The 55,977-nt window shown below is 64.1% G+C and carries 57 protein-coding genes and 1 tRNA gene (2 of these 58 running past the window's edge); 32 read left to right on the forward strand and 26 right to left on the reverse strand.

Translation table 11 applies throughout. From position 1 onward, the window contains the following. The 6 genes from IVB46_RS43170 to IVB46_RS43195 form a co-directional block, all read left to right on the forward strand. On the forward strand, positions 1-576 hold the 3' portion of the coding sequence (locus tag IVB46_RS43170; RefSeq protein WP_247316185.1) for an NADH:flavin oxidoreductase. 447 nt of this gene lie to the left of the window's left edge; only the last 576 of its 1,023 coding nucleotides appear in the window; its start codon lies beyond the left edge, outside the window; the stop codon is at positions 574-576. 69 nt (positions 577-645) lie between these two features. Then, positions 646-828, forward strand: coding sequence for a hypothetical protein (locus IVB46_RS43175; RefSeq protein WP_208068717.1), 183 nt, complete (start codon positions 646-648; stop codon positions 826-828). A 330-nt stretch (positions 829-1,158) separates the two neighbouring features. Further along, positions 1,159-1,455, forward strand: a complete 297-nt coding sequence (locus tag IVB46_RS43180; RefSeq protein ID WP_247316187.1) for an antibiotic biosynthesis monooxygenase — start codon at positions 1,159-1,161, stop codon at positions 1,453-1,455. A 113-nt stretch (positions 1,456-1,568) separates the two neighbouring features. Continuing rightward, a complete protein-coding gene (locus tag IVB46_RS43185; RefSeq protein ID WP_247316189.1) occupies positions 1,569-2,294 on the forward strand; it encodes an alpha/beta hydrolase in 726 nt (241 codons plus the stop codon). A 55-nt stretch (positions 2,295-2,349) separates the two neighbouring features. After that, positions 2,350-3,276 carry an MBL fold metallo-hydrolase gene (locus tag IVB46_RS43190; protein ID WP_247316191.1) on the forward strand — a complete coding sequence of 309 codons (927 nt, stop codon included), beginning with the start codon at positions 2,350-2,352 and terminating at the stop codon, positions 3,274-3,276. 319 nt (positions 3,277-3,595) lie between these two features. Further along, on the forward strand, positions 3,596-3,964 hold the full coding sequence (locus IVB46_RS43195) for a hypothetical protein (protein ID WP_155795487.1): 369 nt from the start codon (positions 3,596-3,598) through the stop codon (positions 3,962-3,964). 207 nt (positions 3,965-4,171) lie between these two features. Here IVB46_RS43195 and IVB46_RS43200 read toward each other — a convergent pair whose 3' ends face one another. Further along, on the reverse strand, positions 4,172-4,924 hold the full coding sequence (locus IVB46_RS43200) for a glucose 1-dehydrogenase (protein ID WP_247346024.1): 753 nt from the start codon (positions 4,922-4,924) through the stop codon (positions 4,172-4,174). Positions 4,925-5,019: 95 nt separating this feature from the next. On the opposite strand from IVB46_RS43200, the gene IVB46_RS43205 reads away from it, so the two are divergent. Next, positions 5,020-5,331, forward strand: coding sequence for a helix-turn-helix domain-containing protein (locus IVB46_RS43205; RefSeq protein WP_247316493.1), 312 nt, complete (start codon positions 5,020-5,022; stop codon positions 5,329-5,331). A 192-nt stretch (positions 5,332-5,523) separates the two neighbouring features. Here IVB46_RS43205 and IVB46_RS43210 read toward each other — a convergent pair whose 3' ends face one another. Further along, positions 5,524-6,405, reverse strand: coding sequence for a PhzF family phenazine biosynthesis isomerase (locus IVB46_RS43210; protein ID WP_135216236.1), 882 nt, complete (start codon positions 6,403-6,405; stop codon positions 5,524-5,526). A 263-nt stretch (positions 6,406-6,668) separates the two neighbouring features. On the opposite strand from IVB46_RS43210, the gene IVB46_RS43215 reads away from it, so the two are divergent. Genes IVB46_RS43215 through IVB46_RS43225 form a run of 3 tightly spaced genes read left to right on the forward strand, consistent with a single transcriptional unit; the run spans position 6,669 to position 9,788 of the window. Next, complete coding sequence (locus tag IVB46_RS43215; RefSeq protein WP_247316195.1) at positions 6,669-7,718, forward strand: type III polyketide synthase; 1,050 nt, start codon at positions 6,669-6,671, stop codon at positions 7,716-7,718. Continuing rightward, the gene (locus tag IVB46_RS43220; protein WP_247316197.1) at positions 7,715-8,233 is read left to right on the forward strand and encodes an isoprenylcysteine carboxylmethyltransferase family protein; all 519 of its coding nucleotides are present in this window, start codon (positions 7,715-7,717) and stop codon (positions 8,231-8,233) included. The genes IVB46_RS43215 and IVB46_RS43220 overlap by 4 nt, the downstream gene beginning before the upstream one ends. Continuing rightward, a complete protein-coding gene (locus tag IVB46_RS43225) occupies positions 8,226-9,788 on the forward strand; it encodes a DHA2 family efflux MFS transporter permease subunit (RefSeq protein WP_247316199.1) in 1,563 nt (520 codons plus the stop codon). The genes IVB46_RS43220 and IVB46_RS43225 overlap by 8 nt, the downstream gene beginning before the upstream one ends. 198 nt (positions 9,789-9,986) lie before the next feature. Here IVB46_RS43225 and IVB46_RS43230 read toward each other — a convergent pair. Continuing rightward, a tRNA-Met gene (locus IVB46_RS43230) sits at positions 9,987-10,063 on the reverse strand. 316 nt (positions 10,064-10,379) lie between these two features. Here IVB46_RS43230 and IVB46_RS43235 point away from each other — a divergent pair. From IVB46_RS43235 to IVB46_RS43250, 4 genes are all read left to right on the forward strand, one after another. Continuing rightward, positions 10,380-11,825: a coniferyl aldehyde dehydrogenase gene (locus IVB46_RS43235; RefSeq protein WP_247316211.1), complete on the forward strand. Its 1,446-nt coding sequence runs from the start codon at positions 10,380-10,382 to the stop codon at positions 11,823-11,825. Positions 11,826-11,937: 112 nt separating this feature from the next. Beyond that, positions 11,938-13,536 (forward strand): choline dehydrogenase, encoded by a 1,599-nt coding sequence (locus IVB46_RS43240; RefSeq protein WP_247316213.1) that lies wholly within the window; start codon positions 11,938-11,940, stop codon positions 13,534-13,536. 105 nt (positions 13,537-13,641) lie between these two features. Further along, complete coding sequence (locus IVB46_RS43245) at positions 13,642-14,613, forward strand: HlyD family secretion protein (protein ID WP_247346029.1); 972 nt, start codon at positions 13,642-13,644, stop codon at positions 14,611-14,613. Beyond that, positions 14,610-15,698 carry an FUSC family protein gene (locus IVB46_RS43250; RefSeq protein ID WP_247346032.1) on the forward strand — a complete coding sequence of 363 codons (1,089 nt, stop codon included), beginning with the start codon at positions 14,610-14,612 and terminating at the stop codon, positions 15,696-15,698. Before IVB46_RS43245 ends, IVB46_RS43250 begins: the two co-directional genes overlap by 4 nt. A gap of 167 nt (positions 15,699-15,865) precedes the next feature. On the opposite strand, the gene IVB46_RS43255 is transcribed toward IVB46_RS43250, so the two are convergent. Continuing rightward, positions 15,866-16,627, reverse strand: a complete 762-nt coding sequence (locus tag IVB46_RS43255) for an SDR family oxidoreductase (RefSeq protein ID WP_247316219.1) — start codon at positions 16,625-16,627, stop codon at positions 15,866-15,868. Between the two features lie 138 nt (positions 16,628-16,765). Here IVB46_RS43255 and IVB46_RS43260 point away from each other — a divergent pair, with 138 nt between their 5' ends. The 3 genes from IVB46_RS43260 (at position 16,766) to IVB46_RS43270 (ending at position 19,231) form a co-directional block, all read left to right on the forward strand. Further along, on the forward strand, positions 16,766-17,278 hold the full coding sequence (locus tag IVB46_RS43260) for a CvpA family protein (protein WP_247316222.1): 513 nt from the start codon (positions 16,766-16,768) through the stop codon (positions 17,276-17,278). A gap of 184 nt (positions 17,279-17,462) precedes the next feature. Beyond that, complete coding sequence (locus tag IVB46_RS43265) at positions 17,463-18,245, forward strand: SDR family oxidoreductase (RefSeq protein WP_014498394.1); 783 nt, start codon at positions 17,463-17,465, stop codon at positions 18,243-18,245. Continuing rightward, positions 18,242-19,231: an NADPH:quinone reductase gene (locus IVB46_RS43270; RefSeq protein ID WP_247346035.1), complete on the forward strand. Its 990-nt coding sequence runs from the start codon at positions 18,242-18,244 to the stop codon at positions 19,229-19,231. Before IVB46_RS43265 ends, IVB46_RS43270 begins: the two co-directional genes overlap by 4 nt. A 4-nt stretch (positions 19,232-19,235) precedes the next feature. Here IVB46_RS43270 and IVB46_RS43275 read toward each other — a convergent pair whose 3' ends face one another. Beyond that, entirely contained in the window at positions 19,236-19,667 is a 432-nt protein-coding gene (locus IVB46_RS43275; RefSeq protein WP_038933620.1) for a DUF3775 domain-containing protein, read from the reverse strand. A gap of 121 nt (positions 19,668-19,788) precedes the next feature. On the opposite strand from IVB46_RS43275, the gene IVB46_RS43280 reads away from it, so the two are divergent. From IVB46_RS43280 to IVB46_RS43320, 9 genes are all read left to right on the forward strand, one after another. Beyond that, positions 19,789-20,640 (forward strand): MBL fold metallo-hydrolase, encoded by an 852-nt coding sequence (locus IVB46_RS43280; protein ID WP_247316224.1) that lies wholly within the window; start codon positions 19,789-19,791, stop codon positions 20,638-20,640. A gap of 224 nt (positions 20,641-20,864) precedes the next feature. After that, positions 20,865-21,707 carry a fumarylacetoacetate hydrolase family protein gene (locus tag IVB46_RS43285; protein ID WP_071916817.1) on the forward strand — a complete coding sequence of 281 codons (843 nt, stop codon included), beginning with the start codon at positions 20,865-20,867 and terminating at the stop codon, positions 21,705-21,707. A 140-nt stretch (positions 21,708-21,847) separates the two neighbouring features. Then, complete coding sequence (locus IVB46_RS43290) at positions 21,848-22,459, forward strand: glutathione S-transferase family protein (protein WP_028157261.1); 612 nt, start codon at positions 21,848-21,850, stop codon at positions 22,457-22,459. 23 nt (positions 22,460-22,482) lie between these two features. Next, a complete protein-coding gene (locus IVB46_RS43295) occupies positions 22,483-23,673 on the forward strand; it encodes a serine hydrolase (protein WP_247346039.1) in 1,191 nt (396 codons plus the stop codon). A 17-nt stretch (positions 23,674-23,690) separates the two neighbouring features. Further along, positions 23,691-24,560 (forward strand): MBL fold metallo-hydrolase, encoded by an 870-nt coding sequence (locus IVB46_RS43300; RefSeq protein WP_247316226.1) that lies wholly within the window; start codon positions 23,691-23,693, stop codon positions 24,558-24,560. A gap of 123 nt (positions 24,561-24,683) precedes the next feature. Then, the gene (locus IVB46_RS43305; protein ID WP_276010594.1) at positions 24,684-25,826 is read left to right on the forward strand and encodes an alpha/beta hydrolase; all 1,143 of its coding nucleotides are present in this window, start codon (positions 24,684-24,686) and stop codon (positions 25,824-25,826) included. A gap of 66 nt (positions 25,827-25,892) precedes the next feature. Then, complete coding sequence (gene mbfA / locus IVB46_RS43310) at positions 25,893-26,864, forward strand: iron exporter MbfA (protein ID WP_085403465.1); 972 nt, start codon at positions 25,893-25,895, stop codon at positions 26,862-26,864. A gap of 235 nt (positions 26,865-27,099) precedes the next feature. Beyond that, complete coding sequence (locus tag IVB46_RS43315; RefSeq protein ID WP_247316227.1) at positions 27,100-28,572, forward strand: amidase; 1,473 nt, start codon at positions 27,100-27,102, stop codon at positions 28,570-28,572. 126 nt (positions 28,573-28,698) lie between these two features. Next, positions 28,699-29,052 (forward strand): nuclear transport factor 2 family protein, encoded by a 354-nt coding sequence (locus IVB46_RS43320; RefSeq protein ID WP_247316228.1) that lies wholly within the window; start codon positions 28,699-28,701, stop codon positions 29,050-29,052. A gap of 146 nt (positions 29,053-29,198) precedes the next feature. On the opposite strand, the gene IVB46_RS43325 is transcribed toward IVB46_RS43320, so the two are convergent. Further along, on the reverse strand, positions 29,199-30,287 hold the full coding sequence (locus IVB46_RS43325; protein WP_247346041.1) for a Zn-dependent alcohol dehydrogenase: 1,089 nt from the start codon (positions 30,285-30,287) through the stop codon (positions 29,199-29,201). Positions 30,288-30,332: 45 nt separating this feature from the next. Further along, the gene (locus IVB46_RS43330) at positions 30,333-32,117 is read right to left on the reverse strand and encodes an acyl-CoA dehydrogenase family protein (protein ID WP_247316231.1); all 1,785 of its coding nucleotides are present in this window, start codon (positions 32,115-32,117) and stop codon (positions 30,333-30,335) included. Positions 32,118-32,339: 222 nt separating this feature from the next. Between IVB46_RS43330 and IVB46_RS43335 the strand changes: the two genes are divergently transcribed. Together IVB46_RS43335 and IVB46_RS43340 are read left to right on the forward strand one after the other, a co-directional pair. Further along, entirely contained in the window at positions 32,340-33,041 is a 702-nt protein-coding gene (locus IVB46_RS43335; protein WP_247316233.1) for an SDR family NAD(P)-dependent oxidoreductase, read from the forward strand. Between the two features lie 111 nt (positions 33,042-33,152). Next, positions 33,153-33,983, forward strand: a complete 831-nt coding sequence (locus tag IVB46_RS43340) for an enoyl-CoA hydratase (protein ID WP_247316234.1) — start codon at positions 33,153-33,155, stop codon at positions 33,981-33,983. Between the two features lie 105 nt (positions 33,984-34,088). On the opposite strand, the gene IVB46_RS43345 is transcribed toward IVB46_RS43340, so the two are convergent. Continuing rightward, positions 34,089-34,712 carry a GNAT family N-acetyltransferase gene (locus tag IVB46_RS43345; RefSeq protein WP_247316235.1) on the reverse strand — a complete coding sequence of 208 codons (624 nt, stop codon included), beginning with the start codon at positions 34,710-34,712 and terminating at the stop codon, positions 34,089-34,091. A gap of 69 nt (positions 34,713-34,781) precedes the next feature. Then, positions 34,782-34,985, reverse strand: a complete 204-nt coding sequence (locus IVB46_RS43350) for a DUF1127 domain-containing protein (protein ID WP_063980835.1) — start codon at positions 34,983-34,985, stop codon at positions 34,782-34,784. Positions 34,986-35,095: 110 nt separating this feature from the next. Here IVB46_RS43350 and IVB46_RS43355 point away from each other — a divergent pair, with 110 nt between their 5' ends. Both IVB46_RS43355 and IVB46_RS43360 read left to right on the forward strand, forming a co-directional pair. Beyond that, a complete protein-coding gene (locus IVB46_RS43355; RefSeq protein ID WP_063980834.1) occupies positions 35,096-35,995 on the forward strand; it encodes a transcriptional regulator GcvA in 900 nt (299 codons plus the stop codon). Positions 35,996-36,136: 141 nt separating this feature from the next. Further along, complete coding sequence (locus tag IVB46_RS43360) at positions 36,137-37,468, forward strand: MFS transporter (protein ID WP_063980833.1); 1,332 nt, start codon at positions 36,137-36,139, stop codon at positions 37,466-37,468. Between the two features lie 114 nt (positions 37,469-37,582). Here the strand turns inward: IVB46_RS43360 and IVB46_RS43365 are convergent, their stop codons facing one another. The 3 genes from IVB46_RS43365 to IVB46_RS43375 are packed head-to-tail and all read right to left on the reverse strand — an operon-like array spanning position 37,583 to position 40,244. Next, a complete protein-coding gene (locus IVB46_RS43365; protein WP_028149261.1) occupies positions 37,583-37,996 on the reverse strand; it encodes a Rieske (2Fe-2S) protein in 414 nt (137 codons plus the stop codon). A gap of 52 nt (positions 37,997-38,048) precedes the next feature. Beyond that, positions 38,049-39,161, reverse strand: coding sequence for an amidohydrolase family protein (locus IVB46_RS43370; protein WP_247346044.1), 1,113 nt, complete (start codon positions 39,159-39,161; stop codon positions 38,049-38,051). A 24-nt stretch (positions 39,162-39,185) separates the two neighbouring features. Beyond that, positions 39,186-40,244 (reverse strand): amidohydrolase family protein, encoded by a 1,059-nt coding sequence (locus tag IVB46_RS43375; protein ID WP_247316240.1) that lies wholly within the window; start codon positions 40,242-40,244, stop codon positions 39,186-39,188. 141 nt (positions 40,245-40,385) lie between these two features. Between IVB46_RS43375 and IVB46_RS43380 the strand changes: the two genes are divergently transcribed. Both IVB46_RS43380 and IVB46_RS43385 read left to right on the forward strand, forming a co-directional pair. Further along, positions 40,386-40,868, forward strand: coding sequence for a CinA family protein (locus IVB46_RS43380; RefSeq protein WP_063980829.1), 483 nt, complete (start codon positions 40,386-40,388; stop codon positions 40,866-40,868). A 105-nt stretch (positions 40,869-40,973) separates the two neighbouring features. Then, entirely contained in the window at positions 40,974-41,960 is a 987-nt protein-coding gene (locus IVB46_RS43385) for a dienelactone hydrolase (RefSeq protein ID WP_247316497.1), read from the forward strand. A gap of 29 nt (positions 41,961-41,989) precedes the next feature. Here IVB46_RS43385 and IVB46_RS43390 read toward each other — a convergent pair whose 3' ends face one another. The 14 genes from IVB46_RS43390 to IVB46_RS43455 form a co-directional block, all read right to left on the reverse strand. After that, positions 41,990-42,814, reverse strand: a complete 825-nt coding sequence (locus IVB46_RS43390) for a hypothetical protein (RefSeq protein ID WP_247316242.1) — start codon at positions 42,812-42,814, stop codon at positions 41,990-41,992. Between the two features lie 67 nt (positions 42,815-42,881). After that, positions 42,882-43,157 carry a DUF1488 family protein gene (locus IVB46_RS43395; RefSeq protein ID WP_063980827.1) on the reverse strand — a complete coding sequence of 92 codons (276 nt, stop codon included), beginning with the start codon at positions 43,155-43,157 and terminating at the stop codon, positions 42,882-42,884. A gap of 135 nt (positions 43,158-43,292) precedes the next feature. After that, positions 43,293-43,910: a tetratricopeptide repeat protein gene (locus tag IVB46_RS43400; RefSeq protein WP_247316244.1), complete on the reverse strand. Its 618-nt coding sequence runs from the start codon at positions 43,908-43,910 to the stop codon at positions 43,293-43,295. A 120-nt stretch (positions 43,911-44,030) separates the two neighbouring features. Beyond that, on the reverse strand, positions 44,031-45,500 hold the full coding sequence (locus tag IVB46_RS43405; RefSeq protein WP_247316245.1) for an AMP nucleosidase: 1,470 nt from the start codon (positions 45,498-45,500) through the stop codon (positions 44,031-44,033). 214 nt (positions 45,501-45,714) lie between these two features. After that, positions 45,715-47,049, reverse strand: coding sequence for an HlyD family type I secretion periplasmic adaptor subunit (locus IVB46_RS43410; RefSeq protein ID WP_247316247.1), 1,335 nt, complete (start codon positions 47,047-47,049; stop codon positions 45,715-45,717). Further along, positions 47,046-48,794 (reverse strand): type I secretion system permease/ATPase, encoded by a 1,749-nt coding sequence (locus tag IVB46_RS43415; protein WP_247316249.1) that lies wholly within the window; start codon positions 48,792-48,794, stop codon positions 47,046-47,048. Before IVB46_RS43415 ends, IVB46_RS43410 begins: the two co-directional genes overlap by 4 nt. A 260-nt stretch (positions 48,795-49,054) precedes the next feature. Next, on the reverse strand, positions 49,055-49,324 hold the full coding sequence (locus IVB46_RS43420) for a GlsB/YeaQ/YmgE family stress response membrane protein (protein ID WP_063980822.1): 270 nt from the start codon (positions 49,322-49,324) through the stop codon (positions 49,055-49,057). Positions 49,325-49,639: 315 nt separating this feature from the next. After that, positions 49,640-50,623 (reverse strand): ABC transporter ATP-binding protein, encoded by a 984-nt coding sequence (locus IVB46_RS43425; RefSeq protein ID WP_247316250.1) that lies wholly within the window; start codon positions 50,621-50,623, stop codon positions 49,640-49,642. Then, positions 50,620-52,035, reverse strand: a complete 1,416-nt coding sequence (locus IVB46_RS43430; RefSeq protein ID WP_247316251.1) for an amidase — start codon at positions 52,033-52,035, stop codon at positions 50,620-50,622. Before IVB46_RS43430 ends, IVB46_RS43425 begins: the two co-directional genes overlap by 4 nt. Beyond that, the gene (locus tag IVB46_RS43435; protein WP_179737919.1) at positions 52,032-52,229 is read right to left on the reverse strand and encodes a hypothetical protein; all 198 of its coding nucleotides are present in this window, start codon (positions 52,227-52,229) and stop codon (positions 52,032-52,034) included. Before IVB46_RS43435 ends, IVB46_RS43430 begins: the two co-directional genes overlap by 4 nt. Beyond that, positions 52,226-53,287: an oligopeptide/dipeptide ABC transporter ATP-binding protein gene (locus IVB46_RS43440; RefSeq protein WP_085403446.1), complete on the reverse strand. Its 1,062-nt coding sequence runs from the start codon at positions 53,285-53,287 to the stop codon at positions 52,226-52,228. The genes IVB46_RS43435 and IVB46_RS43440 overlap by 4 nt, the downstream gene beginning before the upstream one ends. A 3-nt stretch (positions 53,288-53,290) precedes the next feature. After that, on the reverse strand, positions 53,291-54,199 hold the full coding sequence (locus tag IVB46_RS43445) for an ABC transporter permease (RefSeq protein WP_247316252.1): 909 nt from the start codon (positions 54,197-54,199) through the stop codon (positions 53,291-53,293). 3 nt (positions 54,200-54,202) lie between these two features. Continuing rightward, on the reverse strand, positions 54,203-55,156 hold the full coding sequence (locus tag IVB46_RS43450; RefSeq protein WP_247316253.1) for an ABC transporter permease: 954 nt from the start codon (positions 55,154-55,156) through the stop codon (positions 54,203-54,205). A gap of 201 nt (positions 55,157-55,357) precedes the next feature. Then, positions 55,358-55,977: the 3' end of an ABC transporter substrate-binding protein gene (locus tag IVB46_RS43455; protein ID WP_247346048.1), read on the reverse strand. 1,036 nt of this gene lie beyond the right edge of the window; the window shows 620 of its 1,656 coding nt (coding positions 1,037-1,656); the start codon falls outside the window, past its right edge; its stop codon occupies positions 55,358-55,360.

A 55,977-nucleotide genomic window follows, 5' to 3' on the forward strand; every position in this document is an offset into this window, starting at 1 on the left:
GCCATCGAGATTCACGGCGCCAACGGCTACTTGCTCGACCAGTTCCTGACCGATTACGCCAACAGCAGAACCGATCGCTGGGGCGGCGCCACGGAGAACCGCGTGCGGTTAATCGTGGAAACCTTCAAGGCGGTGCGCGCGAAGGTCGGGAGCGCGGTGCCGGTCGGCGTCCGCATCTCGCAAGGCAAGGTGAACGACTATCATCACAAATGGGCGGGTGCGGAGCGTGACGCCGAAATCATCTTCGGCAGCCTCGGCGATGCCGGCGCCGACTTCGTCCATGTGACCGAGTTTGAGGCGTGGAAGCCCGCTTTCGCCAAGGACGGCCCGTCATTGATGCGCCTCGCCAAGCGCTACGCCCCCAAAGCGACGATTTTCGCCAATGGCAGCCTGCACAACATCGAGCAGGCGGTGGCTGCGCTCGACGATGGCGCCGATGTCGTCACGATAGGCCGCGGGGCCTTGGCGAATCCCGACCTGCCCAAGCGTCTGTTGGACCGCAGCTCTCTGGATGAATTTGACCCTGCGATCCTCGGCCCCATCGCTGACATCAAGGACACCGAACTGATGATGTGAGCGCGTCCCGCGACGTCGATGCCGAGGGCCGACGCTCTGAAGATAGCGCACGCATCGAAAGGAACGATCATGACGGACGCGATTTCCGATGCCTCGGTGGCGTTGTCGCTCATGCTGGAAGCATTGCGCATGCTCGATGGGCCCGAGCATTCGAAGGCTGCGGCCCACCTTCGAGCGGCCATCGAGGAGCTATCGCTTCACACCGCGCAACAGTTGCCTCCACCTCTCGGTGAGGCTCCGAGCAGGTCCTAAGTCGCAATCGGGCGCGTGACCGCGACGACCTCATTCATCGTTTCGGCACCGCTCATCTCACCGCACGACCGGCGAAGACGGCAGGGCCGCGATGGTCGATTTTATAAAAGGACTTCTAATATGACGCTTATGAATTTTCAAATTCATTCTGGATCATCACTCGCAATCGAAAATTTGAGTTATATTAAGTCATTGAAATTACGAAATTATGCCATTCATTCCGATCACGACAAAGCGAACCAATCTCACTCGCTATTCGGTGTGTTTTTATAAGAACGCATTTTATATAGAGACGCACAACAGTCGGATGCAACCGAAAGGATCAATGGCATGGCCAAGTTCGCCTTCTTCGTCGAGTTGAAAGCCAATCGGGGCAAGGAAGCGGAAGTCGAAGCTTTCCTGAAGCAGGGCGCCGCGATGGCGAAGGCAGAGGCCGGAATAGCGGCGTGGTACGGGCTCAAGGAAGAGGAGCCGGGACGCTACGGAATCATCGACACGTTCAATGACGAAGTTGGACGAGACGCGCATTTGAACGGCGAACTTGCAAAGGCGCTGTTCGCGAAGGCAGACGAGCTGTTTTCCGAAGCTCCCAAGGTGCACCGGCTTCACGTCATCGCCCAGAAATAGAGCGTCTTACCGAGGCTCTTCGCTGCAAGGCAGATGATGAGCTTGGGCGGCGCGACTTAACGAACACTTCAGCGAAGCGACCTCCTCCCGAATTCTCCCGAAAAGGACTCACGATGAACCAGGAATCGCCCAAGCCCACTGTCGTCCTTGTGCACGGGGCTTTCGAAGACGCGTCGATCTGGAATGGAGTGATTGAGAGGCTCCAGCGCGACGGCTACCCGGTCGTCGCCTTCGGCAATCCGCTGCTGGGCCCGGCAATCGACACCGCGTACCTGCGCAGCCTGTTGGACAAGATCCAGGGGCCCGTGATCCTGGCGGCCCACTCCTACGGCGGGGCCGTCATCACGCAGGCCGGGGACGACCCCAAGGTCAAGGGCCTTGTCTACGCGGCCTCCATCATGCCCGCGGTCGGGGAGGCCGCAACCCATTTGCTCGAACGGTACCCCGGCAGCACATTCCCCACGTCCGTCGAGCCGACCACTTACACCCTGCCCGACGGTACCAGCGGCACGTATCTCCTCTACCAGCCCGACAAGTTCCACAGCAACGTTGCCGCCGACGTGCCCGCGAGCGTGGCCGCCCTGATGCTCGCCGGCCAACGCCCCATGAACCTGGCGGCCCTGACCGAACCGCTGACATCCGCGGCATGGACGAGCAAGCCGAGCTGGCAAGTCAGGCCGCTGCAGGATCGCGCCATTCCGGTCGACGAATACAAGTTCGAAGCCGATCGCGCTCACTCCACCGTCATCGAGGTGAACGCTTCGCACGCCGTCCCCGTCTTCAACCCGGACGTCGTGGCTGACGCAATCAAACAGGCCGCCCGCGCAGCAGCGAAGTAACGGCGTCCGCAAAGCGTGGTCGCTTGGCATCATTCAAACAGGGAGGACCCATCCGATGACGCAGGACGGTGAGCAAGAAGCAACGCCGCCCTGGGATGCGGCTCGGGTGAACCTCACATCGAACGAACTGGCCCCCGGCGTTTTCGCGGTCATGCCTGACGACGTGTTCGAGAAAGACCACGTCGCCACCACGGCCGGCTTCGTGATCGGCGAACGCAGCGTACTCGTCGTCGAGTCAATGCTGAATGGCGATCTCGCCTCGCAGCTTATCGGGCTCGTACGCCAAGTGACGTCGAAGCCGATCCGCTTCCTCGTCAACACCAGCTATCATGGCGACCACGCCTACGGGAATTACCTGTTTCCCGACAGCACTGTCGTGATTCAGCATCCGGCGACCAAGCGCTACATGGAAGAAAGCTTCGAGGACGATCGCCGTTTCATGATCAGCCTCATGGGTAAGGGGAAGGGCATTGAACGCGTGCAGGCACGCGCCGCTGACATCACCGTCCCCGACATGATCAGCGTCGATCTTGGCAGCCGCATCGTCGAGGTCCGTCACTTTGGGTTCGCGCAGACGCCAGGCGACTTGGTCATATGGGCGCCGGACGCGAAGGTGCTTTGGGTCGGTAACATGATCCAAGCACCGTCTCCGGCGCTTCCATGGCTCCTCGAAGGGCGGCACAAGGAGACGATTACGACCCTTGCCCGCGTGCGCGACTTCCTGCCGGAAGACGCGACCATCATTCCAGGCCACGGCCGGCCGATGCGTCCCGCGGACATTGAATTCCCGCTTCGCTATCTTCGCGAGCTCGACAGCGCCGTGCGCACGGCGATCGCAGAAGGTCGATCGATCGAGGCCACGCTCGAGGCGGTCGCCATGGCGCACTACGGTGAGTACAGCCTGTTCGATTGGGCGCACAACTCCGTCAACGTGCCCGCCGCCTTCCGCCACCTGCAAGAGCCGGACGGCGGATTGGCCTAGGGGAACACGCATCGGAGTCGACCGCTAGCTTGAAGCATCTCGCCGCGTTCGCAAACCTATCGATGTAGCTGATGTTACATCGATTTTTCAATCGGATCGCCGGGAGAACGTCGGCACGCCGAAGTGTGCATGCAGCAGCGATCGAAGCGCTTGCTGTGCGCGTCACCTCATTGTCGGCTCGCAAGGCAACCCCTTTCGCTGATAGACACAGGGTCGGAGGCAGCTTTCGCCATGGAGCGGTTCGACTCGCTCCGAATCTTCCGGACCGCACGTCGGAAAGCGACTGCGGATTGGTCGGTGCAAGGAAGTCTGCCCCGTTGTGGTCTTCGCCCCTTGGGCGATCAATTTGCGGGAGCAACCCTTGGCGAAAGGGTTACAGGAAGGGGAAATCAAGCAGGAGCTGCAAAATGGCGGGCACCTGCGCAATGTCCTCATCATCACCAAGACGATCGAGGGTATGGCCGAACACCTGGCCTATGTTCGGCCGAGCTGGCGACGCGAATTCCTGCCGCTGCGAACCTGGGGCGACAAGGAAGATCGTACCTACAAGGATCTGGATCGGCTGCTCGTGCTTCTCCGCGACGACTTCGGCTATCGGGGCTTCATTGGGCTCTACATGGATGGTGATCCCGATCTCGTGCGCTATCGCGCGCTTTCGGAAAGCGAAGAGGCCGACGACAAGCCGTAAAGCTCGAATCTGACGGCGCCGCTGGCTCACTGCGTGGCTCGCGGTGACATCAGGACTCTCACCCGCAGAATAAAAATGGCTCGCTTGATGCGAGCCATTTTCTCATCGGGACCGGTAAAGTCCGAACCTGGTTGCGGGATACACCACCACTGACCACGCCGGGACGGCGCCCTTCAGCGATGTCGGGCCGCCAGGGTACGTCACGCGTCAGCGAAGGCCGCCGGTAACGTGAAGTGTCTCGCCCGTGACGTAGGACGCTTCGTCCGAAGCGAAGAAGGCCACCGCGGCAGCGATCTCCTCGACCTTGCCGATGCGGCCGAGCGGGGTGGTGGATTCGATCCAGTTGCGCATGTCGCCCTCGTGCAGGCCGGCGGACACGACGCCTTCGGTGGCGATCATGCCCGGATTGACGGCGTTGACGCGGATCTTGCGCGGCGCGAGCTCCTTCGACAGCACGGAGGAGATCGCATCCACCGATGCCTTCGTCGCGGTGTAGACGGCGGTGTTCGCCGGCGCGATGGTCGATACGCCGGAGCTGATGTTGATGATGCTGCCCCCATTGGGATTGAAGTGCTGAACCGCTTCCCCCGAAATCAAGAGAAGCCCGAGCACATTGAGGTCGAAAAGCTTGTGGAAATGCTCAGGCGTGATGGCCTCGAGCGCCGCGAACTCGTAGATGCCCGCGTTGTTAACGAGGATGTCGATCGCACCGAACGCCTTCACGGTCTCCGCGACGACGCTTTTCACGTTTTTGGCATCGGCCAGGTTGCCGTGCACGGCTACAGCTTTGCCACCCTTGGCGATGATGGCTGCGACCACGCGGTCGGCGGCCTCTTTGCTGGCGCTGTAATTGATGGCAACCGCCGCACCCTCAGCCGCAAGCCGGGCTGAGATTTCGGCGCCAATGCCTTTGGATGCGCCGGTCACGAGCGCAACTTTGCCTTCGAGTTTCTTGGTCATCGCATGTCTTCCGTTGTTCGGCGGGATGCCGATATTCAATAGTTCAATACTAGTGAACTATTGAATGAGTTCAAGGGACGTGCTATATTTTGGGCATGGTGCAGTTTGTTCACCCATCGCGGGACGAGATTACACTCGCCGGGGTGCTTGGAGCTCTCGCGGATCCGATGCGGCTGCGCATCGTCAAAAGCCTGGCCGCGCAAAACGATTGCATGTCGTGCACCGAGGCCGCGCCTTGCCCCGACATGGCGAAGTCGACCCTGTCGAACCATTTTCGGATCCTGCGGGAGGCCGGCCTGATCCGGACGTCAAAGCAAGGCGTCCAGCACCGCAACGTTTTGCGCGAAGAGGACATCAACGCGCGGTTTCCGAAACTGCTGAAAATAATCCTGAGCTTTCCAGACTGAGGGCATTCGCGCACGACAGATTTGTGGAGCGCGCAAGGGATCGGCTGATGTTGCCACCGAGCGTATCCCAAAACAAAAATGGCTCGAGCTTCCGTCCCGGCGCAGCGCGTTGCCCGGCGTTCGCGCCATGATCGATTTTCTGGCTACAGCGCTGAAGGCCCAGGTCTAGCGCGCCGTCTCTAAGCCGACCTGCTAGGGCTGCAAGACATGTTGCTCCGCGCGCGTGACGGAGCCTCCAAGCAGGCAACCCACAGGCCGGCTGTCAGCGAAGCCGAGCCGCACCCGAATCTCGGACAACGACCCCATCGCCCGGCCCTGCATGATGGTGATCCGCGCGCTGTTGCGCTCGACCAGGCCGTTCTTGAGCAGTCCGAACGCGAGCGCCGCGGCGGCAATGCCGGTGGCAGCATCTTCCGGGTAGCCTGATGACTTCGGAAACTGTCGCGCCTCGAAGCGCCGTTCGCCCTGATGTTCGATGGCGTAGGGGTAAAGTCCGGTGGACCCGATCCGCCCGCAGCACGCCTCGATCTGCGCCGGGTCCGGCACCAGCTCGTTGAGCTCGCGGACGCCCTTGATCGGGATGAGCGTCTTCACGCGCGACGTGACGGCGTTCTGCACTGGCATATCAAGCAGATCGCGGCGCGACAGCTTGAGCGTCGACAGAACGTCCTCCTCTTCGGCACGCGAGAGATCAACGACCTTGCCGACGGGCTGGCTGATCTCGACGGACGGTTCGCCCGAGTCCACACGATCGACATAACCCGTCACCGATCCGCTGCGCGTCTCGATGCGGACCTGTTCGCCCGGCAAGCGCCCCTTGGTCGCGAGGACCCAGAGCGCGCCGATGGTCGCGTGACCGCACATCTCCATCTCGTGTCGCGGAACCCAGAACCGGAAGACGTAGTCAGAGTCGAGTCCCGGCGCCGGCAGGACGAAGCCCGACTCATGCCCGAAGTGCCGGGCCACCGACTGCATCCCCGCAGCAGTCAGGTTCGATGCATCGATGACAATTGGACAGGGGTTGCCGCCGCGCCCCGTGTGGGTGAACACGTTGACAAGGTCGATCTCGGTCATTGGACAGCTCACTTCATGGAGTGCGCGACGGCGTCAACGATCGCGTTGGCAACGGTTTGATGGACCATGGTCAGATTCTGATGGCGCTCGAATGCCTCGCTGGGCGGAAGCGACAACCTCTGCATGTCGAATCCAAACCTGGGAAGTCGTAACGCTATTCAAGATTTAGTGACATGTCCGGCTAGATCATTTCTTACAAGCGTCGAAATATTTGCACCGCGCCGATGTTTCTTATGCTGATGACAGCAACACCAGGATCCCCGATGCCCCCGGCTGCGCTGGTCTCCCTGGCGACGTCGGTGCCTCCCCACGTGTTTTTGCAAGAGGACGTGCTGACGGCGGCATGGGATGTCTTCGGCGCCCGCTTTCCCGAATTCGAACGGTTCTCAAGCATTTTCTCGAATACCGGTATAGTCAAGCGTCACGGCGTCAAGCCGTTCGACTGGTATCTCGAACGACGAGGCTGGCCCGAACGCACCGAGGCCTTTCTCGAGGGAGCTGAAGCGCTATTTGTCGATGTCGCCGAGAAGGCGCTGGCAAGCGCACAACTTGCTGGCGGCGATGTCGACACTGTCGTGACCGTCTCTTCCACGGGAATCGCGACACCAAGTCTCGAGGCGCGCGTTGCTCGCCGGATGGGCTTCCGGTCCGACATGATGCGTGTACCGGTGTTTGGTCTTGGCTGTGCGGGCGGGGTTTCGGGTCTATCGATTGCGTCGCGCCTCGCCCAAGCGCGCCCTGGCACCAACGTGCTGTTGGTCACGATCGAGCTCTGCTCACTCGCACTTCGCCTGGACGAACTTACCAAAGCCAACATCGTCGCCGTCAGCCTGTTTGGCGACGGCGCTGCTGCAATCGTGTTGCGCGCGGGCGATGGCGGTGCGACGCAGATCGAGGCTGCCGGCGAACACCTTTGGCCGGATACGCTTGGCATCATGGGATGGAGTGTCGATCCGGAAGGATTCGGCGTCATCTTTCGCCGCACCATACCTGAGTTCGTCACGAGGCATTTCAACTCCGCCGTGACCGAAATTCTCTCCAGAATGCGTCTTTCGGTGGAAGACATTGACCGGTTCATCTGCCATCCCGGCGGCGCGAAGGTTATCTGTGCATTGGAAGGCGCGCTCGCGCTCGACCAAGGAACGCTTTCCCATGAACGACAGATTATCGCCGACTTTGGTAACATGTCGTCACCCACTGTATTGTTCGTGCTTGAGCAGGCTCGCGCGAAAGGGCTGCCGGCGCGCTCACTGTTGACGGCGCTCGGACCCGGCTTCACCGCGAGCTGTGTCACGCTACGGCACACTTCGTGACGTTTGCTGAACTCATTCTCGGCGCCATCACGCTGCAGCGCGTCGGCGAGCTCGTCATTTCGCGCGCTAACACTCGAAAGCTCCTGGCCCGCGGCGCCGTCGAGGTGGCACCCCGGCATTATCCGTTGATCATCACGGTTCATGCCACCTGGCTGTTGTCGCTGTGGGTGTTCGGCCGCGACCAACCGGTGAATGTCGTTGCCCTGGCCGGCTATCTTATCCTTCAGTGCCTTCGCTTCTGGGTCATCTGGACGCTCGGCTCACGATGGACGACGCGGATTATTGTTCTGCCCGAACAGCCGCTCGTGTCAGCGGGACCCTATCGATTTCTGTCGCATCCCAACTATGCCGTGGTTGCCGGCGAGATCGCCGTGCTCCCTTTGGTTCTGGGTCTGCCGCTGCTGGCCATCGTCTTCACCATCCTCAACGCCGCGGTTCTCGCGATCCGCATACGGGCCGAAAACCTCGCCCTCGCCGCATCCCGTGAGACATTGTGCGTGGCGCATAATGACTGAACGGGTTACCGAGCCGAGTGCAGCTACGTGGCTTGGCTTCGTCCTGATGTGCCTCGGCATGTTCATGGCGATCCTCGACATTCAGGTCGTCGCCACTTCGCTACCCACGATCCAGAGTACACTCGCCATATCGCGAGAGGCGATGAGCTGGATTCAAACCGCGTATCTGATCGCCGAGATCATCGCCATTCCACTGACCGGGTGGCTTACGCGCGTTCTGACGCTGCGATGGCTGTTCGTTATTGCGATCAGCCTCTTTACCCTTGCCTCCATCGGCTGCGCGTTCAGCAGCAGTTTTACGACGCTTGTCAGCTTCCGCGTGCTTCAGGGTTTCGCTGGCGGCGTGCTGATTCCGGCGGTTTTTTCCGCTGTCTTTCTGCTGTTTCCGATCCGTTTGCATCCCGTTGCCACCACCATGGCCGGCATTATGGCCGTGCTGGCGCCCACGGTCGGGCCGGTGGTCGGTGGCTGGATCACCGACACCTGGTCCTGGCATTGGCTGTTTCTGATCAATGTCGCTCCTGGGGTGGTCGCCGCACTCGCCACGCCAATGCTGCTGCCGCGCGAACGACCCCGGCTTTCTGATCTGGCTACACTCGACGTGCCATCTCTCGGACTTCTTGCGGTTTCGCTTGCATGCCTGGAGATCGGTCTGAAGGAAGGCCCGCAACGCGGGTGGCTTTCTCCATTCTGCTCCATCCTGATCGTCTTGAGTGCTGCCGCGGCAACCGTCTTCGCCATCCGAACACTCAGGGCCGCGCATCCGGTGGTCGAACTGTCGACATTTAGATCGCGCTCGTTTGCAATCGGTTGCGCATTGAGCTTCTTCCTCGGAGTTGGATTGTTCGGCTCGGTCTATCTCATGCCGGTCTTCCTCGCCTATGTTCGACATCATGACGCATTTGAAATCGGCACGATCATGCTCGTCACCGGCGTTGCGCAGCTTGCCACCGCGCCGATTGCGGGCCTGCTGGAAAGCAGGTTTGATCCCCGCTGGTTGTCGGCGGCGGGGTTTGGTCTGTTCGCGATCGGGCTGGGTTGCAGTGCATTCGAGAGCCGTGTCGCCGACTTCCAAGAAATGTTCTGGCCGCAAGTCTTGCGCGGCGTTGCGATCATGTTTTGCCTGTTGCCTCCGACCCGGCTGGCGTTGGGTTCGCTGACCGCATCACGGGTACCCGACGCAAGCGGCCTGTTCAACCTGATGCGAAACCTCGGGGGCGCAATCGGCATCGCGCTGATCGATACGATCCTTTACGGGCGCACCGGCGGACATGCCGACGCTTTGCGCGAGCGCCTGATTGCGGGCGATGTGACTGCGGCTCAGGCGATCGGGCTTGACCTGACGCTGTTTACCCACCGCCCTCCGCAGGTCTCCGATGCCACGGTTGAAGCCTATCTGCGTCCCATGGTCGAAAAGGCCGCGTTCGCGCTCAGCGCCAAAGAAGCCTGGGCCCTCCTCGCTTGCGTGGCGCTGCTCGGACTGTTGCTCATTCCGTTCGCGGCCGGTCCCTTGGAAGGTACTGATGAGAATTCTGGTGATGGCGCACTCAATTGAGTGGTGAATGGAGATCGCAATTGCCGCGACGCCCCGCCCAACCGGCGAAGTTCGGCGTGGTTCGCTTACCTATCTGAGGAAGGCCGCACTGACCGGGGACTCGTCGTGACCTGAGACGGTAGGTGCCCGCCCCACCAAACAAAAATGGCCCGCGTAATGCGGGCCATTTTCGTATCGGAACCGGTAAAAGTCCGAACTTGGTTGCGGGGATAGGATTTGAACCTATGACCTTCAGGTTATGAGCCTGACGAGCTACCGGGCTGCTCCACCCCGCGTTAAACCGTCGCTTTGCCTTGGCCAAGATGCCGGGGACGGTGGATGAAGTGGCCGGCGCTGTTCGCGTGGCTTGCTTCGTCCGTCCCAAAGGCTTCCTTGGAAGGCAACCCCGGGGCAAAGCCCCTCGGGGGCGAGGCGTATGTACCAACCCGGGCTGCCTTTGGAAAGGGCCGCGGGGACGTTTTTTTCGACTTTATGACAGTGAGTTGGGCCGATTTCCGGCCCGTTTGGTGCGCTCTTGCCAGAAGTTCCACAAAGGGCCAGCTTGCGGGCAACAAAACCGGGGGCAAACGTCGTTTTCAGGGGAGACCACCCATGGACCATACCTTGGACCGCCCCTTGGCGAGCGCGCCACTCCCGGCGCTGAAGGATGCCTTCGAGGCCATGGTCGCGCGGGCACGGGCCGAGCCGGCGCCCGACCTGGCCGAGCGGCTCGACCGGCTGGCGCGGCTGCGCACTGTCGTCGCCGACAACGAGGAGCGTTTCCGGCAGGCGATCTCGGCCGATTTCGGCCACCGCTCGGCCGTCGAGACCACCATCGCCGAGACGATGCTGGTGTTCTCCGAGATCCGGCATGCGACCAAGCACCTGAAGAGCTGGATGGCGCCGCAGCGCGTGGCCACCGCGCTGCAATTCCTGCCCGCGCGCAACCGGCTGATCCCGCAGCCGCTCGGCGTGGTCGGCATCATCGCGCCCTGGAATTATCCGCTCCAGCTGACGCTCGCGCCCGCGATCGGCGCCATCGCCGCCGGCAACCGCGTCATCATCAAGCCGAGCGAGCTGTCGCCGCACTTTTCCGCGCTGCTGAAGGAGACGATCGCGCAAAAGTTCGATGCTACCGAGGTGCTCGTCGCCGGCATCGACGACGAGATCGCAAAGGCCTTCGCGAGCCTGCCGTTCGACCATCTCGTCTTCACCGGCTCGACCCGGGTCGGCCGGCTGGTCGCGGAGGCCGCCGGGCGCAATCTCACGCCCGTGACGCTCGAGCTTGGCGGCAAGTCGCCGGCGATCATCGACGCCTCCGCCGATCTCGAGGAGGCGGCCGAGCGCATCGCCTACGGAAAGCTGCTCAATGCCGGGCAGACCTGCATCGCACCGGACTATGTGCTGGTGACCGAGCGCTCGTTGCAGGCCTTCGCCGAAAAAGTGCGCGCGCAGATGCGGCGCATGTTCGGCACCGATCCGGCCAACAAGGACTACACCTCCGTCATCTCCGACCGGCACTATGCGCGGCTGGAAAATCTCGTCGCGGACGCCGCCCAGCACGGCGCAAAGATTTTGCAACCGGCGAAGGCGGACGACCCCAACTGGAAAGCACACCGCAAATTCCCGCCGACGCTGATCGTCGGCGCGACCGAGGCGATGGCGGTGATGCAGGAGGAGATTTTCGGCCCCGTTCTGCCGGTGCTGGGCTATCGCGATCCGGCGGAGGCGATCGCCTTCGTCAACGCCCGCGACCGGCCGCTGGCGCTCTACTGGTTCGGCAAGGATCGCGCCGCCCGCGACGAGGTGCTGTCGCGCACGATTTCCGGCGGCGTCACCGTCAACGACTGCCTGTTCCACTTCGCGCAAGCCAACCAGCCGATGGGCGGCGTCGGCGCATCCGGCACCGGCGCCTATCACGGCGAATGGGGCTTTCGCACGTTCAGCAAACTGAAGCCGGTGTTTTATCGCTCCAAGTTCAACCGCCTCGCCGACCTCTACCCGCCCTACGGCGGCAAGATCGCGCGGCTGGAGAAGTTGATGCGGTTCATGTCGTAGCTTTCAGTCATTGCGAGCGAAGCGAAGCAATCCAGAATCCCGCCGCGGGGACAGTCTGGATTGCTTCGCTTCGCTCGCAATGACGAGAAGAAAATGCAGGGGGGAAACATCAGTGACTGACACATTCGATTTCGTCGTCGTGGGCGCGGGGTCCGGCGGCTGCGCGGTGGCGGGGCGGCTGTCGGAGGATGCGGCGACATCCGTGGCGCTGCTCGATGCCGGCGGACGGAACGACAATTGGCGGATCACCACGCCATTCGGGCTTGCCCTGCCGTACAGCGCGGCCAATTGGGCCTTCGATACCGTGCCGCAGAAGGGATTGAACGGCCGTATCGGCTATCAACCGCGTGGCAAGGGCCTCGGCGGGTCCTCGGCGATCAACGCCATGGTCTATATCCGCGGTCATCGCGCCGACTACGACCATTGGGCCGCGCTCGGCAATGCCGGCTGGTCGTATACGGACGTGCTGCCCTATTTCAAGCGCTCGGAGAACAATTCCGATTTCGACGGCGAGTTTCATGGCAAGGGCGGTCCGCTGCACGTCAACAGACTGCGCTCGGAGAATCCGATCCATGACATCTTCCATCAGGCCGCGCGCGAGGCGCAGTTTCGCATCCGCGAGGACTTCAATGGTGAGGACCAAGAAGGGCTCGGCAGCTACCAGGTGACGCAGCACCATGGCGAGCGCTGGAGCGCGGCGCGCGCCTATCTGCATCCCCACATGGACAAGCGCGCGAACCTGCGCGTCGAGACGGGGGCGCAGGCCACGAAAATCCTGTTCGAAGGCGGGCGCGCGGTCGGCATCGAATATGTGCAGGGCAAGCAGACGAAACAACTGCGCGCTCGCCGCGAGGTGATCCTCGCCGGCGGCGCGTTCCAGTCGCCGCAGCTATTGATGCTGTCGGGCATCGGCGATGGCGAGGCGCTTCGTACGCAGGGCCTCGGCGTCACGCATCATCTGCCGGGCGTCGGGCGCAATCTGCAGGACCATCCGGATTTCGTGTTCGTCTACGCCTCCGACTATCCGCACTTCGTTCATTCATCGCTGGGCCGGTTGCCATCCCTGCTCCGCGCGATCCAGCGGTATCGCCGCGAGCGACGCGGCCTAATGACCACCAATTTCGCCGAGTGTGGCGGCTTCCTGAAGACCAGGCCCGACCTCGCGGTGCCAGACATCCAGCTCCACTTCGTCATCGCGATGCTCGACGACCACGGCCGCAAGAAGCACAAGGAGGCGGGCTTCTCGTGCCATGTCTGCCTGCTCAGACCGAAGAGCCGCGGCAGCGTATGGCTGAAGAGCGCCGATCCGCTCGCTGCCCCCATGATCGATCCGAACTTTCTGGGCGAGGCGGAAGATCTCGAGTCGATGGTCGCGGGCTTCAAGACCACGCGGCGGCTGATAGAGACGCCCGCGCTGCGCGCGTTGCAGAAGAAGGACATGTTCACGTCCGATGTGAGAACGGACGACGACATCCGCGCCATCCTGCGCAATCGCGTCGATACCGTCTATCACCCCGTCGGCACCTGCAAGATGGGCACGGATGCGATGGCCGTGGTCGATCCGGCGCTGAAGGTGCACGGCATCGAGGCTTTGCGCGTCGTCGACGCCTCGATCATGCCGACGTTGATCGGTGGCAACACCAACGCGCCGACGATCATGATCGGGGAGAAGGCGGCGGATATGATCAGGGCGGAGATGCGGACAAACTAGCGGTGCGGCACGAACGGGACTTTTCGAGCTGCAACCGGCCAGGATAGACTGCTCATCTAGCCCGGAGAAGTTGATGCCCGCCGCTGCCTCGGAGTTTTGCCTGACATGACGCGTGGACGACGGGTCGGACTTGCGGCAGCGATCGCGCTGGCGCTTTTCGTTGCCTATGAGGTGATATCGTCGTTCGTCGCCTTCACCGACGACGCCTATGTTCAGTCCGATCTGGTCGCGCTCGCGCCTCAGGTGACTGGGCGCATCATTGCCGTACATGTCGCCGACAATCAGGATGTGGCCGAGGGCGACCTGCTTGCCAGCATCGATCCCGTACCTTTCCAGTTGGCCCTGGATCAGCGGCGTGCCGATCTTGCCGAGGCCCGCGCGCAGATCGCCTCCGACCAGCACCGGATCGCATCGGCACGGGACGCGTTGGCGGCGGCGAGCTCGGCCGCGGATTTTGCGAGCGAAAACGAAAAGCGCCTGACGACGCTCGCCTCGGCCCAGGATGTCTCCCGCGTCGCGCTCGACCAGGCGAGCGATACGCTGCGGCGCGCGAATGCGGCACGCGACGCCGCACAGGAGTCGGTCGCCGCGACGGAGGCCACGCTATCCATGCATCAGGCGAGCGAAACCCGCGCCAATTCGGCGCTGGCACTCGCAGAATGGCAGCTCGCCCGCACCAAGCTGGTCGCACCAACCAGCGGCACGGTCACGTCGCTCAGCCTGCGCGTGGGCGACACTGCACAGGCCGATGTGCCGCTGATCGGCATCGTCGATGCCCGCGCCTGGCGCATCGTCGCCAACTTCAAGGAAAGCTACATCCGCGGCTTTGCCGTCGGCAGCACGGCCTGGGTGTCGCTGGACTCAAATCCCTGGCATCTACGCGGTGCCAAGGTGACCGGCATTGCTCGTGGCATCAGCCGCGAACCCGTGCCCAATCGCCTCCTCAACTACGTGGCGCCGACCACTGACTGGATCCGCCTCAAGCGCCGCTTTCCGGTGACGCTGACGCTGGTCGATCCGCCACCCGACCTGAGACTCTATATGGGTGCCGACGCCAGGGTGGTCGTGCTGCCATGAGCGGGGCCGCGACGCGAGCGGTCTCTGCATTGCGGCGGGAGTTGCTGGAGATCGATCTGGCCGGCCCACGCGGCCATCATTGCAGCCGCGTTGCACTGGCCGTCGCGCTGGCCGTGATCGTGGCGCTTGTGCTGCGGGTGGACGCACCATGGTGGGCGGCGATCAGTGCCTTCGTCTCGACGCAGGTGACGGCGCCCTCTTCCTTGCGTCGCGGCGCCCTGCGCATCGTCGGTACGGCGATCGGTGCCGCTGCAGGCCTGCTCTTGAGCCCGTGGCTGATCGAGGACCAGGTTGCACTGAGCCTCGCACTGTTCGTCGCAAGCAGCATCGGCGTGCTCGGCCTGCAAGTCAGTCGCCACGGCTATGCCTGGCTGCTCGGCGCCGTCACAGCCGACATGGTGCTGCTCGCAACGCTCGACGATCCGACCTCGGCGCTGTCAGTTGCCTGCAACCGTACTGCCGAGGTGACGATCGGCACTCTCGCCGCCATTCTGGTCTCGCACCTGCTGTCGCCGCGCGAGGATCATGCGCCGCCACGTCCGCGGGCGCCGGGCTGGTCCGACCTTCTCGGCGCGCAATGGGCCTCGACCCAGCACGCAATGCGCGCGGGCCTTGGTGTGATGCTGGTGCCGCTGGCATGGAGCTGGCTGCAATTGCCGAGCTTCTCGCAGGCCGCAATCACGGTCGCGGCCGTGATGGCCGTGCCGGCAATATCCGACGACGATGCTGCGAATCGCGAGAAGATCGCGGCCCGTGGCACGCATCGCATCCTCGGCTGCCTGATCGGCGGCCTCGCCGGCCTCGCGGTGCTGATCGCCTCGTTCGAAAACTTCCTGCCCTGGCTTGCCGCGCTTGCCATCGGGGTCTGGGTCGGTGCGCATGTCCAGGCGAGCGCGCGCGATATCGGCTATGTCGGCACACAGGGCGCGGTCGTCTTCATCATGACGATGGTGCAGGGATCAGGGCCGCCGTCCAGCATCATTCCCGGCATCGAGCGCCTTGCCGGTATCACCGGCGGGCTGCTGATCGTCGAGATCGTCGCTATCCTGCTGACGCCCTCGGCTAGGAACGCTGAAACAAGATAATGCGGTAGCTCTTCTCCATCTCCCCGTTCTTACGGGGAGAGGATTGGCGTGAAGGGCTATCTCGGCAAAAACGGTGATAGCTGGACTCGCGGAGACTCCCTCTCACCCGGAATTTGCTCTCGCAAACTCCGGCCTCTCCCCGCTTGCGGGGAGAGGCGAAGTCAGGCTCAATTCAGCAGGAAACCACCATCGACGGTGATGACACTCCCCGTCATGTACCGCGACGCCTTCGAGGCCAGCAGCAGGATCGCGCCATCGAGATCGGACTCGGCGCCGACGCGGCGCTGCGGGATGCGCTTGGTCAGGCGTTCGCCCGGCGGGGTGGACCAGAAGGCGTGATTCATTTCGGTATCGATATAGCCTGGCGCCAGCGCGTTGATGCGGATGTTCTGGCCCGCGAGCTCCAGCGCCATCGCCCTGGTCGCCTGGAGGATGCCGGCCTTGGAGATCGCATAGGGCGACACCGCCTTCAGCACGCCGGTGCCGAGCACGGAAGCGATGTTGACGATGTTGCCTTCCTGCTTGCGCGCGATCATGCGGCGCGCGACTTCGGTCGCGAGGAAATAAGCGCCTTTCAGATTGGCGCCGATCACGGCGTCCCAATCGGCTTCGGTCTGCTCGGTCGCGAGCTTCTCGATGGCGATGCCGGCATTGTTGATCAGCACCGTGATCGGACCGAGCACGGCTTCCGTGGCATCCACGGCCTTGGCGATCGATGACATGTCAGTGACGTCGAGCGCGACCGCGGCAGCGCGGCCGCCCTTGCCGCGGATCCCCTCCTCCAGGCTCTTCAGCTTGTCGGCCTGCCGCGCGGCGAGCGCGACGGCCGCGCCATGGTCCGCCAGAACCCGGGCAAATTGCCGCCCCAGCCCCTGGCTCGCGCCCGTCACTAGGATGGTTTCTTGACTGACGTCGAATAAGTCTGACATGACGCTTGCCTTGAGTGTTTTCCCTGAGCTTTGGAGCCACCAATACAGACGATTTTAACGATCTGAAACCGGAATGATCGGTCCGGCGTTCATTCGTTCCATCGACGCAAGCGTTCCATCGAGGCAGGCCTGACGCTCATGAACAGTTTCGATCTCGCGGTCTATGCGGCACTGGTCGTCGCGATCGGCTTCGGTTTCAGGACTGGCCTGCTCGGCAGCGCCATGACCATCCTCGCCTATCTCCTGGCCGCTCCCATCGCCGTCGGACTGATGCCGCTGATCGTGCCGCAGGTCGCGAGCAATCCGAACGCGCCGCTGCTGCAAAACTGGATCTGGTTCTTCGGCATCTTCGTGGTCGTCGGCATGCTCCTTGGTTATATCGGCCGCCTCGCGCTGAACGACACGATACGCGAAGCCGGGATCGGCGACCGGCTCGCCGGCGCCGCACTCGGCGCCGTCAGGGTCGGCCTCGTCGCCACCACCCTGGTGCTGGTGTTCGACCAGATCGTGCCGGCCAACCGCCAGCCGCCGTTCCTCGCCGGTTCGCATCTGCGGCCGCTGTTCTCGGCGGCCGGCAAGATGGGCTTCAAGACATTGCCGCCGGAGGCCGCGGCCGCGATCGACCGCCTCAAGCAGGAACGGCGCATCTAGCTTATTGTCTGGGCATGATCTTTTCGGAAAACCGCTGCACACTTTTCCGGATCATGCCCGCACATTTGCATCGCCGCGCGACCGCGCCATGCATTTTGACGCGGCCCCCTCCCTTATCAGCGGCGCCACGATTGGCTAGAGTGCGGCCCGTCTAAAACCTGCCTGACATTACGGGAGTGAAACAGTGGATCTTGGGATCAAAGGTCGCCGCGCCATCGTCTGCGCATCCAGCAAGGGCCTTGGCCGCGCCTGCGCCATCTCGCTGGCGGAAGCCGGCGTTGACGTCACGCTGACCGCGCGCGGCGCCGAAGCCCTGAAGAAGACGGCCGACGACATCCGCAAAGCCTATCCGGGCGTGAAGGTCACCGAGATCGTCGGCGACATCACGACGCCTGCGGGCCGCGAGGCCGTGCTGAAGGCCTGCCCCGAGCCGGATATCCTCATCAACAATGCCGGCGGCCCGCCGCCCGGCGATTTCCGCAACTGGACCCGCGACGACTGGATCAAGGCGATCGACGCCAACATGCTCACGCCCATCGAGCTGATCAAGTCGACCGTCGACGGCATGATGGCGCGCAAGTTCGGCCGCATCGTCAACATCACCTCGGCGGCGGTGAAGGCGCCGATCGACATCCTCGGTCTCTCCAACGGCGCGCGCGCCGGCCTCACCGGCTTCATCGCCGGCCTGTCGCGCAAGACCGTGATCAACAACGTCACCATCAACGGCCTGTTGCCGGGTCCGTTCGAGACCGACCGCCTGACCGGCACCGCGAAGGCCGAGGCCGACAAGCGCGGCACGACGCCGGAGCAGATCCTGGCCGAGCGCGCCAAGCTCAACCCCGCCGGCCGCTTCGGCCAGCCCGACGAGTTCGGCTATGCCTGCGCCTTCCTCTGCGGCGCCAAGGCCGGCTTCATCACGGGCCAGAACATCTTGCTCGACGGCGGCGCCTTCCCCGGAACGCTGTGAGAGCGGTCTGGTACGAGCAAACAGGACCGGCCGTCGACGTCCTCACCTATGGTGAGATGGCGACGCCGGTCGCGGGTCCAGGCGAGGTTCGCATTCGCCTGGAGGCCTCCGGCGTCAATCCGGCCGATGTCGGCCGGCGCGGCGGCAGCTATCGCGCGATGGAATTTTCGCGCGTCATTCCGAACAGCGATGGCGCGGGTTTCGTCGACCAGATCGGCGACGGCGTGACGCGCTTCAGGGTCGGCGACCGGGTCTGGCTGTTCAACGGCCAGCGCAACGGCCGCGCCTTCGGCACGGCGGCCGAATATATCGCGCTCGCCGAGCAGCTGGTGACGCCGCTGCCGGATCATCTTTCCTCTGCGGAAGGCGCAACGCTCGGCATCCCCGCGATGACCGCATGGTGCAGCCTGTTTGCGGATGGGCCGATCGTCGGCAAGACCGTGCTCATCACCGGCGGCGCCGGCGCGGTTGGCCATTATGCCGTGCAGCTCGCCAAATGGGGCGGCGCGCAGGTGATCGCGACGGTCAGCTCGGCGATGAAGGGCGAGCAAGCCCGGCGCGCGGGCGCCGATCTCGTGGTCAATTACAGGGACGAGGACGTCGTCGCCAAGGCGATGGCGTTCACCGGCGGACGTGGTGTCGATCGCGTGGCCGATGTCGATTTCGGCGGCAACATCGCGACCACGTTGAAGCTGATGGCGCTCAATTCGACGATCGCCGTCTACGCCACCAACGGCAACCGCACACCCACGGTGCCGATGCGCGAACTGATGGAGAAGTGCATCACGCTCCGCTCGCTCGTCTTGTTCGCGCTATCGCCCGCGCTGCTTGCGGCGGCGCAGGCCGACATCACGAAATGGCTGGCGGCAGGGCCGCGCATTCACAACGTCGCGGCGCAGTTCGCGCTATCGGATACCGCGCAGGCGCATCTCGCGGTCGAGAAGGGTGGCAAGCTCGGCACCGTGATCGTCGACTGCGCACGATGACGACTTAGGATACCGGCGTGGTCCGCTCGTCGGTCCAGTCTATGCCGAGTTCGTCCATGCCGTCGGCGAGGAGATCGCCCAGCATCGGCTCGCCCAGCAGGTATTGTACCGTTTCGCGGCGCGGGTTCTTGTATTCACCGCGCGCCTCGGCGGCGCGGGCACGCAGATCGTCCCACTCCTCCACTTCGCCATCGCCGCGGCCAAGCCACATCAGCGTGACGAGGTCGAGCTGCTCGTCCTCGTTCAGCGCGCGGATGAAACCGGACAGCTCGGCTGCGACCGGGTCGGAATTGGTGTCCTCGAGCACGTCGATCTCGTCATCATCAGAGGGATTGGAGCCCGAGTCGGGGTCGGACGCCGCCTCCTTGACGTCGAATTCGCGGGCCTTCTCGATGATGAAGGCGACCTTCTCGGCGGAAATGGCAAGCTCTGGCATCGTCGCTCTCTCTGGCTGTCTCGGGGTTCCCCCGATAACGCAACATCGCGACAGATGATCCATTGCGTTCGACGGCGGAAGGCCGCATCTTTCGCGAAAGCAAGAAAATTGGGATCGCCGCATGCCGTGGACCGTGGGCAAGGTCAAAATCACCAAGATCGTGGAAATGGAGACGGTCGGCTCGACCCGCTTCATCCTGCCGGCCGCGACCAATGACGAGATCCAGAAGCTGCCCTGGCTGATCCCGCATTTCGCCACCGAGGAGGGCCGGCTGAAAATGTCGATCCACTCGCTGGTGGTGGAGACGCCGACGCGCCGCATCGTGGTCGACACTGGCCTTGGCAACGACAAGCAGGGTCGCGGTGTCCCGGTCTGGAATAACCGCAGCACGCCGTTTCTGGAGACGATGACGGCAGCGGGCTTTCCCCCTGACAGCATCGACACCGTGCTGTGCACGCATCTTCATGTCGATCATGTCGGCTGGAATACAAAGCTCGTCGATGGCAAATGGGTGCCGACTTTCCCCAGGGCGCGCTACCTGTTCGGCAAGACCGAGTACGAATATTGGCGCGACTATACGGCCGAGCCGGACAAGGTCGCGGTGTTCAACGATTCCGTGAAGCCGGTCGTCGATGCGGGCGTGGCCGAGTTGATCCCGAGCGATCAACGGCTCAGCGAGGAGATCAGCGTGATCCCGACCCCCGGCCACAGCCCCGGGCATATGAGCGTCCTGATCGAGTCCGGCGGCGAACAAGGGTTGCTCAGCGGCGACGTCGCCCATCACCCCTGCCAGATGGCGCATCTCGACTGGTGCTCGGTCGTCGACACCGATACCGCCCAGTCGGCGGAAACCCGGCACAAGGTGTTCTCGCGCTTTGCCGATACCCCGACGCTGGTGATCGGCGGCCATTTCTCGGCCGGGCACATCAAGCGGGACGGGGATGCGTTCAAATTTGTGGCGCTGCAATCGTAGGGTGGGCAAAGCCACCGGGTCGCGCGAATGCGCGCCCGATGACAGGCTCCGCGTGCCCACCATACCGGGCCATCAAAAAGAATTGGTGGGCACGGCGCTGCGCGCCTTTGCCCACCCTACAAAGGAAGGGCTGCAATGCGCCCCACTTTGAGCGGTTGAATTTCCCGCCGCCCTGTTCCATGAAGCTATTTAACCGATCGGTCCATCTCCAGGGAGAAACGAGAATGAAGCTTGTTCGTTATGGCGAAAAGGGTGCGGAAAAGCCCGGCCTGATCGACAAATCCGGCCAATTGCGCGACCTGTCGGCGCATGTGAAGGACCTGACCGGCGAGGCCTATTCGCCGGAATCCCTGAAGAAGCTGGCCGGCCTTGACCCGGCCTCCCTGCCCGCCGTCTCCGGCAAGCCACGCTTCGGCGCGCCCGTCACCGGCATCTCGAAATTCGTCGCCATCGGCCTCAACTACAGCGACCACGCCAAGGAAACCGGCGCCGCGATCCCGACCGAGCCGATCATCTTCATGAAGGCCAACACCTCGCTGTCCGGCCCGAACGATGCGGTCGAGAAGCCGCGCGGCTCGACCAAGCTCGACTGGGAAGTCGAGATCGCCGCCATCATCGGCACCCGCGCTAAGTATGTCTCGGAAGCCGATGCGCTGAACTACGTCGCCGGCTATTGCGTCTGCAACGACGTCTCCGAGCGCGCCTTCCAGACCGAGCGCCTGGGCCAGTGGACCAAGGGCAAGTCGCACGACACCTTCGGCCCGGTCGGCCCGTGGCTCGCGACCAAGGACGAGATCAAGGATGTGCAGAACCTGTCGATGTGGCTCGACGTCAACGGCCAGCGCCGCCAGACCGGCTCGACCCAGACCATGATCTTCTCCATGGCCAAATGCGTCTCCTACGTGTCGCAGTTCATGACCTTGCTGCCGGGCGACATCATCACCACCGGCACCCCGCCCGGCGTCGGTCTCGGCATGAAGCCGCCGACCTTCCTCAATGTCGGCGACGTCGTCACGCTCGGCATCGAGGGCCTCGGCGAGCAGCGCCAGGAGATCGTGGCGGCATAAGCTTCCGCCCTCTCCCCGTCATTGCGAGCGTAGCGAAGCAATCCAGAAATCCTCCTGCTGAGACAGTCTGGATTGCTTCGTCGCTTCGCTCCTCGCAATCACGATAACCAACTGCCGGTCACCGCGTAGGACATTTTCCGATGAAACTCTCCTTCTCCGCCGCCTCGCCCTTCGCCCGCAAGGTGCGCATCGCCGCGATCGAGCTCGGGCTGATCGACAAGATCGAGCTGACGCCCGCGACCGTCGCGCCGGGCACGGTCAATGAGGATTATTCGCGCATCACGCCGCTGAAGAAGCTGCCGGTGCTGATCACCAATGACGGCGACGTCATTCTGGATTCCTATGTGATCGTCGAATATCTCAACGAGATGGCCGGCGGCAGCCTGATCCCCGATTACGGCCCGCGGCGCTGGAAGGCCAAGACCAATCACTCCCTGATCAACGGCATGCTCGATTCCATGCTGCTGTGCCGCTACGAGAAGATGGTGCGGCCGCAGGGCCTGCAATGGCAGGCATGGTCGGACGACCACTGGAACCGGGCCTGGACCGGCATGGCGCGCTTCGAGAACATGCCCGAAGTTTTGAACGGCCCGTTCGATATCTCGCAGATCGGCCTCGTGTGCGTGCTCGGCTATGCCGACTTCCGCTTCGCCGATTGCGGCTGGCGCAAGGCCTATCCGAAACTCGACGCCTTCCACCAGAAGATGCTGGAGCGCCCCTCGGTCAAGATCTCGGTGCCTCCAGCGGCGTAAACTAGGCTGCGGGGAGAAGGACGATGCGCGATCGCTTCCCCCGCCTCAGCATTCTCGGCGCGAGCCTCGTGCTCGCGTTGACCGTCTCAGCCACTTCCGTGCAGGCCGACGGCATGGCGCCTGGACAACGAAATGTCGCCTGCGAATCGCCATCATCAATCGATGACGGCTGGACGACTGCATCGCCCAACAGCGTTGGCATGGACGGCGCGCGACTCTGCGGCATCGCCGCACGGCTCGAGCAACGGGCGACCTCGGTCCATTCGGTTGTCGTCGCACGCCACGGCAAGCTCGTCTTCGAGCAGTATTTTCCCGGCTACGACCAACCCTGGGGACAACCGGACGGCCAGCACGAATTCACCGCGACGACGAAGCATGACATGCGTTCGGCATCGAAGAGCGTCGCTTCGCTGCTCGTCGGCATCGCGATCGATCGCAAGCTGATCGAAGGCGTCGACGAGCCCGCGCTCAAATTCTTCCCCGACCATCAGGCGGCGAAGCAGGCGGGCTGGGAGGCCATCACGCTGCGCCATCTGCTAACGATGTCCTCCGGCATTGAATGGGACGAGGCACGGTCCTGGACCGATCCGAAAAACGACGAGCCGCATCTCACCTTTGAGGCCGATCCGATCGGCTATGTGCTCGCAAAGCCAGTCGCTGCGCCGCCCGACGTGCTGTGGACTTATAATGGCGGCGGGACTGAACTGCTCGGCAACATCCTCGAACGCGTCTCGGGCAAGCCGCTGGAGGCATTTGCTCGCGAGGTGCTGTTCCAGCCGCTCGGGATCAGCGATGTCGAGTGGAAAGCCTATAAGAACGGCAAGATCGCAGCGGCCGCGGGCCTTCGCTTGCGGCCGCGCGATGCGGCGAAGATCGGCCAGCTCGTGCTCAATCGCGGCCAGTGGAACGGCCGGCAGATCGTCTCGGCCGACTGGATCGCACAATCGACCACGCCGCGCTTCCAGGCGATCGGCTATTTCGGCAGCACGATGTTCTACGGCTATCAATGGTGGATGGGCCGCGCGCTCGCCGGCGACAAGGAAATCAAATGGGTTGCTGCCTTCGGCTGGGGCGGCCAGCGCATCTTCATCGTGCCCGAGCTTGATCTCGTCATGATGACCACCGCTGCCCAATACGGCCAGCCGAAGGAAGGGCTGGCCGCGATCGACATCCTCTCCAACATCGTCATTCCATCCGTGCGCGACGCACGGTGAGTGCAAGGGAAGCGAGCATGAGCCTGAAACTCACCGTCGGCGATCTCACCATCCATCGCGTCATCGAGCAGGAAACCTCGTTCGTCCCGGCACTGGACATGCTGCCGGGATTGACGGCCGAGGTGCTGGCCGAGAACCGGGCATGGATGCGGCAGGCCAAGGCGCTGGACGAGCAGGACGTACTGCTCCTGTGCTTCCAGTCCTATGTGGTGAAGACGCCGCACCACACCATCCTGATCGACAGCTGCATCGGCAACGACAAGCCGCGCCCGCAGCGGCCGAAATGGAACATGAAGACCGACGACACGTACTTGCGCGGACTCAACGCAGCCGGGTTCGCGGTCGACGACATCGATTTCGTGATGTGCACGCATCTGCATGTCGACCACGTCGGCTGGAACACGCGGCTCGAGAACGGCCGCTGGGTGCCGACTTTCCCCAAAGCGCGCTACCTCTTCGCCAAGCAGGAATACGACCACTGGTTCGCGGAGAATGCGAAGGCGGAGATCCCGCCCTTCGCCGACAGCGTGCTGCCGGTGGTCGAGGCCAGGCGCCACGAGCTGGTCGGCAACGATCATCAGATCGGCGATCACGTCCGCATCCTGCCGACGCCGGGACATACGCCCGGCCATATCGCCATCACGATGGGCCGCGGCAAGGACGACGCCGTGTTCTCCGGCGACCTCATGCATTCGCCGCTGCAGACGCTCTATCCGGAGCTGTCGATCAAGTTCGACGTCGACCCGGCCGCGGCGGCGAAAACGCGCCGCAGCTTTCTCGAGCGCTATTGCGACACCGACACGCTGTGCTGCACCGCGCATTTCCCCTCGCCGTCGGTCGGGAAGATCAGGCGCAAGGGCAGCGCGTTCGTGTGTGCGGCGGTGTAGCGCGCGGCAATCGCCCGGCTTCCGTCATGCCCGGGCTTGTCCCGGGCATCCACGTTCTTACAATCAACGGCAACAAAAACGTGGATGGCCGGGACAAGCCCGGCCATGACGAGGAAACAAAAAATGGCCGACCTCCCCGACGTCCCTCTCCCCGCCGGCATCCGCTCGCGCTATGTCGACGGCATCAACGGCTTGCGCATGCACGTGCTCGAAGCCGGCTTCGAGACCAAGGGGCGGCCCTGCATCCTCTTGCTGCACGGCTTTCCTGAGCTCGCCTTCTCCTGGCGCAAGGTGATGCCGGCGCTGGCCTCGGCCGGTTATCACGTGATCGCGCCGGACCAGCGCGGCTATGGCCGCACCACGGGATGGACCGCGGATTACGACGGCGATCTCACGCCGTTCTCGCTCCTCAACCTCGTGCGCGACGCGCTCGCCCTGGTGTCGGCGTTCGGCTACAGGCAGGTCGATCTCGCCGGGCATGATTTCGGCAGCCCGGTCGCGGCCTGGTGCGCCCTGATCCGGCCCGACGTGTTTCGCTCGGTGACACTGATGAGCGCGCCGTTCGGCGGAGCGCCGCCGCTGCCGTTCGGCACCGTCGACAGTCCGGCAAAGCCGCCAGCAGAAGACCCCGTGCATCGCGAGCTCGCCGCGCTGCCGCGCCCGCGCAAACACTATCAATGGTACTACGCGACGCGCCCGGCCAACGCCGACATGCAGCGCGCGCCGCAGGGCGTGCACGATTTCCTGCGCGCTTACTATCACCACAAGAGTGCGGACTGGACCGACAACAAGCCATATCCGCTGAAGTCGTGGTCCGCGGGCGAACTCGCCAAGCTGCCGACCTACTACGTGATGGACGCCGGCGAGACCATGGCGGAGACGGTTGCGAAGGAGATGCCCTCGCCGGCCGCGATCGCCGCCAACCAATGGCTGCCGGACAGCGACCTCGCCTATTACAGCGCCGAATACGGCCGCACCGGATTCCAGGGGGGCTTGCAATGGTACCGCTACGGCACGTCGGGCATGCTCAACAGCGAGATGCAGCTGTTTGCGGGCCGCAGCATCGACGTGCCCTCGTGCTTCATCTCGGGCAAGCAGGATTGGGGCACCTATCAGCGCCCCGGCGTGTTCGAAGCGATGCAGGGGCGCGGCTGCACGAAGATGCTCGGCTGTCACCTCGTCGACGGCGCCGGCCATTGGGTGCAGCAGGAACAGCCGGCAGAGGTGAGCCGCCTGCTGCTCGAGTTCCTCGCAAAAGCCGCCTGATTTGACCCGGGAACCCTGGCGCCCTATATAGTTTAGAATAATTCTAAACTATCGAACAGGGCCGCCGTGAAGACTTTTGCCGAACTGACCGAGCGTGAGGTGCTCGCGGTCGCGATCTCCTCCGAGGAGGAGGACAGCCGCATCTACATGACCTTCGCCGAGGACTTGCGCGAGCGTTACCCGGACACGTCGAAGATTTTCGAGGAGATGGCCGAGGAGGAACGCGGCCACCGGCATCGGCTGCTGAAACTCTATGAGGAACGCTTCGGCCAGCACCTGCCGCCGATCCGCCGCGAGAACGTCAAAGGCTTTCTGCGCCGGCGGCCGATCTGGCTGACGAAAAACCTGCCGCTCGACACCATCCGGAAAGAGGTCGAGACCATGGAGCTCGAGGCCGAGCGCTTCTACGCGCGGGCCGCCGAGCAGGCCGAGGATGTCGGCGTGCGCCGCCTGCTCGGCGATCTCGCCGAGGAGGAAAAGCATCACGAGAACCGCGCCGTCGCGCTGACCGACGAAATCCTGAAGCCGGACGTGCGCGCCGAGGAAGATCGCACGCGACGGCGGATGTTCGTGCTGCAATATGTGCAGCCTGGCCTCGCCGGCCTGATGGACGGATCGGTCTCGACGCTGGCGCCGCTGTTCGCCGCAGCTTTCGCCACCCACCAGAACTGGCAGACGTTTCTGGTCGGCCTCGCCGCCTCGATCGGCGCCGGCATCAGCATGGGCTTTGCGGAGGCGCTGTCCGACGACGGCTCGCTCACCGGGCGCGGCTCGCCATGGCTGCGCGGCATCACCTGCGGCGCGATGACGACGCTCGGCGGGCTCGGCCACACCCTGCCTTATCTCGTCCCAGACAGCTGGCCGAACGCATTCTGGATCGCAACGGGAATCGCCGGCGTCGTCGTGTTCTTCGAATTGTGGGCGATCGCCTTCATCCGCGCGCGTTACATGGACACCCCGTTCCTCCAGGCCGTGTTCCAAATCGTGCTCGGCGGCGCCATCGTGCTGGCGGTGGGGATCTTGATCGGGGCGGCGTAGGGCCACATTCTCGGTGTCATGCCCCGGCTCGACCGGGGCATCCAGTACGCCGCGGCTTCTCGGTTCTAGTCTCGCGGCCTCGGAGTACTGGATCGCCCGGTCAAGCCGGGCGATGACACCGACTTTTTGGCGTCCGCCCGACGAGCCTCACCGGCATATCAATCGCGATCAAACGGCGGTTGCGGCATTCGGTCAAACTGCGCATCATCCTTTCAGGGAAGCGCAGGAGCATGTCGTGGCGAAATCGGAATGGAGTTACAAGAGCGCGGTCGAGCTGTCGGCCGCGTTGACCGCAAAGAAGGTCTCCGCGGTCGAGCTCACGCAGGATGCGATCGATCGCATCGAACGTCACGACGGCAAGGTCAACGCGATCTGCGTCCGGGATTTCGACCGCGCGCTTAGCGCCGCGCGGGACGCGGACGCGGCCCGGGCGCGCGGCGAGCGGAAGCCGCTGCTCGGCCTCCCAATCACCGTGAAGGAATCCTATAACATTGCCGGCCTGCCCACGACCTGGGGCATTCCCGCGCAGAAGGATTTTGTCGCAAAGGAAGACGCGCTGCCCGTCACGCGGGTGAAGGACGCCGGCACCGTCATCGTCGGCAAGACCAACGTGCCGCTCGGGCTCGGCGACTGGCAGAGCTACAACGACATCTACGGCACCACCAACAATCCCTACGATCTCGGCCGCACGCCGGGCGGCTCGTCCGGCGGCTCCTCGGCCGCGCTCGCCGCGGGCTATGGCCCGCTGTCGATCGGCTCCGACATCGGCGGCTCGCTGCGCGTGCCGGCGTTCCATTGCGGCATCTATGCGCACAAGCCGACCTTCAGTCTCGTCGCAATGCGCGGCCACACGCCGCCGCCGCTGCCGCCTTTGCCGTTCGAGCGCGATCTCTCGGTGATCGGCCCGATGGCGCGCAGCGCCGCCGATCTTTCGCTGGTGCTCGACGTGATGGCCGGGCCCGATCCGATCGACGCTGGCCTCGCCTACCGGCTCGAGCTGCCGGCGGCGCGCCACACGGCATTCAAGGATTTCCGCGTGCTGGTGATCGATACCGATCCGGTGCTGCCGACCGACACCGCCGTGCGCGGCACCATCAACCGGCTGGCCGACAATCTCGCCAAGGCTGGCGTCAAGATCGAGCGCAGCAGCCCGCTGCTGCCGGATTTCGCGGCCTCCTCGCGGCTCTATATGCGCATGCTGATGTCGTTCCTCGGCTCGACCTTCGCGCCGGATGTCTACGCCGGCGCCAAGGCAGCCGCAGCGGCGTTGCCAGAGGGCGACAACAGCTTGGCTGCCGAACGGCTGCGCGGTATCGCGCTCAACCATCGCGACTGGCAGGCGGCAAATGCCGGACGCACGCGGCTGCGGGCGCAATGGCGCGAGCTGTTCAAGACGTACGACGCCGTGATCTGCCCGGTGATGCCGACGGCAGCCTATCCGCACGACCATTCGCCCGAGCAGGAAAGGCGCCGGATCAAGATCGACGGCAAGGAGCACGTCTATCCGGACCAGCTCGCCTGGCCGGGCATCGCGACGCTCCCCGGTCTGCCCTCGACCGCGATTCCGACGGGCTTTGCGCCTGATGGACTACCCATCGGCGTGCAGATCGTCGGCCCGTGGCTGGAAGACCGCACGCCGCTCAAGCTCGCCGAGCTGATCGAGCGCGAATTCGGCGGGTTCGTGCCGCCCCCTTTGTTCAATGACTAGTGCCTCCCGTCATTGCGAGGAGCCCTTGCGACGAAGCAATCCAGACTGCATCCGCGGAGACATTTCTGGATTGCTTCGCTACGCTCGCAATGACGGAGTAAAATAACATAGAGGGAGAGAAACGTCATGAGCCAAGACCTCGACCAGCTCACCACGCTCAACCACGACTATGTCGCCTCCGTGCAAAACTGCGACGTTAAACGCTTCGACGAAATCCTGGCGCCGGAGTTCTATTGCTCCAATCCCGACAAGACGCTGGTCGATCGCGCGGCCTTCCTGGAGCAGACGGCACGGCCGATCGCAATCCGCAATCTGCATGCGCATGATGTCATCATCCGCATCATGGGCGATTTTGCCATCATCCACGCTGCCACCAGCTACACCACCGCCGACGGCCAGCAGGCGACGGGGCGGTACACGGATTGCTGGACGAAGAAGAACGGGACGTGGCTCGCGGTATCAGCGCACGTGTCGCGGTAAGTTGAGATCAGCCATCCTCACACTCCGCTGTCATGCCCCGGCTTGACCGGGGCATCCACTACGCGGCAATAGTCGGTTCACACAGCTTCCGCCGCGGAGTACTGGATCGCCCGCCTTCGCGGGCGATGACACCGTCATTGCGGTTGCTAGCTGTCAAACACAATCACGCTGCGCAGCTTCTTGCCGGCCTTCATGTTGGCAAAACCCTCGTTGATCTCCGACAGTTTCAGCTTGGCCGAGATCCAGTCTTCGAGGTGCAGCCGGCCGCGCAGGTAGAAATCAACCAGCCTCGGCATGTCCACGCGAAAATGGTTGGAGCCCATCGACGAGCCCTGGATCCTGCGCTCGCGCAGGAAGTCGAAGCCGTGCAGCTCGATCTTCTGGCCGAACGGGATCATGCCGACGATGGTGGCCGTGCCGCCGGACGCCAGCATGCCAAAAGCCTGCTCCGCGGTCTCCTTGCGGCCGAGCACCTCGAAGGAATGATGCACGCCGCCATTGGTGAGGTCGCGCACCTGCTTCACGACGTCGCCGTCGGCGGGATTGATGATGTCGGTCGCGCCCAGCTTGGTCGCGAGCTGCAGCTTTGCCGGATTGGTATCGATGGCGATGATGCGTCCGGCGCCGGCGATCTGCGCGCCGTTGATCGCGGCCATGCCGACGCCGCCACAGCCGATCACGGCCACGGTCTCGCCGGCCGTCACCTTCGCCGTGTTCACGACCGCGCCGTAGCCGGTGATGACGCCGCAGCCGATCAGCGCGGCGAGATCGAGCGGCATCTCCTTGCGGATTTTGACGATCGCGTTCTCGTGCACCAGCATCTGCTCGGCGAAGGACGAGAGGTTGAGGAACTGGTGCAACTTCTCGGGCTTCGACCATTGCATCCGGTTGGAGGCGCCCGGCAGCAGCTTTACGGTGGTGTCGGTGCAGAGCACGGTGCGGCCGGTGGTGCAATTGTCGCAGGTGCCGCAAAACACCGACAGGCACGTCACGACGTGGTCGCCGGGCTTTACGTAAGTCACGTCGGAGCCGACCTGCTCGACGACGCCGGCAGACTCGTGCCCGAGCACCGCGGGCAGCGGATGCGGATACAGGCCTTCCATGAAGTGCAGATCGGAGTGGCAGAGGCCCGCGACCGCCGTGCGGATCAAAACCTCGCGCGGGCCCGGCTTCGGCAGGCTGACATCCTCGATGACCAGCGGCTGATTGACTTCATAGAGGACGGCGGCCTTCATCGAGCACTCCCTATCGCTTCTTTTGGTTTGAGCGTGGCGTGCAGCCTACGCTGCCAGAACCAGTTCGCCAACCTCGCTCATGCCGGCGTCGCGATCGCCGAGCAGCAGCGCTGCGATCTTCGCTTGCGCGGCATTTTCCGTCAGCCGGAACGGATCGCTCGGCGCCACGCGATGGTCGATCACCAGCCGCGATAGCAGCAGCCGGCGCGCATCGCCGCGCATTTCGTTGATGCGATGCGCTTCCCAGGCGAGCGCGACCGCGCTTGCGACGTGATAGAGCAGGCTGGTCGCGCGGCGCGCATCGGCCTCGTTCTCGGAATTGCCTGCTACCTCGCGCGCGAAGCCGACGGCGCGATCGACGAGACCGCGCAAATTGTCGCGCCAAGCCTGCGGGACCGACGCGCTATCATCGAGCCGCGCGTGCAGATCGGCTGATAGCGCGGATTCGGCGCCATGGCGGCCGACCGCGCGCCGGAGCGCATCGATGGCGACGATGTTGCCGGTGCCTTCCCAGACCGAACCGAGATGGGCGTCGCGCAGCAGGCGGGGCGTGGCAAATTCCTCGATATAGCCGATGCCGCCGCGCATCTCGAGCGCATCGCCGCAGACTTTTCGCGCATCCCGCGTCGCACGGAATTTCAGCGTAGGCGTCAGGATGCGCAGGAGCGCGGCTGCATCCTGGCTTCCGGCCTCGGCGCGGTCGAGCGCGTCGGCGGTCAGAAAACTCATCGACAGCGCCTGCTCGACCGGCAGCATGATCTTCAGCATCTGCCGGCGGCCGAGCGGCAGATCGATGATGCGCTTGCCGAACACCACGCGGTTCTTCGCCACCGTAATCGCATCATGATAGGCGCGGCGCATCAGCGCGGTGGATTTGACGCCGTTGGAGAGCCGCGACGAGTTGACCATCTCGGCCATCTGCACAAAGCCGCGATCGAGCTTGCCGACCGCATAGGCGATCGCGCCTTCGAGCTTGATCTCGCCCGAGGCCATCGAGCGGGTGCCGAGCTTGTCCTTCAGGCGCACGATCCGGTATTGGTTCTGCGAACCGTCGTCGAGGAAGCGCGGCATCAGGAACAGGCCGACGCCGCGCGTGCCGGGGCCGGCGCCTTCGGGGCGCGCCAGCAGCATCACGACCTTGGCATCGGCATTCGAGCAGAACCATTTTTCGCCATGGAGGCGCCAATGGTCGCCCTCCTGCACGGCGCGCGTGGTCAGCGTACCGACATCGGAGCCGCCCTCCTTCTCGGTCATGAACTGGCCGCCCTGGGTCAGCTTGCTCATGTCGGTCTGGGTCAGGCCGTCGAGATATTTCGCCTTCAGCGCCTCGCTGCCGAAATTCGCCAAGAGCTTGGCGCAGCCGTCGGTGACGTTGATCGGGCAACCCATGCCGAATTCGGTCTGGTTGAACAGGAAGGTGAAGGCGTGCTTGGCCACGACGGGATATTTGTCGGGCCAGCCCATGATGCCCTTGCGGATCGACAACGCATGGATACCGAACTCGCCGAACGCGGCATTCTCCAGCTCGCGATAGGCCGGGTGATATTCGATCCACTGCATGTCGCGGCCGAACTTGTCGCGCTGGTGCAGCACCGGCGTGTGCCGGTCGGCGAGCCGCGCGCAATCGTCGAGCCGGCCACCGGCGAGTTCGCCGAGGCGATCGAGATGCGGCTCGATGTGGCGGAACAGCGTATCCGGCAGATGGATACGCAACAGATCCGTTAGCGCCGGATCGGCGCGATAGAAATTCATGCCTGATGTATCGGGCGCCAGCAGACCGGATGGTGCGGCCGCGACACTATTTGGCTCACCTGTGACCGGCTTGTGCATGATCGTCCTCTTCGTTCCCGCCCGACGGCAATTCTTATCGCTTGCCGCTTGGGATGATGTCGATCATGCTCCAGTCGCAAAGGCGGATAAAGCCGCAAATTGTCAGGGAGGCATGATCGCCGTGAAGGAGCAATTCGCTCTGCGGAATTATGATCGACCCGGCTGGTTGTCCGCACGGCGGATGCATAGATCAGCGGCTTCCCGTCTCCGAGAGATCACGCCATGGAACATCCGAAATACAAGATCGCCCTCATCGTTGGCGCCGGCGAAGGCCTGAGCGCCTCGCTCGCTCGGCTGCTGTCTGCGCAAGGCATCCGCGTCGCGCTGGCCGCGCGCAAGATCGAGAAATTAGGCGCGCTCTGTAGCGAGACCGGCGCCAAGGCCTATGCCTGCAACGCCACCGAACCTGAGGAGGTCGAGCGGCTGTTCGGCCTGGTCGAACGCGAGATCGGCACGCCCGACCTCGTCGTCTATAACGCCAGCGGCCGCACGCGCGGGCCGTTCGTCGATCTCGTTCCGGCCGACGTCGCGCAGGCGATCGCGATCAGCGCCTATGGCGGCTTCCTGGTGGCGCAGCAGGCAGCCAAGCGCATGCTGCCGAACAAGCACGGCGCGATCCTGTTCACCGGCGCCTCGGCGAGCGTCAAGGGCTATGCGCAGTCGGCCTCCTTCGCGATGGGCAAGTTCGCGCTGCGAGGGCTGGCGCAGAGCCTGGCGCGCGAGCTCTCGCCGCAGGGCATCCACATCGCGCATTTCGTGATCGACGGCGGCATCCGTAGCGCGGCGCGGACCGAACCCGCCGACAAGCCGGATTCGATGCTCGATCCCGACGCCATCGCGCAGAGCTATTGGAACGTGCTGCAACAAACGCGCAGCGCCTGGAGCTGGGAGCTGGAGCTGCGGCCGTGGGTGGAGAAGTTTTGAGTTGAGCTGTCGTAGGGTGGGCAAAGGCGCATAGCGCCGTGCCCACCGCCGTGAATGAACAAACAGATGGTGGGCACGCTACGCTTTGCCCACCCTACAAGGGCGGGAAACATGACCACCGAAACCACCATCGATACCGGCACCAATGAACTCCTCTGCGTCATCCGCGACCGCGTCGCGGTCATCACGCTGAACCGGCCGGAGGCGCGCAACGCGCTGTCGGACACCTTGACGCCGGCACTGCGGACGATGATCCGCACCTGTGGCGAGAGCCCCGATGTCGGCGCGCTGTTGATCACCGGCGCGGGCGCGGCCTTCTGTGCCGGCGGCAACGTCAAGGGCATGGGCGCGCATCGCGACCCGAAGAAGCTCGAGATGTCGTTTGACGACAAGGTCGCCGATCTCCAGGAGCGGCAGCGGCTGCTCACCGGCGCGCTGGTGTCGGTGCGCAAGCCGACCGTCGCCGCGCTGCCCGGCCCCGCGGTCGGCGCCGGGCTCGCCATCGCCATGGCCTGCGACATCCGCATCGCCGCGCAATCGGCCTTCGTCGCCACCGGCTACGCCCGCATCGCGCTGAGCGGCGACTACGGCATCGCCTGGCTCCTCACCCGGCTGGTCGGCACCGCGCGGGCCCGCGAGCTGCTGTTCACCGGCGATCGCGTCGACGCCGCGCGTGCAGAGGCCATCGGCCTCGTCAACCGCGTCGTGCCCGACGACAGGCTGCAAGACGAGGCCTTTGTGCTGGCCAAGTCGCTCGCTGAAGGCCCGCGTCAGGCGCTGCGCTACATGAAGGACAATCTCGACGAGGCGCTGTTGTTCGATTTCGAGACCGCTCGCGACCACGAAGCCGGACGGCTGATCCGCCTGACCACGACCGCTGATCACAAGGAAGCCGTGCAGGCGTTCATCGAGAAGCGGAAAGCGGTGTTCACGGGGAAGTAACCCGCGGTTTGACGATCGCAGCCCGGATGGAGCGCAGCGAAATCCGGGTTACGACGAACAAAAAAAGGCCCGGCTCTGGATGACCAGGCCGGGCTCGGAGTGGTGTCAGGCCGAGGCTGAGGGGCTGTCGGCCTGACGGGAAAGGGCGGCGAGGCGCCAGCTCGCGCAGGGAATGTCTTTCGGTGCGACGTTGATCTCCTTGTCGAAGCGCACCAGCTTCCAGTCGTCGGGATGATTAACGAAAGCGAAACCGGATTTGCGGGCGAGCGAGATCATGGTCTCGTTAGAGCGCAGCGTGTCGCCGAACATGTGCTCGGCATCAAGGGCTGCCGCGCGGCATTCGAGATTCTTCATCAGCGCGGTGGCGATGCCGTGGCCCTGCCAGCGGTCGTCGACCGATAGGCCGAACTCGAGTGTCGAGGTTTCGGCATGGAAGGCGTAGCGCGCTTCGGCAACGATGGTCTCGAAGCCGTCGACCATCTTAGTCGCGACAACGGTAAAGCGCTCGCGCGCTCCGATATCGAGGAATTCGCTCAGCAGGCCCTTCGGCAATTCGCTGATCGCACCGAAGAAGCGGTTGTAGCGGGAGCGGGTCGAGAGCGATCGGAAATAGTGCTGAAGCTCCTCGGTGTCGCGCGGCTCGACGAAGCGGATGTTGATCGCCTCACCCTGCCGGGTGCGCAGCACGTCCGAATATTGCTTCAGATCTTCCAGGCGAAGAGTGCTCATGACACGAGCCCTGCGGAAAGAGGGACCGCCGGCGCCCCTGTGATCAGGCGGCGCCGGCCTGGCGGCCAATCAGGCCCGCCAGAAGGGTTTGTCAGCCTCGTAGGCGATGTCGGTCCAGGACAGGCCGACGTCGTGGAGATCGCGGGCCGTCCAGTGGGTCAGTTCGCGGCGGGTCCGGTAGCGCTCGTGCCAGACGTGAAGCGTCTCGCCGATCTGCTGGATGAGGCCGGGTGCATGATGATTTGTCATCGAATTATGGGTCAAAGTAGACATTTTCAGCTCCTTGAGCTAACTTGACCGCTAATATCTGCTTGCCACCGCGCTGCGACAAACGACAATTTGTACCCCTTCGCATGAAATAACGTCATGCATCCTGCTGCCAAATGACTGCCAGATTGCCCTCCCTGAACGGATTGCGGGCCTTTGAGGCCGCCGCGCGCCATCTCAGCTTCACGCTGGCCGCGTCCGAGCTGAACGTGACCCAGACCGCGATCAGCCATCAGATCCGGCGGCTCGAGGAGGAGCTCGGCATCCGCCTGTTCGTCCGGCAGAACCGCGCGCTGGCGCTGACGCCGGAAGCGCGCGACTATTTGCCGGGCGTCCGCGCCGCCTTCAACGACCTCCGCCTTGCGACCGACCGGCTGCTGCGCAAGGACGACGACAAGGTGCTGACCGTCTCGACGCTGGCATCGCTCGCCGCGAAATGGCTGCTGCCGCGGCTGACCGATTTCCAGGAGCAGCACCCCGGCATCGACGTCCGCATCACCACCTCGACCAGCCTCGTCGATTTCCAGCGCGACAATGTCGATGCCGCGATTCGCTATGGCCGCGGTCAATGGCCGGGCCTGCGCGCCGACTGGCTGATGGCGGACGAGCTGTTTCCGGTGTGCAGTCCGTCGCTGCTGCGCGGCGACAAGCCGCTGCGCCAGCCTGAGGATCTCAAAGGCTATCCGCTGCTGCACACCTCCAATGCCAACAGTGATGACTGGCGGCTATGGCTGACGGCGGCCGGCCTTCCGGGCGACATCGCCAGGCAGCCCGGCATCACCTTCGACATGATCTTCATGACCATCCAGGCCGCAATCGACGGCATCGGCGTGGCAATGGGGCGAACCTCCTACGTCCAGGACGACATCGCCAAGGGCCGGCTCGTGGTGCCCTTCAAGATCGCGCTGCCGGCCGATGCCGGCTTCTACCTGGTCGCGCCGGAGGGCCGGCGCGAGGCGCCGAAGCTCGCCGCGTTCCGCGAGTGGATGATCGCTGCAACGCAGAATAAAGCGTGAAAAATCATCAGCTTCCCCGGTGAAATCGATTGACTCGCCGCGCCCCGCGCGAGAGGGGTAGGACAGATTGTCGCAGCCGACAATCTGCTGCCTTTCCGTGAAATGAGTTCCGGTCCGGCCGCCTTCCAGGGGAGTAACGTCATGGCTGGACCAGCAACCAATCCGCCCGAGATCAAGTCGCGCATCGGCGCGATCCTGCGCGCCACATCAGGCAATTTTCTCGAGCAGTTCGATTTCTTCCTGTTCGGCTTCTATGCCGCCGCGATCGGCAAGGCGTTCTTCCCCTCCACCAACGAGACGGCGTCGCTGCTCAACACTTTTGGCGTGTTCTGGCTCGGCGCCTTGATGCGCCCCGTCGGGGCGATCGTGCTCGGCGCCTACATCGACCGCATCGGCCGCCGCCAGGGCCTGATCGTCACGCTCGGCATCATGGCCATCGGCACCGTCGTGATCGCGTTCTGCCCGAGCTATGCGACCATCGGCATCGCGGCGCCCGTCATCGTGCTGATCGGCCGCCTGCTGCAGGGCTTCTCCGCCGGCGTCGAGCTCGGCGGCGTCTCGGTCTATCTCGCGGAAATCTCCACGCCCGGCAATCGCGGCTTCTACACCTCGTTCCAGTCGTCGAGCCAGCAGGTCGCGATCTTCGTGGCCTCGATCCTCGGCTTCATCCTGTCCGAGGTGATGCCGGCGGACGTCGTGACCGCCTGGGGCTGGCGCATTCCCTTCTTCGTCGGTTGCCTCATCATTCCCCTGATCTTCATGCTGCGGCGGACGCTCGAGGAAACGCCGGCCTTCCTCGCCATGAAGAAGCACCCGACGGCAAACGAGGTGTTCGCCTCCGCGCTCGCCAACTGGCGCATCGTCATCCTCGGCATGATGATCGCGGTCCTGACCACGACGACATTCTACTTCGTCACCGTGTACACGCCGACCTTCGGCAAGACGGTGCTGAAGCTCTCGACGCAGGACGCACTGCTCGTGACGCTGCTCGTCGCCGTGACCAACTTCTTCTGGAATCCCGTCGGCGGCGCGCTGTCCGATCGCATCGGCCGCAAGCCGGTACTGCTCGCCATCGCCGGCCTGGCGCTCGTCACCGCCTACCCGGCACTGTCCTGGCTAGTCGCCGCGCCGACTTTCGGCAAACTGCTCGCGGTCGAGATGTTGTTCTCGTTCTATTTCGGCATGTACAGCGGCACCATGCTCGGTGCTCTCGTCGAGATCGTGCCGGCGCATGTCCGCACCACCTGCTTCTCGCTGGCCTTCGCGCTCGCCGCTGCGCTGTTCGGCACGTTCACGCCATTCGCCTCGACCTTGCTGATCGACTACACCGGCAACAAAGCCTCACCCGGCTTCTGGCTGATGTTCGCCGCTGCGCTTGGCATCATTGCCGCATCGATCGTCTATCGCGGTGGCCGCCAAGCGGTGACGACGTACGATGCGACCGGTGAAGCGGCGCCGGCGGTGAGCCACTGATGGTCATTCCGGGGCGCCTCGAAGAGGCGAACCCGGAATCCATTTCTCCCAACATTCTTGCGGCACGATGGATTCCGGGCTCGATGCTTCGCATCGCCCCGGAATGACAGCAACCTAAAGCTCCACCACCACGTAATCGCTCTCGACCTTCACCGGAATCGTCTCGGCGACATACGGGCCCTTCACCACACTCGCGCCCGGCTCGACATGCGCCGGATAGGCCTTCACGCGGAAGCGGCGGGGGTCGCAATAGGACTGGCCGGTGCGGATGTCGAACTCCCAACCGTGCCAAGGGCAACGGATGATCTCGCCGAGCTTGGTGTATTCGATCTCGCCGGGATCCTTTGATTGCGCGAGCCCGATCAGCGGGCCCTCGCACAGCGCCGCGCCCTGATGCGGGCAGCGGTTCATCAGGCCGAAATACTCGCCCTTGATGTTGAAGACCGCAATCGGCCGTCCGTCGATCTCCAGAAATTTTCGCGTGCCCGGCGGAAGCTCATCCACCGCCGCAATCACGTGCCGCGCCATGCTTATGTCTTCCGCATGATCTGATCGGAAAACCGCTTCACACTTTTCCGGATCATGCGGCTATCCGATAGAGCCTGCGCGCATTGCCGAGATAGAACGCTTCGCGGTTGGCGTCGCTGACGCCCGCCGGCAGCACGCGCGACGGCTCGTCATAGTCCCAATGCGGATAGTCGGTCGCGAACAGCAGTCGGTCCCAGCCGATCCATTTGATGACGTCGAACAGATCCTCGCGCCGCTCCGGGTCCTCCATCGGCTGCGTGGTCCACCACACCTGCTCGCGGATATATTCCGACGGCGGCCGCTTCACATGCGGCACTTCGCTGCGCAGCCGGTGCCAGACCTTGTCGAGCCGCCAGGCGAGCGACGGGGCCCAGCCGAAGCCGGCCTCGATCATCACCATCTTCAGCTTCGGAAAGCGCTCGAACACACCTTCCAAGACAAGGCTCGCCAGCGCCGATTGCTGGCACTGCGAGTGGCCCACCATCTCCTCGATGTAATAGGAAGGCCAGCCGGACGGCGTGATCGGATTGCCGCCGAAGCCGAAAGCGTGCACGCCGACGGGAAGGCCCGCCTCTTCCGCGGCCTGATAGATCGGCCAGTAGCGGCGCTGGCCGAGCGGCTCGACGTTGCGGCTGAGCAGCAGCACCTGCACGAAATTCTTGTCGCCGGCGCGCTCGCGAATTTCGGCGGCGGCCGACAGGCCGTCCTCATTGCCGACGACAATGGACGCCTTCAGGCGCTTGTCCTTGCTGGTCCATTTGTCGATCTGCCAGTCGTTGATCGCCGAGCACAGCGCCGCCGAGAGCTCGTGATTGCGGATGCCCTGCCCGGTGTTGAGCGGATTGAGCACGCCGAGTTCCACGTTGTTGGGATCGAGCAGCTGCTTCTGCATGAAGGACAACGAAGAGCCCTGCGGCCCGCCTTCCGGCGGATAGGCGTCGCGGCGCGATGCGTTGGGCTGGGCCTTCGGATAGGGCGGGCCTTCCATCATGCCCTGATAGGCATGGACGCCGTAGACTTCGAGATGATGCTGCCAGCGTTTCGCCAGATAAGGATAGAGCTCGGTGCGGGTGGCGCGTGCCGGATGGATGTCGCAGTCCGCGATTGCGGTTTTGACGGTCAGTGGGGAAGCGGCTTCGGTGCTCTCGCGGAATTGGACATTCATCGCCTTGCCTCCTTTGGCAGCGGGCTAAGTCAGGCGGGGATAGGTCGCATGCGGATTTTCGATCATGATCTTGCGCACGAGATCGGGGGTGAGGCCCTCGGGCAGCGCGTCCTGGCCGTCGAATTGCCAGTGCGGATAGTCCGTGGAGAATAGAACCAATTCGTCGGACTGCATATGATCAAACAGGCGAATTAATGTCTCAGGTTCCGGCGGCGCATCAAATGGCTGTAAAGAGAATCGGATGTTGCTGCGCACAATGTCGAGCGGCGCGCGATCGACCCATGGCGTCTCCATTCGCACCCCGCGCCAGAACTTGTGCAGGCGCCAGAGAAAAGGGGAGATCCAGGAGACGCCGGATTCGAGCATCACCATTTTCAGCCGCGGATATTTGGCGAACACGCCCTCGACGATCAGACTGGTGAGCTGAGTCTGGAACGCCTGGGCCTGACCGACATAATCCTCGATGTGATAGGAACCCCAGCCCACGGAAGTCGGCGGATTGTGATAGGCGGAACCGGCGTGAATCCCGACGGGCAGCTGGAGCCGTTCCGCCGCCTCGTAGATCGGCCACAGCGCGCGCTTGCCGAGCGGCGTGTCGCCCATGACCAGCATCAGCACCTGTACGAAGCGGCGGTCCTGTGCGCAGCGCTCGATCTCGGCGACGGCTTTCTCGACACTTTGCGTGGGGATCACGATCGAACCACGCAGCCGTGAATCGCGATCGAGCCATTCCTTCACCAGCCACTCGTTCAACGCGCGGCAGAAGGCGGCCTGCAAATCTTCCGAAAACACCATCTGCACGCCGTAGAGTGGATTGCAGATGGCGTGCGTAAGCTGGAAGGGATCGAGCAGATGGCGCTGCATGTCCTCCAGGCTTGCGCCGGGCTTGCCGGTTTCCGGCCGCCAATCGGGACGCGCCACGATCGGCGAGTTCTGCGGATAGGATTGCGAGACAAGGTCGACCATGCCGCGCGTCGTCACCTGATCGCGCCAATAGTCGTTGAGGTACGGCAGCAGGCTGGTCAGATGCGGCACGGCCGGATGCACGTCGCAATCCACCCCGCCGGCGATCAGGGACGCCATCACGTCTCCTTCACGTTTCCTCGTCACGTTTTGTCTTGTCCACCATTCAAGCAGGCCTGCCCGTCGTCCGCAACTCGGCCAAGGCCGCTGTCATATGCTAGGAAGGCACAGCTCCGTTGCGAGGACTGAGAGGTTAAAGGGATGAAAGAGCTCGTCGGCATTGCGGAACAGGTTGCGGCCCGACTAATCGCGCGCAAACAGACCATTGCAGTGGCTGAATCCTCGACCGGCGGCCTGATCTCGGCCAGCCTACTCGCGGTGCCCGGCGCCTCCGCCTATTTCCTCGGCGGCGCGGTGGTCTACACCCGCGATGCCAGGCGCGTGCTGATGGATATTTCGGACGAAGGAATGAAGGGCTTTCGTTCCTCGTCGGAGCCTTATGCAAAGCTGCTGGCCGAACAGATGCGCAGCCGCTTCGGCTGCGACTGGGGCCTGTCCGAAACCGGCGCCGCCGGCCCCACCGGCAACCGCTATGGCGACGCCGCCGGGCACAGCTGCATGGCGGTTTCGGGACCTGCGGCAGAGGTGATCACGCTGGAGACGGGCAACAACGACCGGTTTGCGAACATGCAGATGTTTGCTGCCACGGCGCTGAAGCTGTTGCTGCGGAAGCTGGAGGGGTGAACGCCCTCACATGGGAACCGCACGCGCTCCCGATCTCCAGCCGGACTGACCGTCGTGCCGGCGCATGAGCGAGCGCGTCACCGCCCAGGCGCGATAGGAGCAATGATGCAATTGCCTGCGTTCGTCTTCGCGATCCTGCTCGTCCTTGGGATAACGACGGCGCAAGCGGCCGGTATCAGAAACTTCGACATTCCTGCCGGTCCGGCGGGACCGGCAATCCGATTGCTGGTCTGGACTCCGTGTGCAGAGCCACCTCGCGAGATGGATGCGCGTGGCGCCACCTTCTTCGCCGTGCCCGCATGTCCGGTCACCGGAGAAAAGCTTCCACTCATCGTGATGTCGCACGGCCGCCGAGGATGGTTCGGCGGTCACCATGACACGGCCGCGGCTTTGGCCGATGCCGGGTTCGTCGTGGCGGCGCTCAATCATCCCGGCGACACCATGCGTGACACCAGCCGCACCGACAGTCTTTCGGTTCTCGTCGAGCGCCCCGCGGATATGAGCCGGCTGATCGACTATATGCTGGACGGGTGGCCGGACGCATCCCGCATCGATCCTCAGCGCATCGGGCTCTACGGGTTTTCGTTTGGCGGCTACACCGGCCTCGTCGTCATCGGCGGCAATCCCGATCTGCGCAAGGGATTGCCGAATTGCGAGACGTCCAGCCTGAGGGCGTGCAAGCAACTCGAAAGCGGCGAGCTTCCTGATCAGCCGACGACCCATGATAAGCGCGTCAAGGCCGCGGTCATCATCGATCCCTATCCGGTGTTCGTCTTCCCCGAGGAGAATCTGAAAGCAATAGCAGTGCCGGTTCAATTGTGGAGTTCTGACCCCGCGCAGAATGCCGATGGTCTATCCGGATGCTGTGCGGCAGCGATCAATCAAAGGCTTCCGATCAAGCCGGACTACCATTTCGTGGACAATGCCCGGCATTTTTCCTTCCTCGCGACCTGCACCCCAAAGGACGCCCGGGAGGCCCCCGCCGTCTGCACCGATGCGCCGGATTTCGATCGCGTCGATTTCCACCGACGGCTTCACGCAGATGTCGTTGCGTTCTTCCGCAAGTATTTCGCCGGAAGCGCCAAGCCGTAACGCGGCCCACGGCCCGGCGCCGCGCCGGCCTAAGAGCAGGCCAAGCCGTTGCCGGGCTCGCGGCAGAGCTTCGCGCGAACCTCTACGATATCGATATCGTACTTCCCGGCTCTCCGCTTGCGCGAGGCGGAGGCCGAGTCGGCACTGTCCATTGAAAGCAGATTGAGCTGCTTCTTGGTCGCCGCGCTGCACATCAGAGCAGCGTTGCCGCCGAGGTATCTCGACTGGGCGCCAAGCTCCTGCCGGGTGAGCTCCGCGAATGGCCCCAGACGCAATTGCGTTTCGACCGCTGCGATTTCAGCGTCGCTCGCCTGCGTCCGGGCAACACCCTTCATCCTGCGTTCGAAGCCGTTTGCGATCGCCGCTCCATGTGCCGCACCAAGATCCGCAACCTCTTGCGCTGCGTCCGTAAACTCACCGCGCTGAGAACCGGCCAACAGATAGGACTTGCAGGCCAACGGGTTGCTCGCGAGCTTCAGGAGGGTCGCCAGCTCCGCCCGGTCCAGGGCATTGATGTGCTCGTCGTCGGCATAGACCTCCATCTCGCTCGCCAGGATCATGTTGAGTGCACCATTGGCGGCGGGCCATCCGCCCTCGTTGAAGGCCTCTTCGGTCTCCCGAAGGAAGACCGCCCTGAGCGCGGGATCGCTGCGCGCAATCGACGCGGCCAAAGGGAAGCGCGCGATGTTCTGATCGAAATCGCGCGCAAACGCGCTCGGCCCGGAGAGGCTCGCATATGCCAGGTTTCCGGCAAGCAGGGCGACGACGACGAGCAGCAGGACTGATCTTCTGGTCATGCGAGAGTTTTGGTGTGGGTTACCGCGAGAGATCATCTCACGCCGGGTCACCGCCATCCATTGCAACTACAGGCTGCCCTTAATGAATCCTTTCGCGGCCATGACGAGTTGCACGCATGCCCTGCTATCTTGCCAGATGCCGCATGAAGATCCGCACCACATATCCCTGGACCCGCGGCGCCTCGTCATAGATATCCGACGCGAGCCGCTCGATGGTCTCACGCAGGGATAGGAACTGCGCCTGGCGCGCGCTGCTCTCGGTGCCCTGCATGCCCGCGAGCTCGTCCATCGCGGCATCGCTGATCTGGCAATGCACGACCTCATCCTCTCGCATCATCGTGAAGCGGAAGGCCAACCGTTCGAGGTCGTGGCCGATGATCCTGTCGCGCGACAGCGGCATCCAATTGTCCCGTTCGCGCCCCCGAACGGGACAATGCTGAAAATCTGGCGCTTTGTCACCATCCGCGCCAAGAGGCATCGCTGTCATGCGATGTTCATCAACAGCGAGCTTCCGTCGGTCGGCCCGGCTCCAACGTCAGTAGGCGAGCGCCGTGCCGGTCGGCTTGTCGAGTGCCGCGGCCAGCGATCGATACTCCTCACAATCCGTCCCGCAGATGGCGGCAATCCGGCTGAGATGATAGAGCGCCTGCTCGCGGTTACCCCGCTCGAGCTGCCACAATCCGTAATACTGCCACGTCAATACGTGGTTCGGATCTGCCTTCAACGCGCGCTCGTACCAGACCTGCGACTGCTCGTAGTCGCCGAGCTTGCGGTAGGAATAGCCGATGAGGTTGGCGACGTTCGGATGGTCGTCATGGCCTAGCGATTTTAATTCCGCGATCGCGGTCGCATAGTCGTTGCGCTCGTAGATGGTGTCATAAGCCACGCGGTAGCCGGCCGCGAAAGCGGGATCGCCGATACTGGATTGGTTGTTCGGCTTCCTGCCTTTGTGTGTTGCCTTGGTGCCCCAGCGTTTCGGGTAGACTGGCTGCGGCTGCAGCCTCTGATCCGCGTAGGCTCCGGCATAGGGATCAGTGGAGCTGATGCCGCCCCCGCCACCACCACCGCCGCCGCCGGCGGCAAGGGCCGGCGAGCTCAACAGTACTGCCGCAAATGTACCGAGCGTGACGAGCCTGATCATCGCTGTGATCATGTCTGCCTCCTGTCCTGTTCAAGCGGCCCCGGACGATTTGATAACCCTGCGTCGGCCGCGATATTCCGGGACACTGTGCTCACAGAGACGTCAGCGTTCGTACGACAGTCACGTTGTCCTTTACTGGAACGCGACCTCGGCGAAGCTTCGCAGCTTTCGCGAATGCAGCCGCTCCGATTCCTGCTGCTTGAGCCGCTCCAGCGCCTTCAGGCCGATCTCGAGATGCTGGCCGACGCGGCGGCGGTAGAATTCGCTGGCCATGCCCGCGAGCTTGATCTCGCCATGCAGCGGCTTGTCGGAGACGCACAGCAGCGTGCCGTAGGGAACGCGGAAGCGGTAGCCGTTGGCGGCGATCGCGGCCGATTCCATGTCGAGCGCGACCGCGCGCGACTGCGACATGCGGCGGATCACCTCGGGCCCCGAGATCTCCCAGTTGCGGTTGTCGACGCTCGCGACGGTGCCCGTGCGCATCAGGCGCTTCAGCTCGAAACCTTCGAGGCCGGTGACGTCCTCGACCGCCTGTTCGAGCGCGACCTGCATCTCGGCCAGTGCCGGGATCGGCACCCAGAGCGGCAGCTCGCGGTCGAGCACGTGGTCCTCACGTACATAGCCGTGGGCGAGCACGTAGTCGCCGAGCCGCTGCGTGTTGCGCAGGCCTGCGCAATGGCCGAGCATCAGCCAGGCATGCGGGCGCAGCACAGCAACGTGGTCGGTGACGTTGCGCGCGTTCGACGGGCCGGTGCCGATGTTGATCAGGGTGATGCCGCGATAGCCAGGCGCGACCAGATGGAAAGCCGGCATCTGCGGCGCGCGGGCAGGCGCCACCCCGCTGGTTGCGCCGCCGCTGCCCGTGATCACATTGCCCGGCGCGACGAAGGCTTCGAGGCCAGCTTCGCCGGACTGCAGCCGCTGCTGGCAGAGCTGCGCGAAGGCATCGACATAGAACTGGTAGTTGGTGAAGATCACGAAATTCTGGAAATGCTCGGGATCGGTGCCGGTGTAGTGATAGAGCCGCCGCAGCGAATAATCGACACGGGCGGCGCGAAACAATGACAACGGCTCGGGCGCGCCCGGCTGGAGCTCGAAGGTGCCGTCGGCGATCGAATCGTCCATGGTGGCGAGGTCAGGCACGTCGAACGCGTCGCGCAGCGATCGCGTCACAAGGGAATTCTCGCTGGTGGTGATGGCGGCTTCGATATTGATGTCGCGGCGATAGGCGAAGTGGATCGGGATCGACTCGGCGGATTCGCCGATCTCGACGGGAACGCCGTGGTTCTGGATCAACAATCCGATCTGCTCGGTGAGATAGGCGCGGAATAGATCCGGCCGCGTAACGCTGGTCTCGTGCACGCCGGGGCCGGCGACGAAGCCGTAGGCGAGACGCGAGTCCAGCCGCGCATACGTCGCCGTGGTGACACGGACGAAGGGATAGAAGGCCCGCACGCGCGTGGTGACCGCCTCGCCGTTGACATAGGCCTCGAACCGGTCACGCAGGAATTTGGTATTGCGCTCGTAGATCTCTTCGAGGCGGGCGACAGCCGCGGCCGCGTCGGAAAAGGCTTCGGTGGCGATGGAGGGTGGGGATTGCATAATTCGACCGCCGGGTTGCTGAGCTTGAGTCGAACTATAGCAAAGAAGGCGGTCCCGTAGGGTGGGCAAAGCGGAGCGTGCCCACCATCTGATCATCGCACGAAGAGCGGTGGGCACGGCGCGTTGCGCCTTTGCCCACCCTACGAGATCGCGTATGTCGCCCGAGATCCCGGATCCGCGCTAAGTGCGCTCCGGGATGACGCGCTTTCGCGCGTCACTTCTCGCGGAATGCCCGCATCAGCTGGTCGTGCAGCGGCTTCATCAGATAGGACAACATGGTGCGGTCGCCGGTCTGGACGAAGGCTTCCGCCGGCATGCCGGGGATCAGCTTGGAGTCGCCGAGCTTGGCGACCTCTTCCGCGGGCATCGATACGCGGATGGTGTAGTAGCTCTGCCCGGTGCGCTGGTCGGTGGTGACGTCGGGCGACACGCGGCTGACGACGCCGTTGAGCTCCGGCGTGGTGCGCTGGTTGAACGCAGACAGGCGAAGCAGCGTCTTCTGGCCGATCTGGAGTTTGTCGATATCGACAGGATTGACCTTGGCCTCGACCTGGAGATCGTCGGCCTGCGGCACGATCAGCATCAGCGCGTCGCCGGCGGTGACGACGCCACCGACGGTATGCACGGTCGATTGCAGCACCATGCCGTCCTGCGGCGCGCGGATGTCGACACGGCGGAGCTGGTCTTCGGCGGCGACCTTGCGCTCGATCATTTCACCGATCTTGTCGTTGGTCTCGCGCAGATCCTTGGAGACCTCGCTCACCATGTCCTTGTCGACCTGGATGATCTGTAGCTCGGTCTCGGTGATCTTGCCCTTGGCCTGCGCGCGCGAGGCGATGTATTGCGCGCGCTCGCCGTTGAGGCGGGCGCTGTCGCGTTCCAGCGTGGTGAGGCGGGAGATCTGCACCAGGTGTTTCTCATAGAGATCGCGGACACCGACCAGCTCCTGCTGCACCAGGACGATCTCCCTGTCCTTGGCCTTTTCCTGCGCGGAGAGTCCTTCGATCTCCTCGTTGAGCTGCTGGACACGCTCGCGGAGCTGCGCCTTCTGCCCGGCGCGGCCATTGACGCGGACGTCGAACAACTTGGTTTCGGCGGAGAGCAGGTTCTTGACGTCGGGATCGTTGCCGCGATCGAGGAGCGATTGCGGAAACTCGATCTTGTCGACACCGCGCTGCTCGGCCTGGAGCCGCGCCGTGCGCGCCAGCGCGGCGTCGAGATTCTTGGTGACGATGGCGAGGTTCGCCTTGGTGACCGTGTCGTCGAGCCGCACCACGATATCGCCGGCCTTGACCACGTCGCCGTCGCGGGCACGCAGCTCGCCGACCACGCCGCCGGTCGGATGCTGCACCTTCTTGACGTTGGATTCGACCACGACCTGGCCCGGCGCGATCAGGGCCCCCGAGATCTGCACCGTCGAGGCCCAGCCGCCGAGGCCGACGACGAGGGCCACCACGATGGCGAGCCCGAGCATCAGGTGAAACCTGATGGAATCCCGCACGGTCCTCTTCGCGGCGGGCTTTCCGCCGCCGATAGCCATCGTGCTCATGACTTGGGCACTCCGCCTTCGCTGACGATCTTGATCGGTGCCGGCGGCGTCACGCGCGGCTGGAGCACCTGGGCAAGCACCTGCTCCTTCGGCCCGAACGCCTGCATACGGCCGTCGCGCAGCACCAGGATCTGGTCGACCGCCTCGACGCCGATCGGGCGATGCGCCACCACGATGACGATGGCGCCGCGCTCGCGCGCGGAGCGAATGGCGCGGGTCAGCGCCTCGTCGCCCTCGGTGTCGAGATTGGAATTGGGCTCGTCGAGCACGATCAGGAACGGGTTGCCGTAGAGCGCGCGCGCCAGTGCCACGCGCTGCGCCTGGCCCGCGGAGAGCGCGGTGCCCTGTTCGCCGACCTGCGTGTTGTAGCCCTCGCGCATCTTGATGATCATCTCGTGCACGCCGGCTTCCTTCGCCGCGGAAATGATGCCGTCAGAGGTGGCCTCGGGATCGAAACGGCTGATGTTCTGCGCGATGGTGCCGCCGAACAATTCGACGTCCTGCGGCAGATAGCCGATGTGGCGGCCGAGCATGTCGGAGGCCCACTGGTCGAGCGCCGCGCCGTCGAGCCGCACCTTGCCACGGACCGGATGCCAGACGCCGACCAGCGCGCGGATCAGCGACGATTTGCCGGAGCCGCTCGGCCCGATCACGCCGAGGCCATTGCCGGCGGTGAGCGCGAAGGAGACGTCCTGCACGATGAGGCGCTGATCGCCCGGCGGCACCATGGCGATGCCCTCAACCGACAGACGACTGGTGGGCGCCTGCAACTGGGTCGGCATCGTCTGCGGCGGCATCTGCTCCAGCAGGCGCGTGAGGCGCTGCCAGCTCTGACGTGCCGCGACAAAGGATTTCCAGTGCGCGATGGCGAGATCGACCGGCGCGAGCGCGCGGGCGGAAAGGATCGAGCCGGCGATGATGATGCCGGCGGTCGCTTCCTGGTGGATGACGAGATAGGCGCCGACCGCAAGCACGGCCGATTGCAGCATCATGCGCAGCACTTTTGCGACTGCGCCGAGACCGCCGGCGACGTCGCTCGCACGCTGGTTGCCGTCGAGGTATTTTTCGTTGGCCTCGCTCCAGCGCTGATTCATCCGGCCGGTCATGCCCATCGAGACCATGACTTCGGCGTTGCGCCGGCTGGAGGCGGCGAGATCGTTGCGCTGGGCGGCGAGGCCCATCGCCTCCTTGGCCGGCTGGCGGGACATGAATTCGGTGACCAGCGTCAGCCCGACCAGGATGATGGCGCCGGCCAAGGCGGTGAGGCCGATCATGACGTGGAAGGCGAAGCAGATGGCCAGGTACAGCGGCAGCCAGGGCAGGTCGAAGAACGCGCTCGGGCCCATGCCGCCGAGGAACGAGCGGACATTGTCGAGGTCGCGCAGCGGCTGCAAGCCCTCGTTGCGGCTGCCGACCAGGAGCGGCAGGCGCACGACGGTGTCGAACACGCGCTTGTTGAGGGCTTCATCAAGCGCCGTGCCGATCCGCCCCAGGATCCGGTTTCGGATCATGTCGAGCATGCCCTGCGCCATATAGAGGAAGCTGGCGATGATGATCAGGCCGACGAGAGTCGGAACGCTGCGGCTCGGCAGAACCCGGTCGTAGACCTCCAGCATGAAGATCGACCCGGTCAGATAGAGCAGGTTGATCATGCAGCTCATCAAGCCGACGCCGACGAACGCCGTGCGACAAGCACGCAGGGCGTCACCGAGCTCTGAACGGCGGACGCCAGGTACGGCTGCCATCAGTCTGATCTCTTTCGGGTAAGGGGCAACGCCCCTGATTTCCTAGGTCGTTCAGGGGTACGCGACCCGGATTAACATCGTATTCCCCCGCGACGAACGCGGTCGAATTAATCCAGGTCCCTGATAGGCCACCTCTACCCCTGACGGCCTCGCACGCAAGTCCGGTATTTCACAGTCTTTGCGGCTTTTTATAGCAGACATCGCGGCCTCTCCCCAGCGGGGGAGAGGCGAAAGTTCTGGCTTACCGAGCCAATGTGACGCTAGAGCCGGCCGCCGCCGCGCACCAGCCGCACCACCAGGAGCAGGATGATGGCGCCGATGGCGGAATAGATGATCTCGGACACGAGCCCGGTGCCGAGATGGATGCCGAGCTTCGGGAACAGGAAGCTTGCGACAAACGCGCCGGCGATGCCGATCACGATGTCGCCAATGATGCCGAACCCGCTGCCGCGCACCACCTTGCCGGCGAGCCAGCCGGCGACGAGGCCGACGAACAGGATGACGATGAGGCCTTGGCCAGAAATGTACATAAGTTGAAGTCCCTCTCCATGAACGGGGGCATGGAACCGGAACCGGGATGAATGGGGTCTGAATGGTCGGTTCGGATAAAAATGTCGAAAACAACCCCATGCACAGTAGGAGTGCAGTTGGCCGGCGGTGCGAGGTGAACTGTGACAAGTCGGTGTTGTCGTAGAGGGATTCTGAAGGAGTGCGCGATTGGAGGTGGGGGCGCGCGGCACTCACTTTCCACCCAGCGAAGTGAGGGAGGCGCCGCTCTCTCATTCCCTCCCCCCTTGCGGGGGAGGGAGCGCAGTGTGCTTCTGGAGATAGCTGCGCTAGATCTCTTACGTACTCGACATCGCCGTCACCGGCTCGGCCAGCACGCACCTCGCCGCCCTCCCCGGCCCCACATCCACATTCGCAGGCAATTGCTCCAGACACCGCGGCTGGGCGACCGCACAACGCGGGGCGAAGGAGCAGTTGTTCGGCTTTTCGGCCAGCGAGGGCGGGGTGCCGGGGATGGTCTCGAGCCGCTGCCCCCGCTTGGCACCGTGGATGGTGGAGGCGAGCAGGCCCTTGGCGTAGGGGTGCACCGGCGTGCGGACGATGTCGCGGAGTGTCCCCTGCTCCACGATCTGGCCGGCATACATCACCGCGACACGGTCGCAGATCTCGATCGCAACACCAATGTCGTGGGTGACGAAGATGACGGACATGCCGAACTCGCGCTGCAGCTCGCGCAGCAGCAGCAGGATCTGGATCTGCACGGTGGCATCGAGCGCGGTGGTCGGCTCGTCCGCGAGCAAGATCTTCGGACGGCAGGCGAGCGCCAGGGCAATCATCGCGCGCTGGCGCATGCCGCCGGACATCTCGTGCGGATAGGCATCGAGCCTGCGCTTTGCGGAGGGAATACGCACGACCTCGAGCATTTCGAGCGCCCTCGCCCGCCCTTCCGCAAGGCTCTTGCCTTCGTGGCGCACGACGCTTTCGGCGATCTGCGCGCCGATGGTGTAGACCGGATCGAGCGCGAGCGCGGGCTCCTGAAAGATCATCGACACGGTCTGGCCGCGGAACGACGACAGCTCCTCGTCGTTCATGGCGAGCACGTCGCGGCCCATCACGTTGACCTTGCCCGAAATCTGCGTGCGCTTCTTCGGCAGCAGCCGCATCAGCGCACGCAGGGTCACGCTCTTGCCGGAACCGGACTCGCCGAGCAGGCCCAGCACCTCGCCGTCACCGAGCGAGAGACTGAGATCGTTCACGGCATAGACCGTGCGCTCCCCGGTGAAGCGGATGTTGAGGCCTGAGATGTCGACGAGCTTTGTCATGACGGCAGTTTCGGCAACCTATCGTGATAGTCGGTGACGCGCTGGAAGGCGGCGCCGATGGTGAGCAGGGTCGCTTCATCGAATGAGCGGCCGATCAGCTGCATGCCGACCGGCAGGCCGCCTTTGGTGAAGCCGGAGGGAATGGTGAGCGACGGCAGGCCCAGAAAATTCACCGGGCGGGTGAACAGCGTCAGCCGCTGCACCATGGCCGGCGCGTTCGGGCCGCCGCCGACGTCGCTCTCCTCGATCGTCGGTGCCGGCACGGGCGATGCCGGCGCGATGATCGCGTCAACACCAGCCGTGGCTGCATTGTGCGCGGCGAGTGCGGGGCCGCGCCAACGCATCGCCTCCAGATAAGTGATGGCGGGAACGGCGAGACCGTTCTGAAGCCGCATCAGGACCTGCGGGCCATAGTCCTGCGGACGCTCGATCATCCAGCGCTTATGGAAGGCGGCCGCTTCGGCCGCGAGCACGAGCTGGCTTGCCGCAGACAATTGCCGCTGGTCCGGCAGCTCGACTGTGACGATGTCGGCGCCCTCGCGCTTGAGCACCGCGATGGTCTCATCCAGCACGCGCGCGACCTCGACGTCGAGATCGTCGACATAGAAGGACGCGGGCACGCCGATTTTCAGGCCCTTGAGCGAACCCTTGGTAGCGCCGACATAGTCGGACAGCGGCTCGTGGCTGCAGGTCGAATCCGCGGGATCGGGACCGGCCATCAGCGCCAGCAGCAGCGCGCAATCCTCGGCGGTGCGGGCGAGCGGACCGACGGTGTCGAGCGATTGCGACAGCGGCATTGCACCGGCGCGGCTGACGCGGCCGACGGTGGTCTTCAACCCGGTGACGCCGCAGAAATGCGCGGGCATGCGGATCGAACCGCCGGTGTCCGAGCCGAGCGCCGCGAACGTCAGGCGCGCGGCGACCGACGAGCCGGAGCCGGAGGACGAGCCGCCGGTGATATGCGCGACGTTCCAGGGATTGCGCACAGGGCCGTAATGGGCGTTGTGGCCGGTCGGGCCATAGGCGAATTCCGCCAGATGCAGCGTGCCGAGGCGAACCTGCCCGGCATCCTTCAACCGCTGCAAGGCCGTGGACGTGACGGTCGGCACGAAGTCGCGGCGAATCAGCGAGCCGCAGGTCGAGACGTGGCCTGCGTCGTAATACATGTCCTTGTGCGCGAGCGGCACGCCGTGCAGCGGACCGCGGACATTGCCCTTGGCGAGCTCGGCATCGGCGGCATCGGCCGCCTTCAACGCGGACTCGGCTTCAACCGACATGAAGGCGTTGAGATGCGGCTGCCACTGCGCGATGCGGTGCAGCAGCGCGCGCGTCACCTCATGCGAGGACACCTGCTTCATCGCGATCGCGCGCGCAACCTCGGTGAGCGTCATCAATGCAGGCTCACGGCTCATTTCGACACCTTCTGCGTCTGCGCGATCGGATAGAGCGCGGGCTCGAGATCGAACGGCAGCGTGCCGGCGATGACCGCAAAGCCTTCGAAGGCCGGCCCGATGGAATTGGAGATGCGCGTCGCGATCTCGTCATCAACAGGGACGCCGGCGATCTGCGCGATCGGCTTGATCTCTTTGGGTGTCGGTCTTGTCATGCTGTTTCCTCTGCGGGCGCGCGGCTATGGCCTGAACCCGGAATCGCCATGTAGCACGCGGCCTCGTGGCCCATTCTATCGAGCGCGGTGAGCTTTGGTGCTGCATTTGCGCAGAGCGGCTCCGCAAACGCGCAGCGGGTGTGGAAGCGGCAACCCGGGGGCGGATCGATCGGATTGGGCGGATCGCCGGTGATCGGCGGTTTTTCGGTGCGACGATCCGGGTCTGAGGACGGCATCGCGGCAAGCAGCGCGCGCGTATAGGGATGCGCAGGGTTATCCCAGACCTGGTCGACCGGGCCGAGCTCGACGACCTCGCCGAGATACATCACCAGCACGCGGTCCGAGATGTAGCGGACCACGTTGAGGTCGTGGCTGATGAAGAGATAGGTCAGGCCGAACTCGCGCTTGAGGTCGGCGAGCAAATTGAGCACCTGCGCCTCGACGGACTTGTCGAGCGCCGAAACGGCTTCGTCCAAAATCACCAGTCGCGGCGACAGCGCCAGCGCACGCGCGATGTTGACGCGCTGGCGCTGGCCGCCGGAGATCTCGTGCGGATAGCGGTTGGCGAAGTTTTCCGGCCGCAGGCCCACCTTGCCGAGCAGCTCGCGCGCCAGCGCCCGCGCCGTGCCATCGGCCATGCCGTGCACTTTCGGGCCGAACGCGATCGATTCCTCGATCGTCAGGCGCGGATTGAGCGAGGCATAGGAATCCTGGAACACCATCTGCATGCCGCGGCGCAGCTCGCGCAACGACAGCGCCTGGCCGACGGTCATGCCGTCATAGATGATGTCCCCGGTATCGCGCGGCATCAGATGCATCAGCAGCCGCGCAGTGGTCGACTTGCCGCAGCCGGATTCGCCGACGATGCCGACAGTCTCACCCTTCGCGACCGAGAAGGAGACGTTGTCCACCGCGCGCACGGTGCGTTTCGCGGCGAACAATCCGCCACGAACCGGAAAATGCTTGGTCAGGCCGTTGACCTGGAGCAGCGGCTGCGCGACGCCGCCAACGTCCTCGACCGGCTCCAGCATTTCAACGGATGTGTTGCTCTCGCTCATGGCCTAGTTCCTGATGTCCATGGCGCTGCGCAGGCCGTCCGAGAGCAGGTTGAAGCAGATCGAGACCGCGAAGATCATCGCGCCCGGCAGCGCGGCAACCCAGGGATTGACGTAGATCGCGGTGCGGAGCGTGTTCAGCATCAGTCCCCATTCCGGCTCCGGCGGTTTTGTGCCGAGGCCGAGGAAGGAGAGACCTGCGGCCAAAATCATCGAGACCGAAATGAGACTGGTCGCATAGACGAAGATCGCGCCCAAGACGTTGCCGAGGATATGCACGCGCATGATGGTGAAGGGTCCTGCGCCGGAGGCGCGCGCCGCTTCGACGAAATCCATGTTGCGCACGCCGGTGGTGACGCTTTCGGCAACGCGGGTGATCTGCGGCACGAATACGACGGTCAGCGACACGATCGAGTTGAGGATGCCGGCCCCGAGCGCGCCGGAGATCGCGATGGCGAGCAGCACGGAGGGAAAGGCGTAGAACACGTCGATCGTGCGCATGATCGCGGTGTTGAGCTTGCCGCCGACATAGCCGGCGACGAGACCGAGCGACGTGCCGATGCAGAACGCGAGGATGACAGGCAAAATGCCGATGACCAGCGACAGTCGCCCGCCATAGATCAGCCGCGCCAGCATGTCGCGGCCGAGCTCGTCGGTGCCTAGCGGGTAGCCCGCTGTGCCGATGTGGCGCAGGCGGCGGATCATCGAGCCCTTGTAGGGATCTTCAAGACCGAGCCACGGCGCGAGCACCGCGGACAGGAAGATCAGCAGCAGCACCAGCGCGCAGGCCATGCTGACCTTGTCGCGGGCGATACGGCGGCCGACGGTCGCCCAATAGCCGCGCGCCTTGGTCGCGGGCGCGGCCTGCAGCGCGGCGTCGGCGGTGGCGGTGGCGGACAACGGAAGCTCGCTCATCGGCTAGCCCCGCTTGATGCGCGGGTCGATCGCGGCTTGCGCGATGTCGACCAGCAGATTGAGGAAGACAAAGAACAGCGCCAGGATCAGAATCGTGCCCTGCAACAGCGGCAGGTCGCGCTGGAAGATCGCGGAATTGAGCAGGAAGCCCGAGCCCGGCCAGGAGAACACGGTCTCGATCAGGATCGAGCCACCGAGCATGTAGCCCAGCTGAAGCCCCATCACCGCGAGCGCGGTGGGCGCGGCATTCTTGATGACGTGGCGAAACACGCCGGTTTCGTGCAGGCCTTTTGCACGCAGCGCCTCGACGAAATCCTGAGAGAGGATGTCGCCGGTGAGCGCGCGCACGGTGCGGGTGACGATGCCCATCGGGATCACCGAGGTCGTGATCGCCGGCAGCACCAGGTATTTCAGATGCGCCCAGTCCCAGGCCCAGGAGTTGGAGCCGTTCGGTCCGGCGCCGACCGCGGGCAGCCAGTTCAGCTGCACCGAGAAGATGATGACGAGCACCATGCCGAGCCAGTAATGCGGCACGGAGACGCCGGCGATGGCGAAAGAGGTCGCGACCTTGTCGATCCAGGTCTCGCGGAAATAGCCGGCGATCAGGCCGAGCAGGATACCCATCATAAAGCCGATGATGGCGGCCGCAATCGCGAGCGTGACGGTGTTGCTGACCGCGCGCATGACCTCGGCGAGCACGGGGCGCCCCGTGGCGATGGAATTGCCGAGATCGCCATGAAGGGCACGCAGCAGCCACAGGCCGAACTGCACCGGCAGCGGGCGGTCGAAGCCGTAGGCGGCGCGCAGCTGCGCCGCGAGCTCCTGCGAGGCGTCGGCCGGCAGCACCGCAACCAGCGGATCGCCCGGCGTGATGTGCACGAGCAGAAAGCACACCAGCGCCACGCTGATGACGATCGGAATGACATAGACGATGCGGCGAGCGATATAGGCGAGCACTGGTCTTCTTTCTTCCTTCTCCCCTTGTGGGAGAAGGTGGCGCGCGATCAGCGCGCCGGATGAGGGGTATCTATCCGCAGATACAGCGTTATCGAATGAGAGAGAGGGTCGCTCGCGGAGAGAGACCCCTCACCCGGCTTCGCTGCCGCGAAGCCACCCTCTCCCACAAGGGGAGAGGGTGCACTGAGCGTGTGGCGCGAACTACTGCATCGACACCAGAGAGAAGTCGATGAACCAGCTCTTCGGCTGCACAACGCCTGTCACCTTCGGGCTGATGGCGCGGGGGCCGACGTCGTGGGCGACGTAGAGGAAGGCGGCATCGTCGACGGAGGCCGCGTGCAGCTCGGCGAGCGCAGCGTCGCGCGCGGCGGGGTCGAACGTCTGCCGTGCCTTCTTCACCAGCTCGTCGAACTTGGGCTCGTGGATGAAGCCCCAATTGTTCGAGACCGGCGGAGCCATGCCCGATTGCAGGAAGCGCACCAGCGCGAAGAACGGGTCCATCGCCGCATAGGTGACGTTGGTCGCGTTCGAGCCGTTGGCGCTGGGGTCCTTGGCGCCGCGGCGCCAGTTCGTGAACAGCGTGTTCCACTCGATGACGTCGAGCTTCACATCGAAATAGCACTCGGCGAGCGCCTGCTGGAGATACTCGTTCATCGGCAGCGGCTGCATCTGGCCGGAGCCCGACGCCGAGGTCTGGATCTTCACCGTCAGCTTCTTGGCTGGACCGAAGCCAGCCTCCTGCATCAGCTTTTGCGCAGCCGCCTTGTCATACTTGATCTCGAAGCTCGGCTTACCGCGCCAGGGATGGCCGGGCTCGAAGG

The sequence above is a fragment of the Bradyrhizobium sp. 61 genome (assembly GCF_023073075.1).
GTDB classification, from domain to species: domain Bacteria; phylum Pseudomonadota; class Alphaproteobacteria; order Rhizobiales; family Xanthobacteraceae; genus Bradyrhizobium; species Bradyrhizobium barranii.

Excerpts from the sequence above, each read along its gene's own strand:
- IVB46_RS43345 (WP_247316235.1), bottom strand. The coding sequence starts at position 34,712 with ATGAGCACTCTTCGCCTGGAAGATCTGAAGCAATATTCGGACGTGCTG.
- IVB46_RS43200 (WP_247346024.1), bottom strand. The coding sequence starts at position 4,924 with ATGACCAAGAAACTCGAAGGCAAAGTTGCGCTCGTGACCGGCGCATCC.
- IVB46_RS43420 (WP_063980822.1), bottom strand. The coding sequence starts at position 49,324 with ATGTACATTTCTGGCCAAGGCCTCATCGTCATCCTGTTCGTCGGCCTC.
- IVB46_RS43335 (WP_247316233.1), top strand. The coding sequence starts at position 32,340 with ATGGAACATCCGAAATACAAGATCGCCCTCATCGTTGGCGCCGGCGAA.
- IVB46_RS43340 (WP_247316234.1), top strand. The coding sequence starts at position 33,153 with ATGACCACCGAAACCACCATCGATACCGGCACCAATGAACTCCTCTGC.
- IVB46_RS43440 (WP_085403446.1), bottom strand. The coding sequence starts at position 53,287 with ATGAGCGAGAGCAACACATCCGTTGAAATGCTGGAGCCGGTCGAGGAC.
- IVB46_RS43295 (WP_247346039.1), top strand. The coding sequence starts at position 22,483 with ATGCGCGATCGCTTCCCCCGCCTCAGCATTCTCGGCGCGAGCCTCGTG.
- IVB46_RS43355 (WP_063980834.1), top strand. The coding sequence starts at position 35,096 with ATGACTGCCAGATTGCCCTCCCTGAACGGATTGCGGGCCTTTGAGGCC.
- IVB46_RS43385 (WP_247316497.1), top strand. The coding sequence starts at position 40,974 with ATGCAATTGCCTGCGTTCGTCTTCGCGATCCTGCTCGTCCTTGGGATA.
- IVB46_RS43360 (WP_063980833.1), top strand. The coding sequence starts at position 36,137 with ATGGCTGGACCAGCAACCAATCCGCCCGAGATCAAGTCGCGCATCGGC.
- IVB46_RS43175 (WP_208068717.1), top strand. The coding sequence starts at position 646 with ATGACGGACGCGATTTCCGATGCCTCGGTGGCGTTGTCGCTCATGCTG.
- IVB46_RS43330 (WP_247316231.1), bottom strand. The coding sequence starts at position 32,117 with ATGCACAAGCCGGTCACAGGTGAGCCAAATAGTGTCGCGGCCGCACCA.
- IVB46_RS43290 (WP_028157261.1), top strand. The coding sequence starts at position 21,848 with ATGAAACTCTCCTTCTCCGCCGCCTCGCCCTTCGCCCGCAAGGTGCGC.
- IVB46_RS43275 (WP_038933620.1), bottom strand. The coding sequence starts at position 19,667 with ATGCCAGAGCTTGCCATTTCCGCCGAGAAGGTCGCCTTCATCATCGAG.
- IVB46_RS43260 (WP_247316222.1), top strand. The coding sequence starts at position 16,766 with ATGAACAGTTTCGATCTCGCGGTCTATGCGGCACTGGTCGTCGCGATC.
- IVB46_RS43285 (WP_071916817.1), top strand. The coding sequence starts at position 20,865 with ATGAAGCTTGTTCGTTATGGCGAAAAGGGTGCGGAAAAGCCCGGCCTG.
- IVB46_RS43280 (WP_247316224.1), top strand. The coding sequence starts at position 19,789 with ATGCCGTGGACCGTGGGCAAGGTCAAAATCACCAAGATCGTGGAAATG.
- IVB46_RS43190 (WP_247316191.1), top strand. The coding sequence starts at position 2,350 with ATGACGCAGGACGGTGAGCAAGAAGCAACGCCGCCCTGGGATGCGGCT.
- IVB46_RS43430 (WP_247316251.1), bottom strand. The coding sequence starts at position 52,035 with ATGAGCCGTGAGCCTGCATTGATGACGCTCACCGAGGTTGCGCGCGCG.
- IVB46_RS43215 (WP_247316195.1), top strand. The coding sequence starts at position 6,669 with ATGCCCCCGGCTGCGCTGGTCTCCCTGGCGACGTCGGTGCCTCCCCAC.
- IVB46_RS43245 (WP_247346029.1), top strand. The coding sequence starts at position 13,642 with ATGACGCGTGGACGACGGGTCGGACTTGCGGCAGCGATCGCGCTGGCG.
- IVB46_RS43390 (WP_247316242.1), bottom strand. The coding sequence starts at position 42,814 with ATGGCGGTGACCCGGCGTGAGATGATCTCTCGCGGTAACCCACACCAA.
- IVB46_RS43225 (WP_247316199.1), top strand. The coding sequence starts at position 8,226 with ATGACTGAACGGGTTACCGAGCCGAGTGCAGCTACGTGGCTTGGCTTC.
- IVB46_RS43425 (WP_247316250.1), bottom strand. The coding sequence starts at position 50,623 with ATGACAAAGCTCGTCGACATCTCAGGCCTCAACATCCGCTTCACCGGG.
- IVB46_RS43395 (WP_063980827.1), bottom strand. The coding sequence starts at position 43,157 with ATGCCGCTGTCGCGCGACAGGATCATCGGCCACGACCTCGAACGGTTG.
- IVB46_RS43350 (WP_063980835.1), bottom strand. The coding sequence starts at position 34,985 with ATGTCTACTTTGACCCATAATTCGATGACAAATCATCATGCACCCGGC.
- IVB46_RS43410 (WP_247316247.1), bottom strand. The coding sequence starts at position 47,049 with ATGAGCACGATGGCTATCGGCGGCGGAAAGCCCGCCGCGAAGAGGACC.
- IVB46_RS43415 (WP_247316249.1), bottom strand. The coding sequence starts at position 48,794 with ATGGCAGCCGTACCTGGCGTCCGCCGTTCAGAGCTCGGTGACGCCCTG.
- IVB46_RS43250 (WP_247346032.1), top strand. The coding sequence starts at position 14,610 with ATGAGCGGGGCCGCGACGCGAGCGGTCTCTGCATTGCGGCGGGAGTTG.
- IVB46_RS43380 (WP_063980829.1), top strand. The coding sequence starts at position 40,386 with ATGAAAGAGCTCGTCGGCATTGCGGAACAGGTTGCGGCCCGACTAATC.
- IVB46_RS43365 (WP_028149261.1), bottom strand. The coding sequence starts at position 37,996 with ATGGCGCGGCACGTGATTGCGGCGGTGGATGAGCTTCCGCCGGGCACG.
- IVB46_RS43320 (WP_247316228.1), top strand. The coding sequence starts at position 28,699 with ATGAGCCAAGACCTCGACCAGCTCACCACGCTCAACCACGACTATGTC.
- IVB46_RS43235 (WP_247316211.1), top strand. The coding sequence starts at position 10,380 with ATGGACCATACCTTGGACCGCCCCTTGGCGAGCGCGCCACTCCCGGCG.
- IVB46_RS43370 (WP_247346044.1), bottom strand. The coding sequence starts at position 39,161 with ATGAATGTCCAATTCCGCGAGAGCACCGAAGCCGCTTCCCCACTGACC.
- IVB46_RS43180 (WP_247316187.1), top strand. The coding sequence starts at position 1,159 with ATGGCCAAGTTCGCCTTCTTCGTCGAGTTGAAAGCCAATCGGGGCAAG.
- IVB46_RS43405 (WP_247316245.1), bottom strand. The coding sequence starts at position 45,500 with ATGCAATCCCCACCCTCCATCGCCACCGAAGCCTTTTCCGACGCGGCC.
- IVB46_RS43255 (WP_247316219.1), bottom strand. The coding sequence starts at position 16,627 with ATGTCAGACTTATTCGACGTCAGTCAAGAAACCATCCTAGTGACGGGC.
- IVB46_RS43210 (WP_135216236.1), bottom strand. The coding sequence starts at position 6,405 with ATGACCGAGATCGACCTTGTCAACGTGTTCACCCACACGGGGCGCGGC.
- IVB46_RS43325 (WP_247346041.1), bottom strand. The coding sequence starts at position 30,287 with ATGAAGGCCGCCGTCCTCTATGAAGTCAATCAGCCGCTGGTCATCGAG.
- IVB46_RS43300 (WP_247316226.1), top strand. The coding sequence starts at position 23,691 with ATGAGCCTGAAACTCACCGTCGGCGATCTCACCATCCATCGCGTCATC.
- IVB46_RS43375 (WP_247316240.1), bottom strand. The coding sequence starts at position 40,244 with ATGGCGTCCCTGATCGCCGGCGGGGTGGATTGCGACGTGCATCCGGCC.
- IVB46_RS43400 (WP_247316244.1), bottom strand. The coding sequence starts at position 43,910 with ATGATCACAGCGATGATCAGGCTCGTCACGCTCGGTACATTTGCGGCA.
- IVB46_RS43305 (WP_276010594.1), top strand. The coding sequence starts at position 24,684 with ATGGCCGACCTCCCCGACGTCCCTCTCCCCGCCGGCATCCGCTCGCGC.
- IVB46_RS43185 (WP_247316189.1), top strand. The coding sequence starts at position 1,569 with ATGAACCAGGAATCGCCCAAGCCCACTGTCGTCCTTGTGCACGGGGCT.
- IVB46_RS43445 (WP_247316252.1), bottom strand. The coding sequence starts at position 54,199 with ATGAGCGAGCTTCCGTTGTCCGCCACCGCCACCGCCGACGCCGCGCTG.
- IVB46_RS43205 (WP_247316493.1), top strand. The coding sequence starts at position 5,020 with ATGGTGCAGTTTGTTCACCCATCGCGGGACGAGATTACACTCGCCGGG.
- IVB46_RS43435 (WP_179737919.1), bottom strand. The coding sequence starts at position 52,229 with ATGACAAGACCGACACCCAAAGAGATCAAGCCGATCGCGCAGATCGCC.